Annotated in this window: 40 protein-coding genes, 1 rRNA gene, 2 pseudogenes and 1 riboswitch; of the genes and pseudogenes, 33 read left to right on the plus strand and 10 right to left on the minus strand. The window is 41.7% G+C overall.

What is annotated here, in order from left to right; all coding sequences use genetic code 11:
- Nucleotide 1: 1 nt before the first annotated feature.
- Nucleotides 2–118 (plus strand): 5S ribosomal RNA (rrf, locus tag CUU66_RS06585).
- A gap of 324 nt (nt 119–442) precedes the next feature.
- On the opposite strand, the gene CUU66_RS06590 is transcribed toward rrf, so the two are convergent.
- Nucleotides 443–1,669, minus strand: a complete 1,227-nt coding sequence (locus CUU66_RS06590) for a Zn-dependent hydrolase (RefSeq protein ID WP_101640887.1) — start codon at nt 1,667–1,669, stop codon at nt 443–445.
- A 643-nt stretch (nt 1,670–2,312) separates the two neighbouring features.
- Here CUU66_RS06590 and pepF point away from each other — a divergent pair.
- Both pepF and CUU66_RS06600 read left to right on the plus strand, forming a co-directional pair.
- The gene (pepF, locus tag CUU66_RS06595) at nt 2,313–4,100 is read left to right on the plus strand and encodes an oligoendopeptidase F (RefSeq protein WP_101640888.1); all 1,788 of its coding nucleotides are present in this window, start codon (nt 2,313–2,315) and stop codon (nt 4,098–4,100) included.
- A gap of 138 nt (nt 4,101–4,238) precedes the next feature.
- A complete protein-coding gene (locus tag CUU66_RS06600; protein ID WP_101640889.1) occupies nt 4,239–5,159 on the plus strand; it encodes an AraC family transcriptional regulator in 921 nt (306 codons plus the stop codon).
- On the opposite strand, the gene CUU66_RS06605 is transcribed toward CUU66_RS06600, so the two are convergent.
- Complete coding sequence (locus tag CUU66_RS06605) at nt 5,156–6,379, minus strand: MFS transporter (RefSeq protein ID WP_101640890.1); 1,224 nt, start codon at nt 6,377–6,379, stop codon at nt 5,156–5,158. The two genes, CUU66_RS06600 and CUU66_RS06605, sit on opposite strands and share 4 nt — an antisense overlap.
- A gap of 669 nt (nt 6,380–7,048) precedes the next feature.
- Here CUU66_RS06605 and CUU66_RS06610 point away from each other — a divergent pair.
- The 19 genes from CUU66_RS06610 (at nt 7,049) to CUU66_RS06700 (ending at nt 27,509) form a co-directional block, all read left to right on the plus strand.
- Entirely contained in the window at nt 7,049–8,080 is a 1,032-nt protein-coding gene (locus CUU66_RS06610) for a TRAP transporter substrate-binding protein (RefSeq protein ID WP_101640891.1), read from the plus strand.
- A gap of 25 nt (nt 8,081–8,105) precedes the next feature.
- Nucleotides 8,106–8,621 (plus strand): TRAP transporter small permease, encoded by a 516-nt coding sequence (locus CUU66_RS06615; protein ID WP_180955185.1) that lies wholly within the window; start codon nt 8,106–8,108, stop codon nt 8,619–8,621.
- Between the two features lie 28 nt (nt 8,622–8,649).
- Complete coding sequence (locus tag CUU66_RS06620; protein WP_101640893.1) at nt 8,650–9,930, plus strand: TRAP transporter large permease subunit; 1,281 nt, start codon at nt 8,650–8,652, stop codon at nt 9,928–9,930.
- Nucleotides 9,931–9,996: 66 nt separating this feature from the next.
- On the plus strand, nt 9,997–11,055 hold the full coding sequence (locus CUU66_RS06625; RefSeq protein ID WP_101640894.1) for a TRAP transporter substrate-binding protein: 1,059 nt from the start codon (nt 9,997–9,999) through the stop codon (nt 11,053–11,055).
- A gap of 28 nt (nt 11,056–11,083) precedes the next feature.
- Nucleotides 11,084–12,334 carry a lactate racemase domain-containing protein gene (locus tag CUU66_RS06630; RefSeq protein ID WP_101640895.1) on the plus strand — a complete coding sequence of 417 codons (1,251 nt, stop codon included), beginning with the start codon at nt 11,084–11,086 and terminating at the stop codon, nt 12,332–12,334.
- Nucleotides 12,335–12,465: 131 nt separating this feature from the next.
- Nucleotides 12,466–13,719 carry a hypothetical protein gene (locus CUU66_RS06635; RefSeq protein WP_101640896.1) on the plus strand — a complete coding sequence of 418 codons (1,254 nt, stop codon included), beginning with the start codon at nt 12,466–12,468 and terminating at the stop codon, nt 13,717–13,719.
- A gap of 15 nt (nt 13,720–13,734) precedes the next feature.
- The gene (locus CUU66_RS06640) at nt 13,735–15,939 is read left to right on the plus strand and encodes a dihydroxy-acid dehydratase domain-containing protein (RefSeq protein ID WP_101640897.1); all 2,205 of its coding nucleotides are present in this window, start codon (nt 13,735–13,737) and stop codon (nt 15,937–15,939) included.
- Between the two features lie 58 nt (nt 15,940–15,997).
- Nucleotides 15,998–16,762 carry an IclR family transcriptional regulator gene (locus CUU66_RS06645; RefSeq protein ID WP_101640898.1) on the plus strand — a complete coding sequence of 255 codons (765 nt, stop codon included), beginning with the start codon at nt 15,998–16,000 and terminating at the stop codon, nt 16,760–16,762.
- A gap of 38 nt (nt 16,763–16,800) precedes the next feature.
- A complete protein-coding gene (locus CUU66_RS06650) occupies nt 16,801–17,688 on the plus strand; it encodes a fumarylacetoacetate hydrolase family protein (protein ID WP_101640899.1) in 888 nt (295 codons plus the stop codon).
- Nucleotides 17,689–17,699: 11 nt separating this feature from the next.
- Nucleotides 17,700–17,999, plus strand: a complete 300-nt coding sequence (locus CUU66_RS06655; protein ID WP_101640900.1) for a UxaA family hydrolase — start codon at nt 17,700–17,702, stop codon at nt 17,997–17,999.
- The gene (locus CUU66_RS06660) at nt 17,989–19,161 is read left to right on the plus strand and encodes a UxaA family hydrolase (RefSeq protein WP_180955186.1); all 1,173 of its coding nucleotides are present in this window, start codon (nt 17,989–17,991) and stop codon (nt 19,159–19,161) included. Before CUU66_RS06655 ends, CUU66_RS06660 begins: the two co-directional genes overlap by 11 nt.
- A 235-nt stretch (nt 19,162–19,396) precedes the next feature.
- The gene (gene gucD, locus CUU66_RS06665) at nt 19,397–20,863 is read left to right on the plus strand and encodes an alpha-ketoglutaric semialdehyde dehydrogenase GucD (protein ID WP_101640901.1); all 1,467 of its coding nucleotides are present in this window, start codon (nt 19,397–19,399) and stop codon (nt 20,861–20,863) included.
- A gap of 67 nt (nt 20,864–20,930) precedes the next feature.
- Nucleotides 20,931–22,079 carry a galactonate dehydratase gene (dgoD, locus tag CUU66_RS06670; RefSeq protein ID WP_101640902.1) on the plus strand — a complete coding sequence of 383 codons (1,149 nt, stop codon included), beginning with the start codon at nt 20,931–20,933 and terminating at the stop codon, nt 22,077–22,079.
- Nucleotides 22,080–22,096: 17 nt separating this feature from the next.
- Complete coding sequence (locus tag CUU66_RS06675; RefSeq protein ID WP_101640903.1) at nt 22,097–23,008, plus strand: dihydrodipicolinate synthase family protein; 912 nt, start codon at nt 22,097–22,099, stop codon at nt 23,006–23,008.
- Entirely contained in the window at nt 23,005–23,952 is a 948-nt protein-coding gene (locus CUU66_RS06680) for a U32 family peptidase (RefSeq protein ID WP_101640904.1), read from the plus strand. Before CUU66_RS06675 ends, CUU66_RS06680 begins: the two co-directional genes overlap by 4 nt.
- 70 nt (nt 23,953–24,022) lie before the next feature.
- Entirely contained in the window at nt 24,023–24,982 is a 960-nt protein-coding gene (locus CUU66_RS06685) for a C-terminal binding protein (protein WP_101640905.1), read from the plus strand.
- A 17-nt stretch (nt 24,983–24,999) separates the two neighbouring features.
- Entirely contained in the window at nt 25,000–25,866 is an 867-nt protein-coding gene (locus CUU66_RS06690; protein WP_101640906.1) for a fumarylacetoacetate hydrolase family protein, read from the plus strand.
- Nucleotides 25,867–25,890: 24 nt separating this feature from the next.
- Nucleotides 25,891–26,847, plus strand: coding sequence for a sugar kinase (locus tag CUU66_RS06695; RefSeq protein WP_101640907.1), 957 nt, complete (start codon nt 25,891–25,893; stop codon nt 26,845–26,847).
- Nucleotides 26,848–26,861: 14 nt separating this feature from the next.
- The gene (locus CUU66_RS06700; protein WP_101640908.1) at nt 26,862–27,509 is read left to right on the plus strand and encodes a bifunctional 4-hydroxy-2-oxoglutarate aldolase/2-dehydro-3-deoxy-phosphogluconate aldolase; all 648 of its coding nucleotides are present in this window, start codon (nt 26,862–26,864) and stop codon (nt 27,507–27,509) included.
- A gap of 196 nt (nt 27,510–27,705) precedes the next feature.
- On the opposite strand, the gene CUU66_RS06705 is transcribed toward CUU66_RS06700, so the two are convergent.
- Nucleotides 27,706–28,914: an MFS transporter gene (locus tag CUU66_RS06705; protein ID WP_101640909.1), complete on the minus strand. Its 1,209-nt coding sequence runs from the start codon at nt 28,912–28,914 to the stop codon at nt 27,706–27,708.
- 331 nt (nt 28,915–29,245) lie between these two features.
- Between CUU66_RS06705 and CUU66_RS06710 the strand changes: the two genes are divergently transcribed.
- The 3 genes and pseudogenes from CUU66_RS06710 (at nt 29,246) to CUU66_RS06720 (ending at nt 31,293) form a co-directional block, all read left to right on the plus strand.
- A complete protein-coding gene (locus CUU66_RS06710; protein ID WP_219622781.1) occupies nt 29,246–29,677 on the plus strand; it encodes a sugar phosphate isomerase/epimerase family protein in 432 nt (143 codons plus the stop codon).
- Nucleotides 29,678–29,941: 264 nt separating this feature from the next.
- A pseudogene (locus CUU66_RS06715) lies at nt 29,942–30,660 on the plus strand (IS1595 family transposase); the annotation flags it as partial.
- 18 nt (nt 30,661–30,678) lie between these two features.
- Nucleotides 30,679–31,293: a hypothetical protein gene (locus CUU66_RS06720; protein ID WP_101640910.1), complete on the plus strand. Its 615-nt coding sequence runs from the start codon at nt 30,679–30,681 to the stop codon at nt 31,291–31,293.
- Between the two features lie 112 nt (nt 31,294–31,405).
- Here CUU66_RS06720 and CUU66_RS06725 read toward each other — a convergent pair whose 3' ends face one another.
- Nucleotides 31,406–31,711 carry an alcohol dehydrogenase catalytic domain-containing protein gene (locus CUU66_RS06725; RefSeq protein WP_257967919.1) on the minus strand — a complete coding sequence of 102 codons (306 nt, stop codon included), beginning with the start codon at nt 31,709–31,711 and terminating at the stop codon, nt 31,406–31,408.
- Nucleotides 31,712–32,227: 516 nt separating this feature from the next.
- Between CUU66_RS06725 and CUU66_RS06730 the strand changes: the two genes are divergently transcribed.
- Nucleotides 32,228–32,800, plus strand: coding sequence for a ribonuclease H-like YkuK family protein (locus tag CUU66_RS06730; RefSeq protein ID WP_101640911.1), 573 nt, complete (start codon nt 32,228–32,230; stop codon nt 32,798–32,800).
- Nucleotides 32,801–32,847: 47 nt separating this feature from the next.
- Here the strand turns inward: CUU66_RS06730 and CUU66_RS06735 are convergent.
- Nucleotides 32,848–33,293 (minus strand): annotated as a pseudogene (locus CUU66_RS06735) (glycosyl hydrolase family 18 protein); the annotation flags it as partial.
- A gap of 100 nt (nt 33,294–33,393) precedes the next feature.
- Between CUU66_RS06735 and CUU66_RS06740 the strand changes: the two are divergent.
- From CUU66_RS06740 to CUU66_RS06750, 3 genes are all read left to right on the plus strand, one after another.
- The gene (locus CUU66_RS06740; protein WP_101640912.1) at nt 33,394–34,140 is read left to right on the plus strand and encodes a class I SAM-dependent methyltransferase; all 747 of its coding nucleotides are present in this window, start codon (nt 33,394–33,396) and stop codon (nt 34,138–34,140) included.
- 159 nt (nt 34,141–34,299) lie between these two features.
- Nucleotides 34,300–34,575 (plus strand): YtxH domain-containing protein, encoded by a 276-nt coding sequence (locus CUU66_RS06745; RefSeq protein ID WP_101640913.1) that lies wholly within the window; start codon nt 34,300–34,302, stop codon nt 34,573–34,575.
- 870 nt (nt 34,576–35,445) lie between these two features.
- Nucleotides 35,446–36,195 (plus strand): slipin family protein, encoded by a 750-nt coding sequence (locus CUU66_RS06750; protein WP_101640914.1) that lies wholly within the window; start codon nt 35,446–35,448, stop codon nt 36,193–36,195.
- Nucleotides 36,196–36,519: 324 nt separating this feature from the next.
- On the opposite strand, the gene CUU66_RS06755 is transcribed toward CUU66_RS06750, so the two are convergent.
- Nucleotides 36,520–37,086: a CBO0543 family protein gene (locus tag CUU66_RS06755; protein ID WP_101640915.1), complete on the minus strand. Its 567-nt coding sequence runs from the start codon at nt 37,084–37,086 to the stop codon at nt 36,520–36,522.
- Nucleotides 37,087–37,184: 98 nt separating this feature from the next.
- On the minus strand, nt 37,185–37,610 hold the full coding sequence (psiE, locus tag CUU66_RS06760) for a phosphate-starvation-inducible protein PsiE (protein ID WP_101640916.1): 426 nt from the start codon (nt 37,608–37,610) through the stop codon (nt 37,185–37,187).
- A 325-nt stretch (nt 37,611–37,935) separates the two neighbouring features.
- Between psiE and CUU66_RS06765 the strand changes: the two genes are divergently transcribed.
- Nucleotides 37,936–38,211, plus strand: coding sequence for a shikimate kinase (locus CUU66_RS06765; protein WP_142383709.1), 276 nt, complete (start codon nt 37,936–37,938; stop codon nt 38,209–38,211).
- Nucleotides 38,212–38,338: 127 nt separating this feature from the next.
- Here CUU66_RS06765 and CUU66_RS06770 read toward each other — a convergent pair whose 3' ends face one another.
- Both CUU66_RS06770 and CUU66_RS06775 read right to left on the minus strand, forming a co-directional pair.
- Nucleotides 38,339–39,172 carry a glycerophosphodiester phosphodiesterase gene (locus CUU66_RS06770; RefSeq protein ID WP_101640917.1) on the minus strand — a complete coding sequence of 278 codons (834 nt, stop codon included), beginning with the start codon at nt 39,170–39,172 and terminating at the stop codon, nt 38,339–38,341.
- A 993-nt stretch (nt 39,173–40,165) separates the two neighbouring features.
- Nucleotides 40,166–40,486, minus strand: coding sequence for a winged helix-turn-helix transcriptional regulator (locus tag CUU66_RS06775; protein WP_101640918.1), 321 nt, complete (start codon nt 40,484–40,486; stop codon nt 40,166–40,168).
- Between the two features lie 158 nt (nt 40,487–40,644).
- Between CUU66_RS06775 and CUU66_RS06780 the strand changes: the two genes are divergently transcribed.
- The 3 genes from CUU66_RS06780 (at nt 40,645) to CUU66_RS06790 (ending at nt 43,481) form a co-directional block, all read left to right on the plus strand.
- Nucleotides 40,645–41,037 carry a DoxX family protein gene (locus tag CUU66_RS06780; RefSeq protein WP_374702976.1) on the plus strand — a complete coding sequence of 131 codons (393 nt, stop codon included), beginning with the start codon at nt 40,645–40,647 and terminating at the stop codon, nt 41,035–41,037.
- A gap of 28 nt (nt 41,038–41,065) precedes the next feature.
- Nucleotides 41,066–41,911, plus strand: a complete 846-nt coding sequence (locus CUU66_RS06785) for a VOC family protein (RefSeq protein ID WP_101640919.1) — start codon at nt 41,066–41,068, stop codon at nt 41,909–41,911.
- Nucleotides 41,912–42,172: 261 nt separating this feature from the next.
- Nucleotides 42,173–42,272: riboswitch (SAM riboswitch) on the plus strand.
- A 99-nt stretch (nt 42,273–42,371) separates the two neighbouring features.
- The gene (locus CUU66_RS06790; protein ID WP_101640920.1) at nt 42,372–43,481 is read left to right on the plus strand and encodes a 5-methyltetrahydropteroyltriglutamate--homocysteine S-methyltransferase; all 1,110 of its coding nucleotides are present in this window, start codon (nt 42,372–42,374) and stop codon (nt 43,479–43,481) included.
- 270 nt (nt 43,482–43,751) lie between these two features.
- Here the strand turns inward: CUU66_RS06790 and CUU66_RS24535 are convergent.
- The coding region (locus CUU66_RS24535; protein ID WP_219622782.1) for a hypothetical protein at nt 43,752–43,952 on the minus strand (201 nt) is incomplete at its 5' end.

Consider the following 43,952-nt stretch of genomic DNA (forward strand, 5'->3'; position numbering starts at 1 on the left):
GTCTGGTAGTTATGGCGAAGAGGCCACACCCGTTCCCATCCCGAACACGGAAGTTAAGCTCTTTTGCGCCGATGGTAGTTGGGGGTTCTCCCCCTGTGAGAGTAGGACGCTGCCAGGCAGACCGAAGATCAGCTGTGATAGCTGGTCTTTTTTTGTGTCCTTAAACCTAAGGTTAAGAATAGATAGATGATATTTTGGTGACATAGAAGTTCCAATACATAAACCAGCGGCCTGGAATGTATTTTAATAATTTTGCCTGAGATTTACTAAATTCCCTTGGTTTATTTATCATTTGTGACTTTCAAGCGGTTGACATGGTGATGCCTCAATCTCGCGAAGAAATACCACATATCATTTGCTTTTAGAAAACCTCAATAAGGAAGAGGCTGCCTACCCGTCATCAGCCTCTTAATCGCTATACCACCACATCCACATTGAAAATTTAGTTGTTTACTTTTTCCCTGGATAGAATTAATACGGCGTTCAGCAAAACATCTGCCCCTTTAACACAGTCTTCATAGGAGGTGAATTCATCCTCGCGGTGACTGTATCCATTTACACTCGGAACAAAAATCATTGCCGATGGGATATAAGAAGCTATGAATTGGGCATCATGTCCAGCGCCGCTATACATTCGACTTCCTTTATACCCCAACTTGCTGCAAGCAGCTTCCACAGCATCTACCACTTCTACATCAAAATCCACTGTATCCCGATCCCATAGACGTGTTGATTTAATCGAACATCCATTTAAATTCTGGGGCAATTCTTTCACCATTCGAGATACTTCTGATATGACTTGAGGATTTTGATGTCTTGCTTCTAAGGTAAAAGTCACTTCAGAAGGAATGACTGTATGGATATTTGGATATGCATTTATACGCCCAATTGTGTAGACAAGATCAGAATCGAGTCCCTGCAGTTGCTTTTGCATATCTGCAATCATATTGGCAGCAGTGAACATTGGATCTTTGCGCATGCTTATCGGCGTTGTTCCTGCATGATTGGATTCCCCATACACAGAGATTTCATAGCATACCATTCCCAGTACACCTTCTACGACACCTATATTTAATTTTTTTCGTTCCAGTACAGGTCCTTGCTCTATATGTAATTCGATATAAGCGGTAGCTTCCTTCAAACGATTGGTTTCCGGACCTTCGAATCCACTTTCACTTAAAGCTTGAGCAAAAGTAATATCATTTCTATCCCTTGAGGCAATCATTTTGGCTTTAGCAAATTTTCCGGATAACACACCGGAAGACATAAGGGAGGGCTCAAACCGAGCTCCTTCTTCATTTGTAAAATTGACAATCGTAATGGGAAAGTCTAACTCGATTTGTTGTTCTTTAATTGTATAGACAGCTTCTAAGGCAGTTAGGACGCCGAGCACACCATCGAAACGCCCGCCTTTGATGACGGAGTCCATATGAGATCCTATTACGATAGGCGGCAGGTTTTGCTTGCCCGGTAAGGTTGCATACATATTTCCCATATCATCATACTGTACTGTCATATCGATTTCTTCACATAATGCCTGGAGTTTCTTACGTGCAGCAATATCTTCGGCAGACAATGAAAGCCGGGTTACCCCGTTGTTTTCTGTTCTACCATACTCACTAAATAACTCAATTAGCTTTTGGAGCCGCAGAGAATTACACTTTTCCATAAGTAGCCCTCCCTATTTATTTGGCGATTTCTTCTGCTTACGAGAATTTTTTTTCAACCAAAAGTGTTCGTCAGAAGCATATGGAGATTTTATACCAATAGCAATCGACCCCATAGTAACAATCCTAGGTTGATATCATTGATCGCCTTTTATATGTTTGGAAGTATATCCACCAAAATAAAAGAAGACATTGCGTTAAACAAAACCAAGGACACGCCTGTTAGAATACGGGCAAAAGCTCCAAATTACTCAGGAGGCTTCGTATTAAAGAAACTAAAATCAGTGCTGGCACAAGAGCGTAATTAAACCGTATAACATAATATTTAATTGCCAGTGAATCACCGCTTGTTACAGTGAAACATATGCAACTAAGATAATGAATAAAACAATTAATTTGGATACTGCTAATCGCTGAGGGTCGCTTGAGTAAGGGCTACCTTAATAAATCCTTCATTAACCCTGCTGCACCGGACATAACCAAAAACAGTACTAACCGAATTATGAGACAAGCACGCCTACATTCCCTACCGGATCAAATGTTTTCATCAGGAGGTGTAAAAGTGAAATGTTCCTCCCCCGCTGCGGTATAATTAATAAAAATAAGAATAATCATAATTACGTCTAAAATGGAAAGGATTTTTTTATGAATACATATAAAAGCAGAATTGAAGTGCCGGTAGAGCATACTTGGGATTTGTCAGATATTTATCCTTCGTTAGAGCAGTGGGAGGAAGACTATAATAAGATTGAATCTTCCATAGGTCCGTTACGTGAATTTGAGGGGAATATTAAAAACGGAGCTGATCTTTTGGCGTATCTGACCAAAAGTGACGAAGTTTCTGGCACATTTCAATTAGTCTATGCATATTGCAGACTGCAGCTGGATCTTGATACTAGAAATTCGAATGCACAGGCATTATTAGATAGAGCGTCACTTCTTAGTGTGAAGGTAAGTGAAGCCCGCTCGTTTTTTATGCCTTATCTGTTAAGTTTAAGTGAGGATGTATTAAGGAGATATATTTCTGAACAAGAGGGACTTGCCTATTTTGAGAAAAGCTTGTTGGAGTCCTATCGCTATAAACAGCATATCTTAAGCAGAGAGAAGGAGGAACTGCTTTCGCAGATTGGAGAGGCTTTTTCGGCACCGGGAAATACGTTTGGCATGATCAATAATGCTGATATCAAGTTTGGTGAGGTTACCGATGAAAATGGTAATAAAATTGAGCTGACCCGCGGAATGTATTCTAAGCTGATTGAGGATGAAAACAGGGAGCGGAGGAAGGAAGCTTATCAGGCTTATTACCAGCCGTATATTCAATTAAAGAATTCCATAGCATCTACTTTATCTGCAAATATCAAAAATAATGTGGTTCTTACTAAGGTTAGAAAATACCCTTCGGCTCTGGAAAAGTCGTTATTCGGCGACATGGTGCCAAAGGAAGTGTACGAAAACTTGATTTCTGCAGCCAAGAAAAATCTTGATTCGCTGCATACATACAATGAGCTTAGGAGAGAACTTCTCGAACTGGATAAACTAGCTCCATATGACCAGAGTGTGGATTTGGTAAAGGGAGTTAAAAAGGATATTCCATTTGATGAAGCTTATAGAATCATGCTGAAGGCCCTTCAACCTCTTGGAAACGATTATATTACAACACTTCAATCATTCAAGGAAAAAAGATATGTGGATGTTTGGGAAACTCCCGGAAAACGTTCGGGTGCTTATAATATGGGACTATATGGTGTCCATCCCTTTATCCTGCTTAACCATAGGAATGACTTAAATAGTTTATTCACTTTAACACATGAGATGGGCCATGCCATGCACAGTTATTATAGCAGCAAGCATCAGCCGAGGATTTCGGCAGGCTACAGCATTTTTGTGGCAGAGGTAGCCTCTACAGTTAACGAAGTGTTATTAATTCATTATTTATTGAAGGAATCTGCGGATACCGAGATGAGAAAGTATCTGATCAATCATTTTATAGACCAGTTTAAAGGAACATTTTTTACACAGGTAATGTTTGCAGAATTTGAAAAGATAACACATGAACTGGCAGAAGAGGGCAAGCCTCTGAACGCAGAGGTGTTTAACAGCGTCTATGAAAAACTCACAAGAGAGTATAACGGAGAAGTATTGGAAATTACGGACGAAGTGAAATATGGGTGGTCCAGGATTCCACACTTTTATCGTCCATTTTATGTGTATAAATATGCGACTGGATTTGCATCCGCCATTTCTATCGCCGACGGTCTTTTGAAAGGCGGTTCTAATGTACAGGGAGCGTATCTGGATTTTCTAAAAAGCGGCAGCTCGGAGTATCCTCTTGAGCTGTTAAAGAAAGTAGGAGTAGATCTGACCACACCGGTGCCGATTGATACAGCCTTAAGCCAATTTCGGCAGTTAGTTCATGAATTGTCTGCAATCTAGATCGGTATATGTTTTCGGCAGGTGAGCAGTTTTATTCATGAGCTGCTCACTTTTTATGCTTTCACAGAATGAAGTATCCGTTTTGGATAATCTCTGGTATGATAAGAAAGAAATTACGAGGACAGTGCTGGTGGATATATGGAATACTTTAAGGTTATTCAAAAAGTGGTTGATTATATAGATGAACATATTCAAACAGAAATTACGGTCAGTGACTTGGCAAAATTTATGGGATATTCACCGTTTCATTTTTTAAGGATATTTAAGGAAGCGGTTGGTGTCCCGCCTATGGAATATGTCACTAGGCGAAAGATGCAATTTGCACTGAGAGACATGGGAAAACAAACTTCAATGAATGATGTAGCATTTAATTATGGATATGATTCATATGCTGGCTTTGCAAAAGCCTTCAAAAAGGTGTTCGGAATGTCACCGTCAAAATATCGGATTCATTGCCCAAATGCAGAACCTCCAGTTATTAATCTGGAAGAACTGAAGTCGTATAAAACAGGAGGTTTGATTTCACAGCCGAAAATTATTAAATTGGATTCTTTTAGCATGGTGGGCAGGACGTATGAAGTCCCGATAAGTAATGTGCGCACAACGAGGGATGCTCCAGCGTATTGGCATCTTAATGGGCTGACAGATGGGGAAATTGAAAGGACGTTGTATCAGACGTTTGCTCCCAAAAAGCATGGAGAATTCTGCTTAAATATGGCTCATGAACAGGATTGGTCCAGTTTCACCTATTTTTTTGGCATTTTAGATGAAAAACCGGACCAGCCGCTATCGCCGGCTTTTCAACGCATTACAGCTCCAGCTTCTTCTTATGCTGTATTCAGCACCCCTGCCGTTCAGCCAGATGAGTTTGTAGATTCAGTTAAGGGAACCTGGCGATACATATTGCACTACTGGTTTCCTCAATCTGATTATGTAATAGATGAGGCTGGCTATGACTTTGAGTTTTATGACGAGCGGTGTCATCCCTGGGAACATGATTTAGTAATGATGGAAATTTATATACCCATTGAACTGCGAAACGAGAGGCAGCCAGGCTAGCCTCTCGTTTTTAATAATCTATGATAGATAAACAGGATGGGGGTCAGCAAAACAGCACTTGCCGCCAGAGCGGCTTTGATGGATGAATGCAGGCTGATTATCCCGGTAACAGGTCCTCCGCCAATCTGGCCGATTGCATCTACTTGCCCTTTGATCGAGAAAAAGGTTGCCCTCTTTGATGAATCTGTAATCAATTTATTAAACCATATGTTTTCAAATGTTGACATGACCTGGCGATTCACTTGAATCAGCAAAAACAGAAGGATGAGTCCATATATACTTGTAGAGAATGCAAATCCCAGCAGGGTGAGGATGAGAATGGCATAACTGATCAGGAGGCTTTTATATAAACTCCTAAAACTTAATTTTTCAGACATTCTGCTAAACCACTCAAAGACCATAATTGTCAATATCGATGTAATGAATTGGAGTCCTCCGACTATGAAAATCATGTTTTCATCTGTAAGAAAAGCTTCCTTGATGGCTGTGGTCAGATGTGCAACCCAAAGCCTATCAAATCCTTCACTATAAACCCCCGCAATAAAAGAAATAATTAAACAGTACCGTAGTATCGCATTTTTCCCAAAGGACGCAAGCACACCTGAGAACATGGATTTAAGTTCATGGATGGATGATTGTGAGTGATCTCTTTTCTTTTTGAGAAAAGTTGTTTCTCCCATAAACGCCCACAAGTAGATGGCCAAAAGTAAAAAACCAATTGCTCCTGTTAGTATGGAAGCCTGCAGGGAGTAATAACCAATGATGACCGCAAGCGGAATACCTATAAAGCTGCCTGCATTTTCATATTTGGCCGAGTTAATGAAAATCTTATCCACCCGATCGAGCCCGGCTTCATCAGATATCCACGCCTGCAATGCACCGCTAATGCACGTATAGCCAATGCCCCAGACAATCTGGCTGATTAGGACAGTAGTGAATAGCGGGAATAAACCTTCAATGAAAAATCCAATTCCTATTAAAAAGTAACCAAGAACAATCGAGAATTTCCTTCCTTTATAATCTGCTATCAGACCAGTAGGAATTTCAAATAAAAAGACGGTCAATTCCAATATTGTTCCCACCAGAACAAGCTGGAAAGCGTTCAGGCCTACAACCTGTATCTGGTATAGCAAGTTCACCGTAAAAACGGTCATGAAAAGCAATTGGGAAACAAATGATTGGGATAAGAACAGGGATGCAGCGTCTTTGTGTTGTGCCATGTAAAACAGCTCCTTTCAGAATTTAGATTAAACTAAAACGGATAAGGAGAACTATTCCAGAATTGCTATATTTTCTGTTTTAACTAGGTATCAAGAAAATGGTACAGCGGGGGTAAATAATCGTTTTGTACGGGTCAGGCCTGAGACAGGGATTTATTTACGGGTTTCCTGAGCCAATTATGGGACGGTTTTTGACCTGCTGGGCTGCTGCTGACTCTTTGCGGCCTTGCAAAACCCAGTTAAGGCAATCCCCCTGGATAAAGGCAAGAGTAAAGGAGGAATCGGTGGGGCAGCCAATTATTTATTAATCATGGACTTTGATTGGCATTGTTCAGCCGCTATTATGTCGTTCATCAATTAAGTTTACAGGAAATTTAAAATTGTCCAAAGATTCAAAAATTATTTTGACAGTCTCAACAAAAGATGATATTAATTAAGTAAGTTCTTTTTTTATAAAACAGAGTTTTATAATATCGAACAAAAAATTCCAATACATAACTTAGATTGTGCAACTGGTAAAGGAAATTCGCTCTTTTTTTTGCTTTTAATGTAAAACGGAGTTTTATATTATAAAATCCCGTGATTTCCACTGCAGAAAGGAGAAAAACTATCAGTTTTATTTTTTGTAATAAATGATAACGCTTTCAATAAGAAATGGGGGAATTTTGAGTGAAAAAAAGAAAATGGTTGGGAATTGCTTCAAGTTTAACTATTACAGCCGCATTACTACTTGCCGGCTGCGGGAAAGAAGAGAAAACCAGTGGGTCAGGCGGAGCAGGCGGGGCAGTGAAAACCATTAAAGTAGCGCATTACTTCGCTGAAGATCATCCGCAAAATATTGCACTGAAGGAAGTGTTTAAAAAGAAAGTTGAAGAAGAAAGCAAAGGTAAGTTAAAGGTTCAAATATTTGCCAATAGTACACTAGGTGCTGAAAAAGAATTTTATGACGGTGTGAGAAACGGCACAATAGAGATGGGAATTCCAGGGTTGATCATGCAGGCTGACCTTCCAAAAATGGCTGTTCCGGAATGGCCGTTCCTTTTTAGGGATTTTGATCATGTGAAATCAGTTCTAAATGGCGAAATAGGAAAAGAATTGACTGCAGATATGGAATCAAAGCACGGTGTGAAGCCACTTGCATGGAGTGCGAATGGATTTAGAATGTTCTCAAGCAACAAACCGATCGAAAAAATGGAGGACTTTAAGGGCTTCAGAGTCAGGATGCCAAATATACCAAACTACATTAAGCTGGGTGAAGCACTGGGAGCAAATGTGTCTCCTATGCCGATATCAGAAGTATTCACTGCCCTTGAACAAAAGGTTGTAGACGGGCAGGATAACCCGATTGCTACCTTAAGACAATCAGGATGGTATGAAGTCCAGAGTCATGTCCTTGAATCAAAACATATGTTCAGCCCAAATCTATATATCATAAACAGCAAGTTTTGGAATGGCCTCACGAAGGACCAGCAGAAGATTATTGAAACAGCCTCTAAAGAAGCAGCAGATTACGAGTTCGAATTGTTAGAAAAAAGCTATAACGAGGATAAAAAATTCTTAAAGGAAAATAAAATAAAATTCACTGAGCCAGACGCGGAGTTCAAGAAAGAAATGGAAAAGAGAGCGCAGCCATTATATGAGAACATTTTTAAAGAAAATGAATGGGCGAAAGACCTTTATGACCGAATTAAGGCAGAGTAATAGCACACAATAGGAGGAAATGGTGATGGCAAAGATAACTAGATTCCTAGAACAACTGTTAAATATAATCATGGCTGCTGCCCTTGCAATTATGGTCGTCCTGGTATTTGGCAACGTAGTTCTTCGTTATTTCTTTAACTCGGGTATTACTTGGTCAGAGGAAATGTCACGTTACTTATTTGTCTGGCTGACTTTTCTTGGTTCAATAGGAGCTTATCAAAATAAGGAACACTTAGGTGTAGATATGATGGTAAAAAGGCTTCCCCGGCATGTAAAAAGATTTGTCCTGGTTGTAAGTGATCTGTTAATTATATTTGTACTTGTACTTCTCCTGGATGGAAGCTGGAAAATGACCTTGATGAACATTGACAGTGTGACTCCTGCAGTTGGCATGCCGCTTGCTCTTGTGTATGGTACAGGGTTAGTGGTAGCCGTATCGATGGCCATTATAACAATCAATAATATTTATCGAATCATTTTTAACAAAGTGACGGATGAGGAACTTAATGCGATAAATGATTCTGAAGAAATGATCATTTAACCAGATAGAGAGAGGAGGGTAAACAAACATGACGGTAGGAATATTTATAGGCTCTTTACTGGGAGCTATGGCTCTTGGAATGCCAATTGCTTTTGCATTATTAGTAAGCAGTGTCGCTTTAATGTTCTTCATGGGAAATTTTGACAGCCAGATTATCGCTCAAAACTTAATAAACGGAGCGGATAATTTTCCGCTTATGGCAATCCCCTTTTTCATGCTGGCAGGGGAGCTGATGAATGCAGGCGGTCTTTCTAAGCGTATTGTTGATATGGCAATGACGATGGTAGGCCATATAAGAGGCGGGCTCGGTTATGTTGCGATAATAGCAAGTTTGTTATTTGCCAGTTTATCTGGTTCGGCAGTTGCTGATACGGCAGCCCTTGGCTCCATTCTAATTCCAATGATGGTCAAGAGCGGTTATGACGTCAATCGTTCCAGCGGCTTGATTGCTTCCGGGGGGATTATTGCACCAATCATCCCTCCGAGTATCGGTTTCATCATCTTTGGAGTGGCGAGCGGTGTTTCTATCACTAAACTATTTATGGCAGGAATTGTGCCAGGTATTTTACTTGCAGTTGGATTAACGGTTACATGGGCAATTGTAGCCAGGCGCGATAAAGTACAAGTTCAGCCCCGTAAATCTTTGAAAGAAATTCTTATTGCGATGCGAAAAGGGATTTGGGCTCTATTCCTGCCAATCATCATCATCGGAGGATTGAAAGGGGGATTATTTACCCCTACTGAGGCGGCAGTAGTAGCCGCGGTGTACGCGTTGTTCGTTGGCTTAGTAATTTATCGGGAACTAAAAATATCTGATCTACACCGCGTTTTTGTTCATGCTGCAAAAATGACCAGCGTGGTTATGTTTCTTGTGGCAGCTGCTCTGGTATCATCATGGCTTATTACAGTAGCGAACCTGCCGGCTCAAATGATAGGGATGCTCGGGCCTGTTCTTGATCACCCATTACTGCTGTTAGTAGCGATCAACCTCCTGGTTATCATTATCGGAACGGCAATGGATATGACGCCAACCATCCTTATTCTAACTCCTGTTCTGATGCCGGTCATTATTCAAGCAGGGATCGATCCTGTTTATTTCGGTGTACTGTTTATCATCAACAATGCAATAGGCTTGCTTACACCGCCTGTTGGAACCGTCTTAAACGTCATGTGCGGAATAAGTAAAATTAGTATGGAAGATATCATGAAAGGTATATGGCCATTCCTGCTGGTACAAGTCATTGTCCTGATCCTGTTAATATTATTTCCTTCTCTTGTATTGGTACCGCTTGACTGGTTTACAACTTAAGTTTACTGGATTTCGAAAATCGTTTTTATCAAATTAATATAAAGCTAGATTGGGAGGAAAAGAAAAATGAAAAAGAATATGAAGCGAGCGATTCTAGGTGTTTTACTGCCAAGCATGGTGCTTCTTGGTGCCTGCGGGAATAACGGTGAGGGCAGTGTAAAAACAAATGCAACAGGAAAAACCGAAGGAATCCAGGAGAGGACAATTAAGGCAGGCATTGGCAACAATGAAAACCATCCACAAGGCCAGGGAATGAAGAAGTTTAAAGAGCTTGTTGAAGAAAAAAGCGGCGGCAAAATGAAGGTTCAGAATTTCTTTGACGCATCCCTCGGTGATGACTTAAATATGACGAAAGCACTTCAGGCAGGAACCCAGGAGATTACAAATCCTTCCACTTCACCGCTGGTAGGAATGATTCCGGAATTCGGCATATTTGATTTCCCTTTTGTCTTTAATAATGAAGAAGAAGCAGATGCGGTACTAGATGGACCGGTAGGCCAAAAGCTGATGGATAAGTTACCGGAGCAAGGGCTGATTGGCCTTGCCTATTCTGAAAACGGATTCAGACAATTAACCAACAGCAAACATGCAGTCAAAACAGCAGAAGATTTTAAAGGATTGAAAATCCGGACCATGCAAAACGAAGTTCATCTTGATGCATTTAAGAAATTAGGCGCAAATCCTTCACCAATGGCATTTTCTGAGGTCTTCACCGCACTTGAAAGCAAAACGGTGGACGGGCAGGAAAATCCGCTTTCGACTATTAAATCTCAGAAATACAATGAAGTACAAAAACACTTAAGCCTGACAAAACATGTTTATACACCGTTCATTATGCTTGTAAGCAAAAAGTTCTGGGATAAATTGTCTGAAGAAGAACAAGGCATTTTAAGAGAAGCAGCACAAGAAGCTGGAAAATACCAGCGTGAAGTAAGCCGCAAAGAAAATGAAATTGCGATTAAAGATCTTGAAAAGGCAGGCATGAAGATTAACGAGGTTTCAGATGAAGAGCGCGAAAAAATGAAAAAGATGATTCAGCCAGTTAATGACAAGTATGCTGAGAAGTTTGGCACAGAACTTGTTGATGAGATGATGGCAGAATTGGAAAAAGTGCGCAGCAAGTAACAAACGCCCTCGGTGAGGAGGAAGATTAATGGATATTATTACAGAGCTTCTGAAGGAAATCAGGCTTCCAACTATGGTGAAAATTAAGCAAAACTTTACAGCTCCTGAACTTGAGGACGTTGCAAGTGAAGTTCATAAAGCAATTAGAGAGGCAGACGTACTCTCCCGGGTTACTCCGGGAGACTCCGTTGCCATTGCAGTAGGAAGCAGGGGAGTTGCTGATATTCCTATTCTTGTCCGTGAGACGGTAAATGCGATCAAAAGTGCAGGCGGAGACCCCTTTATTGTCCCGGCAATGGGAAGTCACGGCGGGGCTACGGCTGTTGGGCAGATTGACGTTCTAACGCAGCTGGGAGTTACTGAAGAAGCAGTTGGTGCACCTATCCGTGCCACAATGGAAGTAGTAAAACTTGGCGAATTACCAAATGGACTCCCGATTTACATAGATAAATATGCATTTGAGGCAGATAAAATTGTTGTAATTAATAGAGTAAAGCCCCATACCGCCTTTAGAGGACCCGTCGAAAGCGGCCTTATGAAAATGATAACTATTGGCCTTGGAAAACAAAAAGGTGCCGAGGCGGCTCATGCTTTCAGCTTTAAATATATGGCGGAACATGTCGTAGAAATGACGAGAATTACCTTGAAGAAGACGCCTATCATATTTGGTTTAGCATCCTTGGAAAATGCATATGATCGCCCGGCAAGGATTGTCGCCGTCCCAGCGGAAAAAATGGAAGAATTGGAACCCGCATTGCTGTTAGAAGCAAAATCCCTTATGCCTAAAATTTATTTCGATTCGATTGATGTGTTGATAGTTGATGAAATTGGGAAGGACATTTCAGGCGACGGAATGGATCCAAATATTACAGGCAGATTTGCCACGCCATATGCCAGCGGTGGACCGGATGTTACGAGAATAGTCGTGCTGGGACTTACCGAGAAGACTCATGGAAATGCAAATGGTATAGGGATGGCAGATATGACAACTAAGGCTGTTATGGATGAAATAGAGTGGGAAAAGGGATATGCCAATGCACTGACAAGTACCGTCACATCTGTTATTAAACTCCCAATGGTGTTAGATACAGCAGAACTTGCCATAAAAGCGGCAATAAAAACCTGTAATGCATTTGATTTAAAACAGGCCAAAGTAGTCAGAATTAAGAATACATTAGAGGTCGGAGAAATCTGGATATCAGAAAGCCTGTTAAGCCAGGCAAAAGAAGCTGAAAACATAGAGATTCTTTCTGAAGTATCAGAACTGATTGTCAGTTGAGCAAAACCGCATTCTTTTTACACCGGAGAACATCCATTTATATAGTAATCTACACTGCATTCGTAATAGCCTATTTAATTTCTATTTTTTTGCAGGCTGAGTGGATTACTTACGTCTCTGGTGTGCTGGGTATGATCTCAGTTGCACTATCTTTCTCTAAATCTACTCTTTTGTTTAAAAGAACGAGTTTAATATTTATCATCACAGGCCTGGGTTTAATGATTTTTTATAAAATATCGTTTGTTAACGTACCGATCTACTTTAACCGGATGGCAATCATGATTTCGTTGTTTGTCGTACTTCCTTTTATGAACAGTATTATACGAGTTGGAAATTACGACAGAAATGTAAATAAACTGCTTAAGTTAAAAACAAGTGACTTGAGCCAAGTATACTGCCGTGGCTCCTTAACTTCTTATATTATCGGCATGTTTCTCAATATCGGGGTTATCCCTTTTGTGCATCAGGTAATCGAGCGGAGTCCCCTTATGGAAGCTTCCAATATAAAGAAACGGTATATAGCCAGCATGATCTTGAGAGGTTATACACTCTGCCTGATATGGAGTCCTATGGAGATACTCGTTGGTTTAACGATTGATCTTACACAAGTATCTTATTATACGATTCTTCCATATTTATTCTGTCTATCTATTTTGGTACTCGCGCTTGACTGGCTGCTGGCGAAGCAATATAGAAAATTCAAACTAAATTCTTCAGGGCAGTCAGTCCAGTTTAATAAGCGTGTCATTCTAAAAAATATTCTCTTTCTTTTTGTACATTTATTTCTTTTTATTGCAGCTGTAACGGCACTTAAGAAATTTCTACACTTGAATTTTCTTACGTCGGTAACCATTACCATACTGCCGTATGCCATTTTTTGGGCACTTACTATAAAAAAATTAAAGTCTTATCTGAATTACAGTGTAATGGTATGGAAAAGAAAAACGGCCTCGTTACAAAATTATATGGTCTTGTTTCTCGGGCTAGGGTTCTTTATAAGTGTGCTGGAAGAATCACATTTATTGAAGTTTCTGCAGCACCCATTCGTACAGCTCTCAAAAATGCCTATTTTTCTTTTTTTACTGATTCAGGTTCTGTTTTTGCTGCTGGCGATGGGAGGATTTCATCCCCTAGTTACAATGGCAATAATTGGGGAAGCGATCCGCCCGGCAGCAGCTGCACTGAACCCTGTAGCGCTAAGCATTGTTTTAATAACGTCCAGCCTTTCTACTGTGATGAGCGGCCCTTACAATATAACTGTGTCTTTAATGAGTATGCTGCTAAATGATAATCCGTATAGAGTATCACTATACAATATAAAGTTCGCGTTGATTTTCAGCAGTGCAGGGACTGTTCTGGCACTGTTTCTAATATGGTTACAATAAGGAAGGAATGGTAGTATGCTCCATTTATATCCTCAAATTAACAGCGATATCAATCCTTACAGGGATAACGTTCAAGGGAAGGCGAATGAACCGATTACGGTAGCGGGACTTCTTGATCGCTCTAAACAAACCCTTGGGGTTACGTATGAAGGTGGAAAACCTGACTGGTCGCTTGAAGAAATTTATATGAGGCTTGAACATAATGCACCAAGGATTGCAATTATTGGCGGTTCCTCCGACCATCCAGCCCACATTATGGACCTTCAAACTTCTGCCAGGGCAGCAATACGCATCTGGCAGAATGGAGGAGTACCCTTTTACTTCTCAACACCGGTTATGTGTGACGGAACAGCCCAGAGTAATCAAGGCATGAGCTATTCTCTTCAAAGCCGGAATGCTGTTGCGCAAATGGTTGTTAACCAGCTCGAAGCACATAGCTACCATGGGGCTTTTGTCATTCAAGGATGCGACAAGCAGCCGCTGGGTGTAGTAAGTGCGCTCGCTCACGTTGATCGTGTGCGGCGGAGCCGCGGTGAAGCGCCATTTTTTGCAACATTCGCACCAGCCCATGTCTTAGAAGGAGGCTCCATTCCGGAAGATGTGATTCAGGAGCTGGAAGGGCTGGCGGTAAAAGCAGAAAGAGAAGGAGCAGCGGATGTTGCCCTGGATCTTAGAGACACGATGGCGTATATATTGCAATGTTCATCTAACACGGCATTTCAGGGAGTCTTCGAGCGTGCATATGAACGCGGTATTTTAACACATGAACAGCATAAATATTTTGAAATGCGTCTAGCGGTCGCTACATGCGATGGCCAGGGCGGAATATGTGCTTTTAATGGCACTGGAAATAGTTCCCGCCATTTAGTGGCTGGCCTTGGACTGGTTCACCCGGCAGTCGAGCTCCTGACAGACCCGCCTTCACAGCGGCAGATTAATGCAGTGCTTGACAGCTTTGCAGGAATGATAAATGAAGAGCAGTATGGCGTAGCGAATATTGTAGCGGCTAACATTAAAAACGCGATCCGGATCCACAGTGCATCCGGAGGCTCCACTAACTTAATGATGCATCTAGTCGCAGGAATGCTTTATGCAGGGTATAAATTCAGCCTGTGGGATTTGGATCGGATTCATCATGAGTATCCCATCCCAGATTTATTTGACTACAGCCTGACACAGGGCAGGGACATTTATTCGCTTGCCATGCAGTGCTGCAGCGGAACCAGCAGGGGAATGGAAACTCTTTTTTATGAACTTTTGGAAAATGGAGTACCAATGGATCAGGATGCACCAACTGTTGTGGGGAAAACGTGGAAGGAGCGTCTCGAGATTACCCGCAGTCTGCAAGCGGTCAATGTTAAAGAAAATCCTGTTATATTATCGAAGCCAAAACGCAGTTTCAGCGGGGTGGACGTGTTAAAAGGGAATTTCTTTGAAAGTGCAGTAGTAAAAATCAGCGGTATGCCAACTCCTCAGCTTGACTCTTTTGATGATAAGCTTGCGTTTGTCCTGTATTACGAAAATGAAGATGAAGCGAATCAAAGTCTGCTGGATACGAATCTCCTAACAGAATTAAAACAACAGCAGACAATCCCGCATCATCATTTGCTTTCAACCTTGAGATACAACAACGAAAAAGAATGGCAGCGTCTTCAAGATAAATCTTATGACGAACTCTTTGATGAGATGGCAGAATCAGGAATCCTGAAACTCGCCATTATTATCGCAGGCCAGGGACCGGTAGCCTTTGGCATGCCAGAGATGTTTACGCCGATGCAGCACATTAATGCAAATCGTGTAATGAAAAAGCTGGCAACAATCATCAGTGACGGACGGTATTCAGGCGTAACTTATGGAGCTGCAATTGGCCATATGACACCTGAAGCGTTCGAAGGCGGAGGGGTCGGCTATCTGAAAACAGGGGATATTCTTCATTTGCAGCTGCGGGATGGACGAATTGATTTCGTTGATCCATTACGGCTAATTGACGATGTGCTTGTGCATGAATTTACAGAAGAGTTGAAGGAGGAAAGGCAGGAACTTGCCATCGAGAGAAAACAGCGTATGAAGGTCCGCCAAAAGATGGTGGCGGCGAGCAACCGGATGTATGGGCACACGGATGCAGCGAACGGCGTTGTACCACTGGCAGTTGCCCACGACGCGGTGCTAGATTACGAGAAAGATATTGTTAGGGAACAATCAGACGCAATTATTCAATAAAGCATGCTCCTCATAAATCCGTTACAATAAGGATACTAGGTCTAAAGGAGTGAGGAACATGCCTATCATACAATCCGTGGAGCGGGCATTAAAGATATTAGATTTATTTGATGAGCGAGAAAGAGAATTAACGATCACTGAGATCAGCAAACGAATGAACTTGCACAAAAGCACCGTTCATTCTCTTTTAAAAACCTTACAGGTACAGCGATATATATCCCAAAATGAAGAAAATGGAAAGTACTCTCTAGGCTTAAAGCTGTTTGAGAGAGGGAGCATGGTGTTAGGCCATCTTGATTTACGCAATGTTGCAAGAAAACATCTTGAGCAGTTATCCGCTGAGACGAACTTAACTGTCCACCTGGTAGTGTTGGAAGGACAGGAGGGTGTTTATGTCGATAAAGTGGAAGGCAGCGGAGTAACGGTAATGTATTCCCGCATTGGACGGCGTGTTCCTATTCATACAAGTGCAGTTGGAAAATCACTTGTTGCAGCCAAAACAGACAGTGCATTAAATCTTCTGCTAGAAGGCTATATGTATACGAAGCCAACTGACAAATCAATTGGTTCAAAAGAAGAATTCTTAACTGAGCTTGAAAAAGTACGGACTGTCGGATATTCAATAGATAACGAAGAAAATGAACCGGGAATTGTCTGCTTGGCCGTCCCGATAAAAGATTATTCAGGCAATGTGATTGCGGCTATGAGTGTATCAATACCTGCGTATAAGGGTGAAGAAACACATGATTATTATGTAGGTATGTTAAAGGAATGCAGCAGTAAAATTTCCCAGGGACTCGGCTATGAATTTCAAAAAATTTAAAATGAATGGACTTGCTAAATTAAGGAGGAATTTAAAAAATGAGAATTATTCGATATATAAAAGATCAGGAGAAACAACTGGCTGCCGTGACGGATGAAAATAGAGTAGTGGATCTTCCGTATACAAATTTTATGTCGTTGATTGAATCGGCACGACGTGAAAACAAAACAGCATTTGACATTGTAAAACAATTTGCGGCTGAATGTGAATCACAGCCGCTCGAGGGTCTTCAATTAACAACACCTATCGATGCTCCAGAAGTATGGGCATCTGGTGTAACGTATAAAAAAAGCAAGGAAGCGCGCAATTATGAAGCAACACAGGGGAAACTTGACCGCCAGACGTTCTATGACAAAGTATATGATGCAGAAAGACCTGAGATTTTCTTCAAATCGACCGCAGCCAGAACCGTTGGACCGAATGATCCCGTTTACCTTCGTTCAGACTCAAACTGGCAGATCCCTGAGCCAGAGCTGGGTTTAGTCATCGACAAAGAAGGAACAGTGCTTGGGTACACGGCAGGAAATGACATGAGCTGCCGCGACATTGAAGGGGAAAACCCGCTCTATCTGCCACAGGCCAAGGTTTGGAAGAACTCCTGCTCCATTGGACCTTCCATTTTATTAAAAGAAGCAGTTTCAGATCCATATGAGCTAAGTATTATCTGCCGTATCTATCGAAATGAAGAAAAGGTATTCGAAGGCGAAGCCCAGGTCAACCAGCTGAAACGCACACTGGAAGAGCTGGTAGAGTACCTGGTGCTGGATAACACGATCTTTGACGGAACGGTTCTGCTTACCGGAACATGCGTTGTTCCGCCAAATGAATTCACATTGAAGGATCACGACCGAATCGAAATTGAAATCCCGGGTATTGGAGTGTTAAACAATCCGGTTATTCAAAGCAAAGCTGTGCAAACCATTTAAGGGGTGAGGAAATGAGCAGCTACAAGACCCTGTATTTAAGTGAAAAAGATAGTGTAGCCGTCGCTTTATCCGATATACCAGAAAATACAGAAGTTGTGATTCAGACAGGTGAGGAAGACCTCAAGGTTACCCTTCTTGAACAGATCCGCTTTGGCCACAAATTCGCAGTCAAAGAGATTGATCAAGGAGATGACATCATCAAATATGGTGAAGTCATCGGTGCAGCGGTTTCTTATATTCCAGCAGGCGCCCACGTTCATGTTCACAATTTAGAAGGCAAACGGGGAAGAGGTGACAAAGTTGCTAAATGAAAAATTGCAGTTTTGGGGCTATCGGCGCCCTGATGGCCGGGTTGGTGTAAGGAACCATGTACTTATTCTGCCTACGATCACCTGCGCGACCCAAACAGCCCAGCGTGTAACAGAGCTTGTAAGCGGAACGGTATCATTCATTCACCAGCATGGCTGTGCACAGGTAGGTACTGATTATGATCAAACCGCAAGAACTTATGCTGGAATGGGCATGAATCCAAATGTATACGGAGTCATTGTGCTGGGGCTGGGCTGTGAAACTCATCAGGCACATCGAATTGGGGATGAAATTGCTAAATGCGGCAAACCAGTAGAAACGGTGTCGATTCAGCAACATGGGGGAACGCTTCAAACCATTGCGGAAGTAGCAAAAATAGCAGTTAAAATGGTGCAGGATGCATCAATGGTACAACGGGAATTATGTGATTTTAGTGAACTGATCGTTGGTACGGAATGCGGAGGCTCCGATGCCTGTTCCGGGCTGTCAGCAAACCCTGCAGTAGGAAAGGCCAGTGACATGATCGTACATCAAGGGGGAACGGCGATTTTAGCCGAAACAACTGAACTAATTGGTGCAGAACACCTCCTTGCAAACCGTGCCGCAAACGACCAGGTAGCGAAAAAAGCGTATGCTGTAATTAAAATGATGGAAAATCGCTCCATTCAGATGGGTGTAGACATTCGTACCGGTAATCCTAGTCCCGGCAACATCGAGGGCGGCTTAAGCTCCCTTGAGGAGAAATCACTGGGAGCCTCAACCAAATCGGGTACAACCCGGCTTGAGGAAGTCATTGATTATGCTCAAATACCCACTAAAAAGGGGCTTGTATGGATGGACACACCTGGTCATGACATTGAACAATTAACAGGAATGGTTGCAGGCGGGGCTCAGGTCGTTCTTTTTACAAGCGGCCGCGGCACGCCGACTGGATCCCCTATTGCACCGGTCATCAAAATATCAACGAATACACCAATGTTTGAGCGGATGAATGAAAATATGGATTTAGACGCCGGCACGATTGTCAATGGCTTAGAAACTGTTAATGATGTCGGAAAGCGGATCATGAATGAAATTATGCAGGTTTGCAACGGTAAACTCACTAAGGCAGAGATATTAAAGCAGCATGACTTTGGCATCTGGAGAATTGGGCCAACATTTTAAAAGGCTCTTTTCTAAAAAGATTGTTATTTTTACTAAGTTTGTGAATCTATTCTATTGTTAAACAGGTTGATTGGAATGTAAGGTGCGAGACTCCTGCGGGAAATGCGGGTCAAGGGAGACCCCACAGGCGCCTATGCGCAGAGGAGGCTTCCGGCCCGCTCGCGAAAAAGCGAGTGCCTGCGGCGAAAATCAACAGGCAAGATTAACAGAGATTAAAAAAAGGAGCGGAAAAATTATGGCAACTACATTTGCAACTAAAACTTATAAAAACTTTATAAACAACGAATGGATAGAAAGCGCTTCAGATAAAACGATTACAAGCATCAGCCCTGCCGATAGAGAACCGGTTGGCTACGTACAAAGCTCAACAGAAAATGATTTAAACAAGGCGGTAGAAGCAGCCCATCATGCCAAAAAAGAATGGCGTAAGCTTGGCCAGGCTGCGCGGGGCCAGATCCTTTTCAAGGCAGCAAATATATTAGAAGAAAGCTTAGATGATGTTGCCGAAATGATGACACGCGAGATGGGAAAAACACTGCCAGAGGCAAAGGGAGAAACAGCGCGCGGCATCGCTATTCTTCGTTACTATGCTGCAGAGGGCATGCGTAAAGACGGTGATGTTATCCCCTCATCTGATAAAGATGCCCTCATGTTTACGAAACGTACCCCGCTGGGTGTTGTCGGAGTAATAACACCGTGGAATTTTCCAGTAGCCATTCCCATCTGGAAAATGGCTCCAGCGCTAGTATATGGCAATACAGTGGTTTGGAAGCCTGCGACTGAGGGAGCTGTTACCGCTGCCAAAGTGATGGAGTGCTTCGCAAAAGCCGGTTTCCCCCAGGGCGTTCTAAACTTTATCACAGGTTCCGGTTCGGTAATCGGACAAGGGCTTATTGACCATCCTCTTTTGAATGCAATCACCTTTACAGGTTCTGAAAATGTTGGGAAGGGTGTAGCAAAATCAGCTTCTGCCCGTGGAATTAAATATCAGCTTGAAATGGGTGGTAAAAACCCCGTTATTGTTACAAAAGAAGCGAATATCGATCAAGCGGTTGAAGCAGTTATCAGCGGAGGCTTTCGTTCATCCGGACAAAAGTGTACCGCCTCAAGCCGCGTAATTGTGGAATCAGCGGTCTATAACGAATTTAAACAAAAACTGGTAGAAGCAGCAGAAAAAATTACGGTGGGCAATGGACTGAAAGAGGGAATCTGGATGGGTCCATGTGCCAGCGAAAGCCAGTTTAATACAGTAACAAAGTACATTGAAAAAGGAAAGCAGGAAGGCGCAAAACTTGTATCCGGCGGTGAAGTGCTGAAGGGCGGCGAATATGAAAACGGTTTTTACGTAACACCTGCAATCTTTGAAGATGTAACAGCCGATATGGAGATTGCTCAGGAAGAAATCTTTGGTCCGGTTATAGCACTGATTCATGCAGCAGATCTTGAGGAAGCGATTGAAATTGCAAATAATACAAAATATGGTTTGAGCGCTTCCATTTTTACATCTAATATCAATTCAATCCTTGAGTTCATCGATGAAATTGAAGTGGGACTTGTCCGGATCAACGCGGAAAGTGCTGGCGTCGAGCTGCAGGCACCATTCGGAGGCATGAAAGCATCAAGCTCCGGTTCAAGGGAGCAAGGGGAAGCAGCAAAAGAATTTTTCACTGCCATCAAAACGGTGTTTATAAAAGGCTCATAATTTTAATGAACAAGAGGTTTCCGGTTACGGAAACCTCCTGTCTACAAAAAAATTTGCGAGGTATTTTATGAAAATAACAAATATTTCCTTATATAAAGTCCCGCCGCGCTGGCTGTTTGTAAAAATTGAAACAGACGAAGGCATTTCCGGGTGGGGAGAGCCGGTAGTGGAAGGCCGTGCCGAAACGGTTAAAGCGTGCGTGAATGAATTGTCTTCCTACTTATATGGCCGTGATCCAAATGAAATAGAGGATATATGGCAAACTCTTTACCGTGGGGGTTTTTATAGGGGCGGCCCTATATTAATGAGTGCCATTTCCGGCATTGAACAGGCGCTTTGGGATATAAAAGGAAAATATTATAATATTCCTGTTTATGAAATGCTGGGAGGCAAGGCACGCCAAAAAATTAAAGTCTATTCTTGGATAGGCGGCGATCGTCCAGTTGATGTCGCACTAGCAGCAAAAGAAAAGCAGGAACAAGGATTTCTCGCAATAAAAATGAACGCATCTGAAGAAATGAATTACATAGACAGCTTTTCAAAAGTAGAAGCGGTAATTGAACGTGTTGCCTCTATTCGCGAGGCGGTTGGAAAAGATTTTGGCATTGGTGTTGATTTCCATGGCCGCATTCATAAAACAATGGCAAAAACCCTCGTGAAAGAGCTGGAACCATATCGCCCGATGTTCATCGAGGAGCCGGTTCTGCCGGAAAACAATGAAGCTCTCCGTGATATCGCGTGGCATACAACCTGCCCTATAGCGACAGGAGAGAGAATGTATACAAGATGGGGCTTTAAGCAGCTCCTTCAGGATGGTTATGTGGATATCATACAGCCGGATCTCTCTCACACAGGCGGTATTTTAGAAGGAAAGAAAATTGCCGCTATGGCGGAAGCTTACGATGTATCAATTGCGCCGCATTGCCCTCTTGGACCGATGACACTAGCTTCATCGCTTCATCTAGCTGCTTCGACGCCTAACTTTATCATTCAAGAACAGTCCTTGGGGATTCACTATAATGAAGGAATGGACATTCTGGATTATATGAAAAATCCAGAGTTATTCAAATATGAAGATGGTTATGTAAGCATTCCTGATAAACCGGGGCTTGGTGTCGATATAGATGAAGAAAAAGTGAAGCAGGCAGCTCAAATCGGGCATGATTGGAAAAATCCCATTTGGCGGCATGAAGATGGAAGTATTGCCGAATGGTAAACAAGGAGGAGAACTTATTGAACTTTCATGGTATTATTCCCCCGGTTGTCACATTGTTCGATGAAGCGGGGAATTTAGATCTTGAGTTGAACAGACGTTATATCGATCTATTAATTTCACAAAATATTCATGGCATTCTGCTAATGGGAAGCTCAGGTGAATTTTCGTCTCTTACTTCAGAAGAACATAAGCTTTACGTCAGGGAAATGATTAAGCACATTAACGGCAGGATACCGGTTATGGTCGGGGTCGGACATACCGCCTTAAAAGAAGTTCTTCACCTTACTTCTTATGCTGAAGAGCAAGGAGCAGACGGTGTCCTTGTTGTAAGCCCTTACTATTGGAAGCTGTCAGATGAACAGCTATATCGTTTTTATTCAATGGTGGCTGATCATACAAAGCTGCAAGTATTTATTTACAATATTCCTCTTCTAACCGGGCAAAGTTTGAACGTGGAGCTAATAAAAAAATTAGCTGAAGCGCATCCAAATATTGCGGGGATTAAAGAAACAGTCAGCGATTTTGGCCACCTTCGCCAAGTCTTGACGGAAGTTGCAAAAGTGCGCAGTGACTTCCGGGTCTTCTCAGCCTTTGACGAACATCTGCTTCCAGCTCAAATGATCGGTGCAGCGGGAAGTATCAATGGAAGCGCGGTCTTTGCACCGGAGATATCGGTTAACCTATATACCTCGTACCAAAAAGGCGACCTTGCTGAGGCGGAGAAGAATCATCAAACCCTATCCAAACTAATGGAGTTGTATACTTTTACGCCAACCTATTTTACAGCTATGAAAGAAGCTGTACATCAGCGCTGGTTTAATACGCCTGCGGGCCATCGCGCGCCGTGTGATGTGTTCCCTGCGAATCTCCGAGACAATGTAGCATCCCTATTACAAACTATAAAAGTGGGAGAAGGTGTTCAATTATGAAAGAATCACGTGAATTGCTAGAACAATTAGGCTACCCGTCCGCAGATTTTCAAGAACTGCCTACATCTACAAAAACTTTTCCGGACGGAGCACAATACCGTATTGAACTGCCAAGTGTTGAAGGACCTGCTGCTTTAAAAAAGACGTTAGAAGAAATAGACCGTCTCGGCATTACCATACACCGTGTATCCCAAGGCAGCGGCATCATGCTGCAAACAGATGAAGAAATTAAAGAAATGTGCGAATTAACAGCTGCGAGAGGCATGGAACTAAGTTTGTTTGTCGGCCCGCGAGGTACATGGGACGTCAGTGCTGGGCCGTTGACACCAGGAGGAAAGACACAGGGGCTCAGGCATGAGGGAGCCGATCAGCTTGTATATGCTATGGAAGACTTGAAGCGCGGTGCTGAACTTGGTTTGCGCGGTGCACTCGTAGCCGATGAAGGACTTCTTCTTTTAACGAAAGAAATGAAGATGAAAGGACAGCTTCCAGAAGATTTTGTGGTCAAAGTATCTGTGCAGATGGGAGCTGCTAATCCAGTTTCCGTAAAATTAATGGAAGACCTTGGTGCGGATACATATAACGTACCATCAGCCCTGACTCTTCCTAAATTAGCCGCGATCCGCCAGGCGATTGATATTCCGATAGATTTATATGTTGAAGTGCCGGATACCTTCGGCGGATTTCTGCGCTATTATGAAATCCCTGAAATTATCAGGGTGCTGGCACCGGTTTATATTAAATTTGGTCTTCGTAATCATCCAGATGTGTATCCTTCCGGGAAACAATGGGAAAGCACCAATATCTCACTTGCCGAAGAGCGAGTCCGTCGTGCTGCACTTGGCATTCAAATGATTCAGCGTTATTATCCGGAAGCCAAAACATCAAAACTTGGAGCAGAAGGACTAGGCATTGCCAGAGTCCACAAAGAGGCAGCGAGGTAAACGAACTAAATTCGGGTGAGAGGGTCCTGGATTTAGGGACTCTCTTAATATATTGAAGGGGTGCATACACATGGCATTTAAAGTACTGCTGACAGATTATGAATTTGAAAATTTGAAATATGAAGAAGAAGTTTTTGAAGAGAGCGGGATAGATATTGAATTTATTAAAGCTCAGTGCAGGACAGAGGATGAGGTGATTGAGCAGGCAAAATATGCAGATGCCATCTTAAATCAATATGCGCCGGTGTCACGCCGGGTAATTGAATCACTGGAACATACGAAAATTATTTCCCGTTACGGAGTGGGTGTAAATACGATTGACTTAAATGCAGCAAAAGAAAAAGGCATCACCGTAGCAAACGTGCCAGATTACGGCATGGAGGAAGTGTCCAATCACGCCCTTGCCTTATTATTAGCTTGGGCACGCAAGGTCACTATTTTAAACAATGAAGTAAAAAAGGGGAATTGGGACTTTAAAGCATCTGTTCCAATTCATCGGTTTAATGAGCAAACAGTGGGTGTACTCGGATTTGGCCGTATTCCCCGCCGCTTTATCGAAAAAGTGAAACCGCTCGGCTTTAAAACGGCAGCGTATGATCCTTTCGTATCGGCTGAAGACATGGCAGCTGCAGGAGTTCAAAAAATGGAACTGGACGAAATTATCCGTGAATCCGATTTTCTGTCGGTTCACGTGCCCCTCATTGATGAAACATACCATTTAATTAACGAAGAGCGGCTTCATCAAATGAAGCAAAACGCGGTCATTATCAACACAGCGCGCGGGCCGATCATTGATGAAAAAGCTCTTGCCCATGCACTTGAAAATAATATAATTGCCGGTGCTGCACTTGATGTGACTGAAAATGAGCCTATCAGTCTTGATAGTCCACTCCTTAAAATGGATAACGTCATCATTACTCCGCATAGTGCCTGGTATTCTGAAGAAGCAATGATTGAGCTTCGGCAAAAAGCAGCCAAAAATATCGTTCATGTGTTAAGCGGTGAAAAAACACCGTACGCGTTAACGTAAGAAGGGATGAATAGCCTGTGAAATTAGCTGCATTCTCTGTTGGGGCCGACCATCATATTGGGGTCGTGCAAAATGAGGGAGAAATCATAAGCCTATCGGCGTTAAGCCGAAGTGAGTTTCCTCCATGTATAAAAACTTTTATCGAACGAAGTGAAGAGCGGCTTCTTCGTGCTCAGCATCTTATTGAGCAGGAAGAAAATACACATGCAAGATTTAAGCTTTCAGATGTAAAAATACTTGCTCCCATCCCTAGTCCGGAAAAAATCATCTGCGTAGGTCTGAATTACATAGACCACTGCAAAGAAACTGGTATGGAGCCTCCAGCATCACCTGTCATTTTTTCAAAATATGCTAATGCCATTACCGGCCATAATGAAGCAGTTAAGATTCCAGTTAACTCGAACGAGGTCGATTTCGAAGCAGAGCTGGCGGTTGTAATTGGAAAAGAAGCGAAATGTGTGACAGAAGAAGAGGCAATGGATTTTGTCTTTGGGTATACCATCATGAACGATATTAGTGCCCGGGATCAGCAATTTGCTGACGGCCAGTGGTCACGCGGAAAAACTGCGGATACATTTGCGCCAACCGGACCTTTTGTAGTTACTCAGGATGAAGTGGGTGACCCGCATAATCTGAATATTTCACTTATGCTAAACGGCCGTATAATGCAGGACTCCAATACCCATAATTTAATTTTCACGGTGCCAAAAATTATATCTTATTTATCACAATCTATGACATTGAAGCCTGGCGATTTAATAGCAACCGGTACACCACCCGGGGTAGGAATGGGACGGAACCCGAAACTATGGCTTAAAAAGGGTGATCGGATGGATATCACAATTGAAAAAATCGGCACATTAACCAACTATGTTATAGACTGACGAAACGGGAAAGAAGATGATGGAATGGATGTTGTAACGATCGGCGAAACGATGACATTATTTACTCCTAATGAAGAAGGGCCGCTTCGCCACGCACGTTCTTTTTCTATGAAATTTGGCGGAGCAGAATCGAACGTTGCGATTGGTTTAAGCCGTCTTGGCCACAAATCCCGGTGGATCAGCCGAATAGGCGAGGATGAATTTGGCGATGCCATGTTATCATTTATCCGCGGGGAAGGTGTAGATGTCTCCTATGTAACAAGAGATCCCCATTCTCCGACTGGTGTCTTCTTCAAAGAATTTAGGAGGCTGAATGATACGCGGGTCTATTATTACCGAAAAGACTCCGCGGCCAGTAAAATGACAGCTGATCTCCTACGGGAAGCAGCCATTGAAGACGCCAAGTACCTTCATATCACCGGCATTACACCAGCACTCAGCAAAACGTGCAGGCTGGCACTAGATAAAGCCATCGGAATTGCGAAAGAAAACGGGACTAAAATTGTATTCGATCCAAATATCCGGCTGAAGTTATGGGGTGATAAATCTGAAGCCCGTTCCTTCATTACCCGCTATGCATCTAAAAGTGATATGGTCCTTCCTGGATTGTCTGAAGCCGAGTTTTTATTTGGTGAAGGCTCTCCAGAGCAGCTAGTTGACCACTTTCACGAGCTTGGTGTGGAAATCGTGATGATGAAATTGGGTAAAGAGGGTTCGCTCATCTCAGGACCGTTATCGCAAAAAAAACATGTAAAAGGCTTTTTTGTGGAACGTGTTGTGGATCCTGTAGGTGCTGGTGATGCTTTTGCAGCCGGTGTGCTTTCGGGTCTGCTTGATGGATTTTCACTTGAAGAAGCAGCGCGAAGGGGCAATGCAATGGGAGCCATGGCCACCATGGTGAATGGCGATGCAGAGGGCTTGCCGGACCGTGCCGACCTTGCTTTGTTTATGAACGGCAATTCAGATGATGTCACGAGATAGGAAGGTGGAATAAGGTGAATAAACTAGAAAAGCTTAAACAAGGAAAGCTGATCGCTGTTATCCGCGGTGCCCGTCCTGATCAAATTGTCCCCATAGCTCGAGCCCTGAAGGAAGGGGGAATCAATACACTAGAAATAACAGTCGAAACACCTAAAGTATGCACCTTAATTGAAAAAGTGAAAGAGGAGTTCGGCGACGATATTATTGCAGGTGCCGGTACAGTTCTAGACCCGGAAACCGCACGGGCAGTGATAATGGCTGGTGCAGAATTTATATTTTCACCGACTCTTAATGTGGAAACCATTAAAATGACGAAGCGCTATGGCACAATCAGCATCCCTGGCGCATTTACACCTACTGAAATTCTGACTGCTTACGAACACGGGGCGGATCTTATTAAAGTATTCCCAGCAGATGCACTTGGGGCAGGATACTTTAAAAATCTTAAAGGGCCGCTTCCACACATCCCGCTCATGCCGACAGGGGGGATAACTCTCGACAATCTGGCTGCTTTTTTTAAAGCAGGTGCCGTAGCTGCAGGACTAGGCAGCTCTTTAATAAACCCGTCAAAACTGGTCTCTGAAGCCGATTACACCGAGCTGACGAATACAGCAAAAAAATTCTCAGCGATTGTCAAAGATCGTGTCTTAAGCAGGCGCTAGTTTGCTAGTCTTCAGAGTTGAATCCAGCTTAAAATACCAGCATTAACACTTGTTTTTCAACCCATATATTTCACATCAAAGGATTAATAGAAAGAATATGGATGTGTATCATTCCGATAAGCGAAGATTGCAAAATAAAAAAGCTCCAAAAGGGGCTTTTTTATTTTGTGCTTTTGATGTCCCTAAATTTTCTTCATTACATTCCTTCAGCCTTTTTATAAGTCCTTGAATCACGCTGTTTTTTTGTGAACCTGAAAGCCATCCCAGTTGCGATTAATAGAATCAGGCCTGTAAATAGAAAAACCGTGTGCAAGGAAAAGAATCCACCGATCAACCCGCCGAGTATCGGTCCGAGCATCCCGCCAAGCTGGTTGGAAGTCTGGCTTAATCCGAATGCACGGCCTCTTGTTTCCGGTGATGTTAACTTAACAATCAACCCATTTAACGCCGGGAATACGGCGCAGAAGCAGAGTCCAAACAAGAACCTCATAATCGAGAATCCCCAGATATCATGGAGGAGAAGCTGAGCAATGGATCCGAGTCCTCCTCCCAAGAGACCTATCAGCAGCACGGAACGGAAGCCGACTTTATCGGATAATTTACCCCAGAATGGGCCGACCAGGATGCTTGCAATACCAGGTATAGAAAAAATCATCCCTGTTACAAACGATGAACTGCCGGATGAACCGCTTAAGCCGGTGATGTATAACGGCAGGACGGGTTCAAGGATCATCACGGAGCAAGCCGCCATCATAGTAATGAGGAGTACCAGCATAAAGGGCTGGTTTGTTACAGCCTCCCGAATGTCTTTTCTGAAGGATTTACGTTCTTTGCTCGGAACGAACTTTTCTTCCTTAACCATTAACAAAACCAGGAGAGTGGAGATCAATACTAGAGTTCCTCCGCTGGCAAAAGACCAGCGGTACCCGACTAAGTCTGCAATGCCCCCGCCAAGCATCGGACCGATAATTCCGCCTGAAGCGGTACCGGTCGAAATGGTGGCAAGCGCATATCCCACTTTTTTCTCTGGGGTGTTTGTACCAATCAGAGCAATCGCACCTGGGATGAAGCCGGTCAGGAGCCCCTGTGCAATACGGAGGCCCAGCATTTCATATGGATTGGAAACAAAGGCCATCAATGTATAGATGACAAAAAGAAAAAAACCAGCGCGTATAATCATTGGCTTACGGCCAAATCTGTCCGCAAGAGATCCCCAGAAGGGAGCAGAGACAGCCCCTGCTAGAAAAGCAGCACTAAAGGTTACACCTGACCAAATCTCCGTATGTTCGTGAACCCCTATCTGGAGCAGGAACAAAGGTAAAAAAGGAATTACCATAGAAAAGCTGGCCGAAGTAATAAAAACCCCGAACCACAGAACCCATAAATTTTTCTTCCATGTTTCCATCTGAGTTTCACTTCCTCCTGTTAAGTAGTCTCACACCTTAAGTTCCTATCAACCTGTTTAATAATAGGTAAGTTCATATTAATAACACTATAAAAATACTTCGAGAGTAGAAATTTCGGAAATTACATATAAAAGATCCATATATTATTGTAAATCTATTGCTGTAAAAGGTAAAGGGATAAATAAATTCGTATTATATCAGTTTAATGTTCGTTTTTTATATAATAGTTGGCTGCAGTATCGTAGGGACGGAACCGGGTAATGTTAATCCTGACATCGTCTATACAACGGAGAACTTCAAAGAAGAGCCGTTTCAGCAAGTAGTGGCAGTGTGCGGGAGCTGGGGGAAGAAGCAGAAAGATTTGGAGTGATCGTCGGAATTGAGGCAGGAGTTAATCATCCGGTGTATTCTCCTAAGACATTGGAAAGACTGCTTGACGAAGTTGCTTCTAACAATCTGCAAATTATTTTTGACCCGGTTAACTTGCTCACGATTGATAATTATGGAGACCAGGAGGCGATTTTCCAGCATGCCTTTGAACTGATAGGTGACAGAATTGCGATTCTGCATGCCAAAGATTTCTTGGTCGAAGAAGGTGAACTAAAGACAGTTGCCGTAGTGCAGGGACTATTAAACTATGAAGCTGTTTTTAGAATGATTAAACCAAGAAAACCTTATATTCAAATATTGATGGAGTCTGTGAAAGATCCGTTTATAACGAGCAGTGTGACTTATTTACAGTGTATATATAATGAAGTGTAATACTCCCTCCTTGACTCTTAGAAGTGTTTAAGGCGTTAAAACGAAAAGATAGATAAATGATTGCTATGTAAAAAACCAAATGTACCGGAATTGAATTATCCAAATATAATCTTACAAAATCCATTTGAAGCGTGGGGCTAATGAAAATTCCCCGCAATACGGACCCGCGATTTATTAATATCATCATAAAAAAATTATGGTAAACTTAAAACCTGTATGATTATTTTCATACAGGTTTTTTGAATTCACAGTATGCGTAGGCAAATTTCAGGTTCTAGTTATCCTGAAAAATGGGTGAAGTATATGGAAATCATGGTAGAAGGAAACACTCTACCGAAAATCGCTAAGCGTCTTAACATACACATATCAACAACTTTCTATTGCAGGCACAAAATACTGAACGCATTACGTTCTCTTGGTTTCAATAAACTAGTAGGTATTGTTGAAAGCGATGAAACATTCTTCAGAGAGTCGTTAAAGGGTCGTGAGGTAATTAACTGCAAAGCTAAAAAACGTGCTGCCAAAGATGAGAAAAGAGGTAGTTCTGACCTTACAATTGCAGACGTGGTCGCACAAGACCTCAATGGTAATATCATTGCTCGTAAAGGTGGAAAAGGACGAGTAAAAGCAGAAGAAATGGATGCAGGTATTGGGACTAAATTCACCCATCTTCATTGATTTGTACAGATACAGATTAATTATAATAATTTCACCGAGATCAAGAACTTGAAACCCGAAACTATAAATGAAAGTCAAAAACAAATTTTACACATTCAACACGTTAATAACTTCCATAGCAGATTAAAGACCTGGATTAGACGTTTTCAGGTGTGGCTACGATATACTTATACAACGATCTCTGCTGGTTCAGGTGGCTTGAAATAGACAAGGATTTAGCATTTGAAAAACAAGTGGAAAAAATGCTTATTTCAGCCTGCCAAAAATCCAATTACACTACTGTAAGTATGTTAAGAAGTTTCTAAAATGGAGTTGAAAATTAAATGGATTATGATTTTTACAATAACCCTGATAATTGGATTGGTGGATTTTATGAACTTTCAATTGAATATCATCCATTCGGTAATAACAAAAGGGTAAATGAAGCACTTACTGCATTATGTAAAAGTGATTACTTCAATGGATTTTGGGAAGATAAAAAGGATTATCAAAAGAAATCAATCTCTCTACCAATAAATATTGAAGAAGACAGTGTTACTCAATTTTACGGTACATTATCTCTTTCAAATTCAAAGGAAGGTGAACTTCCTTGTGTGATTACTGTCATCAGGGTGGATGGTGAGTCTGATTGGTTAGATATTGCAATACCACAAGCTGCATTGGAAAAGAGATTTCCTTACAAATATCCCCTTACAATAGAGCTAAACCCCTGGTTAAAGAAAATTAATGCACGGTATACACAGTTGGCAGAAATCATATATTGCAGCTCACCCTTTGATTTGGCGATGATAGGCGAAGAAATTACAGGTTATACAAATCAAGAAGAAATTACTTATGAGGTTGTGCAAAATATAATCTGCATACTTCCAAGTCATTTACAAGACCGACTTGGACTTAAAGGAAAAGGGCTGTCAAACCAACTAATCATTTTTGACTAAGCTCTTTTTTTCTTTTCCAAAAACAACAAAGTTTACGAAATCAGCGATGTTTTAAGTGAGTAATCATGGTTTTTATCCTTTTATCGTTTTTTTATATCTTCCGTACAGGTACTTAAGGGTGTGAGTAATTCTCGCAGTGGCCGCAGAATGCGCAAGAAAGAACCACATGGTCGCCAGGCTTAATAGTCCTAACGCCTTCACCGACTTTTTCGACGATTCCTGAACCTTCATGGCAGAGTATGACCGGGTAGGGCGTAAGTCCGAGATCGCGCGCCACGGCATTAGTATTGCAGTCGCCTGAAGCTACAATCTTCATTAACACTTCATTTGCTTTTGGGTTAGCTTTTAACGGTTTCCTCTTGAATTTCACCCTTATTATGGGTGACTGCTGCTTTAATTTCCATAAAAAAACCTCCAAAGATAACCTGCTTTCTAGTTTTTACAAAGAGCCTATGAACTATCCAAATAAGGAAACATGATATGCGTAAAAGCAGGATTCGACTGATTTTACTTTAAAAAGGTGGCTTGCTCACAACTTCTGCTGTCTTAGTTTCACATCGAGATAAGTATAATCGATTATGTCTTCCTCTTAGGGATGATTCCTTCTGATTATATGGAACGTCATAAAAATACAACTTTTTAAGTATTTATTAAGAAAGGAGCTTTTCCTAATGGCGGGTACTAAAGCGCAAGGGTACAAATCTGGCTTTTTTTTCATATATTGAGTTAAGGACAAATGAATATACTAACGTTATTACTTGATTAAAACCTGCTGTATCATGGCAGAAAAAGTGGCCGTTTGAATAGGCCAGGATACATGACTGAATTTGTAGTAAAGGCTGAATCCCTGCTAGAGCGGGAATTGCCGTAAAGAACATTCTACTTCAATTTTCCGGCTAGGGATGAGCATTGAAGGAAAGATGTAGGTGTAATAATGGGGCATACACAAGAAAATCCATATTATTTTCAGAATTTAACCGAAAAGAACATGACGTTTGAACATGTATTTGAGCGAATCGTCTCTTTTATAAAAAAAGAACCAAATGGTAAATACCGTCTTATTGTGGGCACCGATTCACAGGTGCATACCCGGCATACAATCTTTATCACGGCAATCATCATCCAAAGGCAGGGTAAAGGGGCATGGATGTGCATTCACAGGGACGTTGTGCCGAGAAGGATGGTTCACCTTCATGAACGTATTTCAAGAGAAACATCACTGACGGAGCAGATGGCAGCACTCCTGACAGATGAACATAAAAACATCTTGATTGATTTGATCCTGCCGCATATCTATAAAGGTGCAAGCTTTACTTTTGAGGGTCATATCGATATCGGATCTGGCTCGAGGAATAAGACCCGCGAATATGTAAATGAGATGGTAGCACGTGTAGAGGCTTTAGGGTTAGAGGCGGTTATTAAACCAGACTCGTACGGCGCATCCAGTGTGGCAAACAAATATACGAAAAAACGCAATGTAAATGACCAGCAAAAGAGATTGGGTTAATATGAAAAGGCTGTCTCTGAATATTATCGAGACAGCCTTTTATAGTCTTATCTTCTTTTGCGGATGTTGAAATTATTTTCAAGCAGCAGCCAATTTTGCGGAAAGGGGTAGCCTAGCACCCAGTAGCTGATTCCGGCAAGGTTATATTCCTTCACTGTGTCAAATTTGGCCTGGGCGCTGCGAGCATCTTCAAACCAGACCTCGTGGCCGCGGCCCTGTCCATCTGTATACCGGAAGAATGGAGATTGCGCTGCCGAGTCATATTGGATTGTAGCTCCGTGCTGGACAGCCCGGCGGATGGCCTCCTGCTGGCTGAACGTTTCAGTAGCCCTGGGTGAGAAAAACCCAGTCACGGGCATAAATCTCGAATCCGAAATATATTTTGCTCCGGGGATGACTGTACATCCAGAACTCTTCTGATTTGATTAAGAGGATAATCGCATGGGGCAGTCCTAATCGGTATCCAATCATAGGTCATCACCACCACAAAATCCATTGATTGAGAAGGATTATCCTTAACGGTAACGAATTATACAAGACAAGCGCTATTGTATTAACTTTTTATACATACTTCAACAGGGGAGACCTCAATAATGAACAGCCATTTTGATAATAAAGCAAAAGAATATGTGAATGGCCGGCCGGGATATCCTAAAGAAATCCTCCGTAAACTAAAGGAACTGGGGATCGGGAAGGATTCACTCATTGCAGATATCGGTGCAGGAACAGGATTGCTTACGAATTTGTTGTGCGAATTAGACGGCAGGGTTTTAGCAGTTGAGCCAAATTTAGAGATGCTTAATGAGTGCAGGCAGTATTGTGGATCAAAATCAAATATCGAGTTTATCCAAGCATCTGCAGAAAGGACTGGATTAAAAGAACAGAGCGTAGATATCATTACGATTGCACAAGCGTTTCACTGGTTTGATAAATCATTGTCCAAAGTAGAATTTAGACGGATATTAAAAGAGGATGGCTGGGTTATTATATTATGGAACGATATGCAGACGGACAGTGAATTTGCAAAAGAATATGTACAAATGCTTTATAAGTATAAAGTGAAGAGTACGGCTGGAATTTCGAATTTTGACCCAGATACAGAAAAGTATAATTTTTTCGGGCAGGATTTTGTAAAAATTCATTATGATAATTTCCAGGGTGTAAAGGAGGAGGCCCTGATAGGGAATGCCTCCTCACTATCATATACCCCATCAAAGGTAGACAGGAATTATGAGGATTTTGTTCAAGAAATTCGGAATCTCTTCATGAAGTATCAAGAGGACGGGAAAGTTACTTTTCATTACAAAACTGAGGTGTGTTTGTGCCAATTTGCGAATTAATAGAGAAGTGGTATATGAGGGCTTTTTGAGGCCCTTACATGATTGGCTGAGCCCAGCAGCAGATGTCACTTAGCAAATTTTGGACGTTTTCCGCTATGTTTCAAGATTTTAATATAAGGGCAAATACTCCTATAACTTTAAAATAAATGGGGTGTAGATTTGGCTCGCAGAAAAGGAAAAGTAAAGAACATCAACAATAGAAGCTGGTTCCTTAGGGGAATGGTGATTGGAGGGATTGCTGGTACAGCATTATCGCTCCTTGAGACTAAAACCCGAAAGCAGACGATTGATTTATTAACGCAGGTAAAAGAAAACCCGACTGAAGTAAAAGAACAGGTGACAGAAAAGGTAACTGAGGCGGCAATGAAGGTGCAGCATGTACTGGAGGATACTCAGGACGCTTACAATAATGCCAGTTCAAAGGTTTTCGAGTGAAATAGTAAAGAGACCAAATCGTATATGTGATTTGGTCTTTTTTATTAGATTGGATATACACCGCAACCAGGAATCCTGCATAAGTTACAAAAATCCTGCAAATATCTATTTAATCCTGCATAAGGTTCAAAAATCCTGCAAATATTTAAATAATCCTGCATAAGTTACAAAAATCCTGCAATTCTAATTAATCCTGTATAAATTACAAGAATCATACAAATATCGAATATTCATTCATAAGTTACAAAAATCGTATATATATCTATTTAATCCTGCGTAAGATACAAAAATCCTGCAAATATCTAATTAATCCTATATAAATTACAAAAATTGTGCAAAAATCGAATACTCCTTCGCAAGTTACAAAGATCGTTTATATATCTAATTAATCCTGCGTAAGTTTCTAAAATCCTGCAAATATTTAATTAATCCTGCATAAGTAACAAAAATCCTGCAAATATCTAAAAAATCCTGCATAAGTTACTAAAATCCTGCAAATATCTAATTAATCGCGCATAAGTTACAAAAATCGTACATATATCAATTTAATCGTGCATAAATTACCAAACCGAAAGATTTATTCGATAAAAATCATTTTTAATTTATCAGGTTCTTTTTCTCTAGAACTTGATACAATGAGGAAGAGATAATGGATGGCAAAGGTGTAGAATCTCTACATCAAAATAGCTTATCTGCATATCTCTCTTGGCAGCCTGAGTTGCCGTATGGTTCAGGCTTCGGGTTCGAAACCCAAAAGGATGGAGCCGCACACAAGTGAATGCTCTGGCAATTTTGCAGGTAGGACCTCCATTGCCAACAGCAATTGATGAGCGGTTCCATCGATAATGTAGATGAAAAAAAGGTGATGGAATGCTTGAAATGATGTTACAGACAGCCGGTATTCTTGTATTAGCAGCTGCCGTATGGTTCATAGTAAAAAAGCTGATACGGAGTGTCACGATTTATGAATACGAACGCGGTGTAAGATTTTATAAAGGGAAGTTATCGGATGAACTTGCAGGTCCGGGTAGATATACGTATTTCACTGCTCATACAAGGATGGAGGTTTTTGATTTAAGACCTGCCATTTTACAGCTTGGCGGACAGGAATTATTAACCTCTGATAACTTGAGTGTAAAGATTAGTTTAGGAGTTAAATACCAGATTATGGATCCTAAAGCTCTTCTTTCACAGTATGAAAACTACGAAGAATACCTCTATCTCACGGCGCAGCTTAAACTGAGGGAAGTTATATCCACCATTGAACTGGACGAGCTGCTGCAAAGCCGCAAAAGTGTAAATGATAGAGTACTAGAGTTATTAAAGGAAGATCTAAACCTTGCAGCCTTTTCCATCCAAGCGGTTGACCTTAAGGATATTATGCTCACTGGGGAACTCAAGAAAATATATGCTGAAACAGTAAGGGTGAAAAAAGAGGCACTTTCTGCACTTGAAAAAGCAAGAGGGGAAAGCGCCGTGCTCAGAAGTCTTGCCAATTCTGCTAAAATGCTTGAGAAAAATCCAGAACTTGCGCAGCTAAGAGTTATTCACACCATCGAAAGCTCACAGGGAAACACCTTTGTCATACATACAGGAAATGGGCCGGAGCTGAATTCTTAAAGGTGACAAAGAGAACCGCTGATTTTCGCGGACTTTGTTGTGATTGAACCATGGGCTTGAATTCCGCTATAGGATGCTCGCTTTCCGCGGGGCGAGCGGTTAAGCCTCCTCGTCTTCACCTGCGGGGTCTCACCTGATCGAAAAGCGGAGGACGGTGCTTTTCAAGAAAAGATCAATACCTGCTGCTCCCGCAGTAGTCCCGCACCTTACGTCCCAATCAACCTGTTTAACAATTGGGTTGGTTCCAGAACTTTTTAAAGAACAACAATCTTTTAGAAAAAAGCCTTGTTAACACAATGGCACCAGCATTGTGTTTTTTGTTGTTTAAGCTGCTTTTCTTTCAAAGTAAACAAATAAGTTCGTTAACCACTTGGATACCAGCATGACGCTGATGTATCCAGCGAACAAATGGATATAGGTTGCGCCTCGATCCAGTTCAAAGATTCCGATCATGGATAAGATGGGTTTAAAAATAAAAGCTAAAAAAGCACATAGAAGCAGGCCATACCCATAATAATTTTTCTTTCTTTTAACTGTCCATTGATAGACCAGCATAAAACTCACTGGGATAAATGAAACATCCAGGGCAAAATTCGTAGGGAGAAAAGGGAAAACTTTATAAGGGTAAAACCAAAGGTTTCGATTGCCGCCCAATGTATCCGTGTATGTAAACCATACATGTACATTTAACCCATAAAAACCGATTAGCAGTGCCCTTTTTCTATCAATAAAAAAATAAATAGCAATTAACGGGACAAGAAGCAAAGCACCAATTACCCAGAACTGCCACGTATTAAAATCAGAATATCGCTGCCAATACTCAATCCAAGTGTCTGAATACTCCAATTGCATATCTTTTAATTTGTGAATAAGTTGTTCTTGATCAGCCATCCATTCGACTCCTAAAGGTCAGTAGTTACGTTTAGTTGTTACCAGATTATTCATTTGTATTCATAGCAGGTGATTTATGCAATTAACGGATTTGCACCTTACAATTTCCCTTTTCTCGCAATCGATGAATTCATGATGTAGAAACTAATAATCAGAACTAAGATTGAGCATGCATACAACAGAGTATGTACCGGGTTTTTATGATAAACAATGATTAGCCGGATCATAGCCGTTATCCCGATATAAAGGAAATAACGGATAGGAAAATGATAATCCTCTTTAAAAAACTTAACGATCATGGCAATGAATTCAAAATACAGAAAGAAAATCAAGATACGTTCAAGCAATTCGTAGTGAACTTTAAGCTTTTGATTATAAAATGCAAGTTGAAAGAAATAGATGATTTCTTTTGCGAGCAAAACGCATAGAGTTATGGCAAGAAAAATTAAAGCGGTATTCAAGGCATATTGAAGGATCATGGCAATTGTGAAGTCTTTAAATCGGCGGGTTCTGTTTTCTTCCATTTTCAATCCTCCATAGTGAGATAGATGGATAAAGGTTTTAGTTCAAGGTTTTAAATCCTGCTCTATATGTTTGAATTCAAAAACCTGAATTATTTTTACACCTCTTAATTCTTCCTTTATTTCTAGGAAATATCCTAATATGGGCATAGATTTTAAATCTGGAGCTTAACATAAAAAACTAAATGGTATCTGCCTAAAAAAGTGATACGGTATGCGGCATTACGGAGATTATGACGGTTCTTTCATATTAGAGAGAAGGTTTAAAAAACAGTAGAGATTCAATTATACCGGTAGAGAATAAATAGGATATATGGGGGCGCTCAATATGGAAGTAAACAGTCCTAAAAGAATTCATATAATTGGCTCCGTTGGCAGCGGAAAAACAACGTTAGCAAAGGAACTATCCTCAAGACTGAATATCCCGTTTTTTGGGTTAGATAATGTTGCATGGAAAAGGCGTGAAACTAGTGATATCAGAAGAACCGATGAAGAAAGAGAAGAGTATTTGAATTCTATTGTTCACCGGGTAACGTGGATTATTGAGGGTGTACATAATGAGGAGTGGGTGGCGGATAGTTTTGTTCGAGCAGATATCAGGTGAGACCCCGCAGGCGAAGACGAGGAGGCTCACCGCCCGCCCCGCGGAGAGCGAGCATCCTGGAGCGGAAATCCACTTCTTGTTCAATAGCAACAAGGTTTGCGAAAACAGCTTTTTTTAAGCAGATGTTTTATTTTCTAGGAAGAACATAATCAGGATAGTCCGTAATAATCCCGTCGACATCCATATCTAAGAGGAAGTCTGCTGCCTGCTGGCTTCTTACAGTCCATGAAGAGATCTTTAAATCCAGTGAATGTACTTTAGTGACCAAATCCTCGGATACCAAGCCGTAGCTGGGATTGAAGTAATCCGCGTAACCGGCAATATCCTTCAATGCTTGGTCAGTAGTATCTTTAGTTGATGAAGTAAGAACACCAATAGGAACACCTGGAAGAAGTCTGTTCATTAATTTCATAGAATCAAAATTAAAAGATTGAATGATGATCTTCTCGTTTTGAGGCTTGCCTAGATTGCGTTCCATTAATTCTTTGGCAACTTCTTCTTCAATTCCTGGATATAATTCCGGTGATTTCATCTCGATTAGGATCCCTGTTTTACCATGATAACGGTCAAGGATCTCGTCAAATGATGGTATTTTTTCTCCCGCGAATTCGCTTCCCTTCCAGCTGCCAGCGTCGAGACTTCGCAGCTCTTCAAAGGTTAAATTCTTAACTGAGCCAGTTCCATTTGTGGTGCGATCTACAGAGTTATCATGGATAATGACGAGTTCCCCGTCCTTGCTCCGCTGTACGTCAATCTCAATGTAATCGGCTTTCATTTCCACTGCCTTGTCAAAAGCAGCGATCGTGTTTTCTGGAGCATAACCAGAAGCTCCTCGGTGGGCAACAGTATCCACTTTCATGATTTCCCCGCGTGTTTCAGCTGCTAACGCTTGATTTGAACTAATCAGCAGCGTTAAAGCAAATCCCATACCCAGAAGTGTTTTCTGTGACTTGTTCCACATTTCTACCAGCCCCCGCTTCATATTTTCTTTTTCTTACACCTTCATTGTAAAAGTCCAGTGTAAAAATAGGGTGAAGGGGATGTATAAAATGAAAGACAAAATAGTAAAGAAAAATAGGCAGATGCGCTCACTTTTCTTTACAAACGATTTAAATGGAGCATGGATAGGTTTGATCATCAGTTTTATGAATCTACCAAATAGGTAAACAGGTTGATTGGAATGTAAGGTGGGAGACTCCTGTGGGAGCAGCGGGTATTGTCCAGCTCCAAGGCTTTAGACCCTAGAGTCAAGCGAATCAGTCCATGAGAAGAAAAACCGCTTCTCACGGCCTGCTCGTCTTATGCTTGGCTAACGCATAAGTGCGACTAAGCTTCTGTCTTACCAATCAGCAAGTCTTCTTTATCAGGTCTCTGCCTTCCCTAAAATTTTGTGTTGATAAAAGATGAGCTTATCATGAGAGTTCTTAAACAATGTTAATTGGGAAGGCACCGCTTTCCGCTTTTCGATTTGTCCAGCTCCGGACTGACACCGCGGGTCTAGCCAATCGCCATTAAAAGGCAAAATCGGCCTTTCACTGCCGCTCGTCTTATGCCGGGCTAACGCACGATGCACAGGATGTGCGAGCCAGGCGGGGCCACAGGACGTGGCATTACGAGCGTGGTAAGGGCGTCTTCGCTAACACTTGCCAATCAGCAAGTCTTCTTTATCAGGTGTCTGCTTTTCATTAGGTTTTGCACCCACTTAAAAAAGATCATCATTCAGCTTTTGGATGGATCTTTTCTTGAAAAGCACCGTCCTCCACTTTTCGGTCAGGTGAGACCCCACAGGCGAAGCCGAAAGCTCAGCGCCCGCCCCGCGGAAAGCGAGCATTCTCACGTTCCAATCAACCCCTTGTTAAATACACCAAAAATCCTCGAAAACCGCTTAAATAAAAGCAGCATTTCTTACATAAATACAATAAAAACGCCAATAGTTAGTGAACAATTGGCGTTTTTATTGTATTTCTTCCGGCTCCAGCCAATGCTGCGACCATTTTTCAATTTCTTTCATAAGCGGTTCAAAGGAAACACCTTTTTCAGTAAGCGAGTATTCAATTCGCACTGGAGTTTCAGGGAATACTTCTCTCTTGACAATTCCCTCATTTTCCAGGTCCTTTAACCTCTCTGACAGAACCCTCCCACTTACTCCTATTGCCGATTCAATCGTGCCAAATCTTTGTGGACCAGAAAGCAGCTGGTAAATAATTAAACCCGTCCATCGCTGGCTCAGGATTGTTATTGCTTTTTCGAATCTTGGACATATTGATTTATCCATATAAACAACTCCTTGATTTCATTATACAACATTCCAACCTTTTATAACTATATTATATTTTATACAAAAGTTACTTGACGATATCAATTAACTTAAATATAATAACTTACATAAAGTAAGTAACTAATCAAAAATTATATATGGGAGAGATAAGCAGAATGATGAAGAAACAATATGCAGCAGCAATGTTAAGGGTTTTATTGGGATTAGTTTTTCTAATCCACGGTTATAGTAAGTTTCAAGGCGGCATTCAAAACACCGCTGGATTTTTTGAAAGCCTGGGTCTTCCCGGGTTCACAGCCTATATAGTTGCGTCCATTGAGTTAGCAGGCGGGCTGGCCATGATAGTGGGGATCGGGACAAGGTACATTGGAGTTTTATTTGCCCTTATTCTTGCCGGAGCCATTGTAAAAGTGAAATGGACTGCGGGCTTTTTAGGGAATGGCCAGATGGCTGGCTATGAACTTGATCTTATTTTATTAGTATTATCGATTTATTTTGTAATCAATAATAGAACCGAACTCGCCTTAGAAAATACATTTCATAAATAAAAATTTCAATTATGGGAGGCAAATAAAGATGGGCTTTCATTCTAAACCAAACATTTATGTTGGTGAAGTAAATCTTAAGGTATCCAACCTAGAGCGCTCTATCAGGTTTTATCAGGAAGTAATAGGATTTAAAGTGGTGGAACAAACAGATCGAAAGGTGAAATTATCTGCGGATGGAAAAACCGTACTATTATCCTTAGAGCAGCCCGCAAATGTAATTCCCAAAGAGAAAAATACGACGGGCTTATATCATTTCGCTGTCTTGCTGCCAGCCCGTTCCGATTTAGCTGATATCGTGAATCATTTTATTAAGATCGGTCTGCCTATAGGCTCATCCGACCATTTAGTAAGTGAAGCCCTTTACTTTTCCGATCCTGATGGGAATGGAATCGAGATATACGCAGACCGAAGCCCTGAAGAATGGACTTGGAGAGGCAGTGAAGTGCATATGACTGTCGATCCGCTGGACTTTAGGGACCTATTAACCGAGGCCGCACAAGAATGGAAAGGGCTGCCAGCAGGTACGGTCATGGGGCACATCCATTTACATGTATCTGACCTCCATAAGGCGCAAGAATTTTATACCAAGGCACTGGGATTTGATGTTGTCAGCCGCTTAGGAAATCAGGCCCGCTTCCTTGCCACTGGCAGATATCATCATCATATTGGGATCAATACCTGGGCGGGGGAAGGTGCTCCGGAACCTTCAAAAAATAGTATAGGGTTAAACTGGTTTACATTGATTTACCCAAGCAAGGAAGCTAGAGAGCAAGCAGTCGAACAATTACGAAGCATCGGTTCAATGGTACATCAAGAAAAGGATGGGTTTATTACATGGGATCCATCGGGCAATCAAATTCTTTTATTAGTTTAATAAGGGCAGCATGCGGAAGTTTTTTGATGAAAAAGTATCCCGAAAAATATCTGCGCGTTGATAAAAACTGAGCCGGGTGCAGCAGTTTGAGAGGAAAAGATTACTCCTTTTGGGGAACGTGCGATTATCCGTATAAGACCCCTGAAAGCATAGAGATAGAATAAAGTGCAAATGTTAAATTATTTTACCTATTAAAAAATTTCTGAATTTTTATTGACACCAACTAACATACAAGGTAAATTAATAGTTAATTGAATACCATTCTTATCAAGAGAGGTAGAGGGACTGGCCCGTTGATGCCTCAGCAGCAGACTGTATAGTACTGTGCTAATTCCAGAAGCGTAAAGCTTGAAGATAAGAAGAGTAGTGGACTATGATGCCGAACCCTCTTCTTGCAGACAAGAAGAGGGTTTTTATTTGCATTACATAATAACCCAGAAAAAGAAAGAAGGTATGAAGAATGTCAATTACGTTAATAAAGGCTCCATTCAGGGCTGATCATGTAGGAAGTTTATTAAGACCCCAACACCTCCTTGAAGCGAAGGTAAGCTTTAAGAATGGGGAAATTAGTGCTGAAGAGCTAAGAGAGATAGAACTGGCAGAGGTACGGAGAATCGTAGATAAGCAGATCGAAATTGGTCTCAAAGCAGTAACGGACGGAGAATTCAGACGTCATTGGTGGCATACCGACTTTATGGAGAACCTGCTGGGCGTAGAGGGCTACACTCCAGAAAAGGGCTACAAGTTCAGTAAGATGGAAACGGAAAAGCATGATGTGCGGGCAATAGGGAAAGTGGCATTCAATCCGGAGCATCCGTTCATTGCCCATGCAAAGGACCTTGTTGAAATTGCAGGGGACAGAGCAGTTGCAAAAGTAACCATTCCGAGCCCTAACCAGTTCTTTAATGCAGGTATCATCAACCCAGAGATCTATTCTGATTGGGAAGAGTTTGCGAAGGATATTATTGAAGCTTACAGACAAACCATTAAAGCTTTTTATGAAGTGGGAGTCCGCTACCTTCAGCTAGATGATGTATACATAGCAGGTTTATCTGCCCCGGCTCTTCCTTTCAGTGACGCTAAATATACACGTGAATATTTAATTGATCTGGCATTAAGAGTAATCAATGGTGTTCTTGAAGATAAACCGGAAGATTTGTTCGTCACAACCCATCTATGCAGAGGCAACTACAAGTCGGATTATGCTTTCTCTGGCAGCTATGACATCATTGCACCCACTTTACTTAACAAAGAAAAAGTGGACGGATTTTTCCTGGAGTTCGATGATGAGCGTTCAGGAACATTCGAGCCATTAAAGTATATTCCACAGGGCAGTGAGGGACCTCGTGTAGTCCTTGGGGTATTTACTTCTAAGTTCCCTGAGCTCGAAGACAAGGAAGAGATCAAAAATCGGATCAAAGAAGCCTCTAAATATGTGCCGTTGGAACAACTGTGCATCAGTCCTCAATGCGGGTTCGCATCTACACATCACGGGAATAACCTGACAGAAGAAGAACAATGGGAGAAATTAAAGCTCATTGTCGAAGTTTCGAAGGAAGTCTGGGGTTAATAAGTGAAAGAAGTTTACAAGAGTAACGTATAGGCAAATAGGGATGCTGCGGCATCCTTTTTTGTTTTTTGCAGGCAATTAATGTATGGGCAAAGGATATCTGTCCAATATGATTTACCCAATACAGGGATCAGGTTTTGAAAATGCCCCTTCCTGATCGAAAACGCGGGACTCTCGTGGTCGGGCAGGGTATACATTTGGAAATATATATAAGTGGGCGACAGACTTGTTATTCCGAGTGTTTCAAACCTGGTAAGTATTTTCCGAATGCTATCGCATAAGGGCTTCAGAGTGGGGAAACTTATTCAGGGAGCATTCAAGTTGATAGAAAATTATGATGACTGGTAGAAAAGTAGTCTTCATGAGGGAATAAAGGATAAAATCCAGTGTATGGACGGTAGAAAGTCCTTCATAGAGTAGATGAAGGACAAAATAGAGTCCAAGGGCAGCGGAAAAGTCCTTCATAGGGGA

The sequence above is a fragment of the Peribacillus deserti genome, from assembly GCF_002863585.1.
Classification (GTDB): Bacteria; Bacillota; Bacilli; order Bacillales; family DSM-1321; genus Paraperibacillus; species Paraperibacillus deserti_A.

Coding starts and splice junctions, on each gene's coding strand:
- CUU66_RS06630 (WP_101640895.1), top strand. CDS start 11,084: ATGGATATTATTACAGAGCTTCTGAAGGAAATCAGGCTTCCAACTATG.
- CUU66_RS06635 (WP_101640896.1), top strand. CDS start 12,466: ATGATCTCAGTTGCACTATCTTTCTCTAAATCTACTCTTTTGTTTAAA.
- CUU66_RS06775 (WP_101640918.1), bottom strand. CDS start 40,486: ATGGATAAATCAATATGTCCAAGATTCGAAAAAGCAATAACAATCCTG.
- CUU66_RS06605 (WP_101640890.1), bottom strand. CDS start 6,379: ATGGCACAACACAAAGACGCTGCATCCCTGTTCTTATCCCAATCATTT.
- CUU66_RS06695 (WP_101640907.1), top strand. CDS start 25,891: ATGGATGTTGTAACGATCGGCGAAACGATGACATTATTTACTCCTAAT.
- gucD (WP_101640901.1), top strand. CDS start 19,397: ATGGCAACTACATTTGCAACTAAAACTTATAAAAACTTTATAAACAAC.
- CUU66_RS06625 (WP_101640894.1), top strand. CDS start 9,997: ATGAAAAAGAATATGAAGCGAGCGATTCTAGGTGTTTTACTGCCAAGC.
- CUU66_RS06755 (WP_101640915.1), bottom strand. CDS start 37,086: ATGGCTGATCAAGAACAACTTATTCACAAATTAAAAGATATGCAATTG.
- CUU66_RS06650 (WP_101640899.1), top strand. CDS start 16,801: ATGAGAATTATTCGATATATAAAAGATCAGGAGAAACAACTGGCTGCC.
- pepF (WP_101640888.1), top strand. CDS start 2,313: ATGAATACATATAAAAGCAGAATTGAAGTGCCGGTAGAGCATACTTGG.
- CUU66_RS06790 (WP_101640920.1), top strand. CDS start 42,372: ATGTCAATTACGTTAATAAAGGCTCCATTCAGGGCTGATCATGTAGGA.
- CUU66_RS06620 (WP_101640893.1), top strand. CDS start 8,650: ATGACGGTAGGAATATTTATAGGCTCTTTACTGGGAGCTATGGCTCTT.
- CUU66_RS06730 (WP_101640911.1), top strand. CDS start 32,228: ATGGGGCATACACAAGAAAATCCATATTATTTTCAGAATTTAACCGAA.
- CUU66_RS06645 (WP_101640898.1), top strand. CDS start 15,998: ATGCCTATCATACAATCCGTGGAGCGGGCATTAAAGATATTAGATTTA.
- CUU66_RS06750 (WP_101640914.1), top strand. CDS start 35,446: ATGCTTGAAATGATGTTACAGACAGCCGGTATTCTTGTATTAGCAGCT.
- CUU66_RS06740 (WP_101640912.1), top strand. CDS start 33,394: ATGAACAGCCATTTTGATAATAAAGCAAAAGAATATGTGAATGGCCGG.
- CUU66_RS06765 (WP_142383709.1), top strand. CDS start 37,936: ATGGAAGTAAACAGTCCTAAAAGAATTCATATAATTGGCTCCGTTGGC.
- CUU66_RS06685 (WP_101640905.1), top strand. CDS start 24,023: ATGGCATTTAAAGTACTGCTGACAGATTATGAATTTGAAAATTTGAAA.
- dgoD (WP_101640902.1), top strand. CDS start 20,931: ATGAAAATAACAAATATTTCCTTATATAAAGTCCCGCCGCGCTGGCTG.
- CUU66_RS06720 (WP_101640910.1), top strand. CDS start 30,679: ATGGATTATGATTTTTACAATAACCCTGATAATTGGATTGGTGGATTT.
- CUU66_RS06770 (WP_101640917.1), bottom strand. CDS start 39,172: ATGTGGAACAAGTCACAGAAAACACTTCTGGGTATGGGATTTGCTTTA.
- CUU66_RS06680 (WP_101640904.1), top strand. CDS start 23,005: ATGAAAGAATCACGTGAATTGCTAGAACAATTAGGCTACCCGTCCGCA.
- CUU66_RS06785 (WP_101640919.1), top strand. CDS start 41,066: ATGGGCTTTCATTCTAAACCAAACATTTATGTTGGTGAAGTAAATCTT.
- CUU66_RS06655 (WP_101640900.1), top strand. CDS start 17,700: ATGAGCAGCTACAAGACCCTGTATTTAAGTGAAAAAGATAGTGTAGCC.
- CUU66_RS06780 (WP_374702976.1), top strand. CDS start 40,645: ATGATGAAGAAACAATATGCAGCAGCAATGTTAAGGGTTTTATTGGGA.
- CUU66_RS06640 (WP_101640897.1), top strand. CDS start 13,735: ATGCTCCATTTATATCCTCAAATTAACAGCGATATCAATCCTTACAGG.
- psiE (WP_101640916.1), bottom strand. CDS start 37,610: ATGGAAGAAAACAGAACCCGCCGATTTAAAGACTTCACAATTGCCATG.
- CUU66_RS06600 (WP_101640889.1), top strand. CDS start 4,239: ATGGAATACTTTAAGGTTATTCAAAAAGTGGTTGATTATATAGATGAA.
- CUU66_RS06615 (WP_180955185.1), top strand. CDS start 8,106: ATGGCAAAGATAACTAGATTCCTAGAACAACTGTTAAATATAATCATG.
- CUU66_RS06590 (WP_101640887.1), bottom strand. CDS start 1,669: ATGGAAAAGTGTAATTCTCTGCGGCTCCAAAAGCTAATTGAGTTATTT.
- CUU66_RS06705 (WP_101640909.1), bottom strand. CDS start 28,914: ATGGAAACATGGAAGAAAAATTTATGGGTTCTGTGGTTCGGGGTTTTT.